Source organism: Luteibacter sp. OK325, assembly GCF_003050935.1.
Taxonomy (GTDB): domain Bacteria; phylum Pseudomonadota; class Gammaproteobacteria; order Xanthomonadales; family Rhodanobacteraceae; genus Luteibacter.
On record NZ_QAOX01000006.1, the window covers coordinates 113503 to 170329 of the forward strand.

Sequence of the window (56827 nt, forward strand, 5' to 3'; positions counted from 1 at the left end):
CCATCCTTCTCGCCGCCAACACCGGTGTGCACCTGGGTAACCACGGCATTTTCACTGCCTGGCTCAACGGCCACTTCCTCGGCAACAATCCGAGCGGTGCGCAGCAGTTCCCGATCGACCCTCGCTGGCTGAAAGCAGGCGGCGACAATATCGTCTCCGTGCTGGTCGACAATACCGGGCACCTCCAGGAAGAACACAGCGGGACCTTCCGCGAACCCCGCGGCCTGATCGCAGCCACGTTTGCCGGTTCGCCGACCGATATCCGCTGGAAGATCCAGGGCAACGTAGGCGGTGAAAACCTGCCGGACCCGACACGCGGCCCGTTCAATGCCGGCGGTCTCTACGGCGAGCGCATGGGCTGGCAGCTACCCGGCTTCGCCGACAGCCGCTGGGCGACCACGACCCTGCCCCATGCTACCGACAAGCCTGGCGTCGACTGGTATCGCACCAGCTTCCGTCTCGACATCCCAACCGGCCAGGATGTCCCCATCGCCTTGCGCATCCACGACATCGCGCCACACCACTATCGCGCGATCATCTTCATCAACGGCTGGCAAATGGGCCGTTACATCAGCGATGTCGGTCCGCAGACCGAGTTCGAACTGCCGGCGGGGCTGTTGAATACGCATGGCGACAATACGATCGCCATCGCGTCGTGGAGCACGGCGCAGGACGGCGGGCTTGGTGAGGTCTCGTTGGTGATGCAGGGGAATTACCGAAGCACGTTGGCTGTGAAACCGGTGGTCGCGCCGGACTATCAGCAAGTCATGCAGGCACAGAAGGCATTGGCGAAGCCAGCTAAAGCCAACGGCACGAACTGACCTGACGGCGCGAGATCACGTTCCCAACCATGCCTCGAGAACGACGGCATGGTTGATCGCGGTGTCGTGCGCACCGTAAACCAGCGTGACCTTCCGCTTCTTCACCAGCGCGCGCAGTTCGGCGACCGCCGGGTTGTGCTCGAGTTCGTTTCGGTACTTTTCGGCAAATGCTTCGAAGCGGTCTTCACGATGATCGAACCATGTGCGCAACGTCGGCGACGGTGCAATCTTCTTGAGCCAGAGGTCGACGGCGGCCTTCTCCTTCGTCAGGCCGCGAGGCCAGAGGCGGTCGACCAGGACGCGCATGCCATCACGAGGCGATGGCTCTTCGTACACACGCTTGACGGATAAGGTGGGCATGGCATCAACTTCATGGGTGTCAGCCCATTATGGCTCCGGAGAAGCGACCCTATGAAAGCCCTTCCGTCGATCGTGCTGCTTTCCTCGTTCCTCATGCCGACTCTCGCCTTCGCCCAATCCTCCGGGTGCGATGCCAAGCGTGAATCGATCCAGACCGAGATCGCCTATGCCCAGAGCCACGGCAACGCGTCCCGGGTACGTGGGCTGCAGACGGCGCTGGCGGAGGTGACCGCACATTGCACGGAAGAGTCTTTGCAAAGCGCCGCCAACAAGAAGGTGGCCAAGGCGCGGGAAGACGTCGCGGAGAACGAGCGCGACCTTCAGGACGCCAAGGACCAGGGCAAGAGCCCGAAGAAGATCGCCGACCGCCAGCGAAAGCTCGACGACGCCCACGCCGGGCTCGAGCAGGCGTTGATCAACGCCGGTCGCTGATCACGCCTCTGACGCCACGGCCACGCCCGCCTCGGATCGATCACGCAGGCTGACGAAGATCATCGCCCCCGCCACCAGCAGCACCACGCCGCTCGCGACGAACACACCCGATGCGCCGGCATGGTCGAACACCAGGCCACCGGCCGCCGCGCCCAACGTGATGGCGAACTGCACCGCGGCCACGATCAGGCCACCGCCACTCTCGGCTTCATCGGGAACGGTCTTCGTGATCCAGGTAGTCCACGCCACCGGAACGGCGCCGAAGGCCATGCCCCATAGCGCGACGAGCAAGGCATCGGCAACCGGTGCGCGACCGAGCGCGACCAGCACGAGTGCTATGGCACCCATCGCCAACGGCATGAGCAACAGCGTCATGCGCAGGCTGCGCTCGAGCATGAAACCCGCGAGCGACGTACCGATGAAGTTCGCCACGCCGAAGCCGAGCAGGATCAACGACAACCCATTCACGCTAACGCCGGTCACCACTTCAAGGAACGGCCGCAGATAGGTAAAGAAGGCGAAGTGGCCGGTAAACACAAGCAGCACCGACAACATGCCTGCGCGCATGGCAGGACGCTTCATGACGTCGACCAGCGTTCCCATTCGTGCCGTGCCGGTGGGCGCCATCTTCGGCAGCACGAGAAGCTGCCAGAAGAACGCGAGCACACCGAGAACCGTCGCGATGAGGAACACATTGCGCCAGCCGATCAGGTGTCCGAAGTAGCTGCCCAGCGGAGCAGCGGCCACGGTGGCGGCGGACACGCCAGTGAAGATGATCGACAACGCGCGCGGCACCATCGCCTCGGGTACCAGTCGCATGGCGACCGCGGCGGACATCGTCCAGAAGCCGCCAATCGCGATACCGAGCAGAACACGGCCGAGCAGCACCAGCGTAAGCGTCGGCGCGAAGGCCACGAGCAGGTTCGAGGCAACCAGCAGGACGGAGAACGAAAGAAGCACCGTCCGCCGGTCCGTGTTGCGGGTGAGCACCGAGATGACCAGGCTCGTCACCAGGGCGATGGCCGCCGTCGCCGTGACGGTCTGGCCCGCCATGCCTTCGGTGACACCGAGGGTCGCCGCCATGGGCGTGAGCAGGCTCGCCGGGAGGAATTCGGCCGTGATCAGGGCAAACACGCCCAGGGTCACCGCGAAGACCGCGCCCCAGGCGGGCCCTTCCGTTACCGCCACCGTGTCACAGGTTTCCGCACAAGCCGTCATGTCACTTCCTGTCCAGCAAAGGAAAGTGAGCATGGTAGGCGGGCCCGGCCGGACGGTATATGATGCCAACTCCTTTATCATTGATCGTGCGTCCGGACTTATGATCCCTCCCGCGTTTGCAGACGAATCGGATGCTGCCAGCGAACTGCTGCTGGGCATGCGCCTGGTCGGGGTGAATTACCGTCGTATCGAGCTGGCCCGGCCGTTTGGCGTCGGGTTCAAGGGTGAACCGGGCCATGCCCAGTTCCACTTCATCGGCCGTGGTCCGGTCCTCCTGCGTACCCATGACGACAGGTTGCTTACCCTGCAGACAGGCGACGCCGTCCTGCTGCCGCAAGGCCGTCCGCACGTGCTGCTCTCGTCGGCCGACATAGCCTCGCGGGACATCACCGACTTCCTGACCACGCCGCTGTGCAACAGCGTTGCCGACATCCATCCCGAGTGCGAGGCAAGTGCGCGCGCCTCGGGTGCACTGATTTTCAGCGGATGCATGGAATTCGAACTCGGCGGCATGCAGCCCCTCGTTTCGGCGATGCCCGACGTGATGCTCGTCGGTACCCTGCTCGACCGCTATCCGGAGCTGCGCCCGATGCTCGACGCGATGGAGCGCGAGTCCTGTCATAAGCGCGCCGGATTCGCCGGCATCCTTGCCCGCCTGGCCGACGTCGTCTCGGCGATCATCGTGCGCGGTTGGGTCGAATCGGGCTGCGGTGATGCCTCCGGCTGGCTGAAGGGGCTGCGTGATCCCCGCCTGGGCAAGGCCATCGTCGCCATGCATCGCGCGCCCGGCCGCAACTGGACGGTGGCCGAGCTCGCCGACGAGATGGGCAGCTCACGCTCGGTGTTCGCCGAACGCTTCCTCGCGGTCACCGGCATGACCCCGGTGCGCTATCTCACCGAACTGCGCATGCGCCTGGCCGCCCAATGGATCGGGCGAGACGATTCGACCATCGAGACGGTGGCGTTCCAGCTGGGCTACGGCTCGCTGGCTGCTTTCAGCCGGGCGTTCAAGCGGGTGATCGGCGAGCCGCCCGGGGCTGTGCGGCAGGCTTCGAAGTGACAGCTAACCTTGAATAAACGGCGTCCTTATTCAAGGTTAGCGGCTTATCCTTGAATAAGGGGACGCCTTATTCAAGGATATCGCCGTATCCTTTAATCTGCTTTCTCAGAGAAACTTGTAATTGAACGTCAACGTGACCGTATGCGGCGCCGCGTAGTACAGGTTGCTGTACTCATCCAGCACGAAGTACTTCCGGTTGAGCGGGTTATCCGCATTGATCTGCAGCGAGGCCTGCGGCGAGAACGCGTATTTCGCCATGGCGCTCACCAGCATCACCGAGGATTGGTTCACCGTCTGCGGGCCATCCGGACCGTCCACCGGTGCATGGCTGGCCGACTGCCAGTTGGCGCCGCCGCCTACGGTCACGTGGTTCCAGCTGCGCGGTAGCGTGTAGGTGGTGAAAAAGCGAACCAGCGTGCGTGGGAGTGCCGTGCGCAGGGCCGTAAGCGTACCTTCGTCGCCAAGGCCCTTGATGTTGAAGTGCGACCAGCCCAGCGTGGCGTTCCAGGTGTCGGACAGCTGGCCGGAGACTTCGGTTTCGAAGCCACGCGACATGGTCCCGTTCACCGGGTTGTATGCCTGCGTGCGACCGTCCGGCAGGAACTCGCCCACCGCCGCTTCAGCGACGTTGTTCTGGCGCGTTTCGAAGAACGTCAGCGACGTGTTCAGCAGGCCGTCGAAGTAGCGACCCTTGATACCTATCTCGCGGCTGCTGCCGGTCATCGGATCGAGGAAGCTGCCATCGGCACGACGGTTGTCCTGGGGGTCGAAGATTTCCGTGTAACTGGCAAAGGCTGAATACGTGGGGTTGATCTCGTAGATCAGGCCCGCATACGGAATGGTCTTGCTGTCTTTCTGGTGATAAATGCCCGCCGACGCATCGTTCGTGTCGTTCTTCCACCGGGCATAGCGTGCACCGGCGACGAGCTTGAGCGGATCGGCCAGCTGGAGGCGCGTGGCGATGTACAGGCCGCTCTGCACGGTACGCGCGATGTTCGCGCGGTCCCCGGTCGATGCGAAATCCGGGAAGGGATAGTCACCGTTCCAGTCGAGGAAGTTGTCGATCGGCGGAAGATCGCCATGCGCGTTCTCGGTGGAGTCCTTGGTGTAGTGCGAACCGTTGGCGCCAACGACGAGCTCGTGTTCGCGGCCAAAGGCCTCGAACGGACCAGACGCATAGAGGTCCACCATGTTCTGGCGGCCTCGATCGCGCCCCTGGTAAGCGTACGGATCCACGCCGGCGCCGGTGTCGCGGTTGGGAAAACCGAAGACGTAGAACAGCTGCGAATCGCCCTGGGTTTCGCGGTGGCTGGCCATGGCATGCCCCTGCCAGCCGTTGCCGAACTCGTGCTTCAGATCGATGAAGGCGGTCTTGGTGGTGTTGGTCCAGCGCGTCCAGTCGGCCGCGCTGGTGAACCCGCGACGCCACGGGATGAAGCCGCCATCGTCGTAGAACACCGGGTACGAGCCCCACGTCACGCCCTTCGGCTTGGACTTCTGCCAATCGAAACCGACGCTTAGCGTGGTGTTCGCATCGAGGTCGGCATCGACCACGCCGTAGAGCACATCCTTCTTGCTGCTGTAACGGTCGAGATAGGAATTGCCCTGCTGATGCGTAGCGACCACGCGGCCGCGCACGCTGCCCGATGCATTCAACGGCGCGGATAGATCGACCGACTCACGCTGCGTGTTGTATGTGCCGTAACTTACGGTCGCATCTGCCTGCAAGGTATGGCTGTCGGCATGCTTGCGCACGAAGTTGATCAGGGCCGACGGGCTGCCCGCGCCGCTGAGCAGACCCGAAGCACCACGCACTACTTCGATGCGATCGTAAACCGAGGTATCGAGACTGCCATCCGCCGAGCTGGCATTGAGGCCCGGCGCGACAGGCACCCCGTCGTATGCCATGTTCTCGATCTGGAAGCCGCGCGCATAGAACACCACACGTTCGGTGTCGTACGCGCTGGAAAACACGCCCGTGGTGTTGTCGAGCACGCTGCGCACCGAGGTGAGGTTCTGGTCCTCGATGCGCTGCTCGGTGATGACGCTTACCGACTGCGGCGTGTCCTGCAGCGACAGCGGCAGGCGCGTCGCGACAGAGGTCTGGTCGATGGCGTAGTTCGATGTGCGCTGTCCGCGCACCTTCACCGCGTCGAGCGTGGTGGCGGTATCGGCCGTCGTCGACTGCGCCTGCGCAACGGCGGGCATGGAGAAAGCAAGGCCAATGGCCAGCGAAAGCAGCCGCGGACGGCTGGTATGGAGTGCAAGCATGGATGGATGCCCCTGGGACGAGTGGCCTAAGCAAGCGGGAGTTCCGCTTGCATGAAAGTCACGACGGGGGCTGGCTTGACGGCTGGCAGGTCGCTCTGTTCGCAGAGTCTAACAAAGCGACCCCACGTTTTGTAGGAGCCGATTCATCGGCGATCGAGTGCTGCAACCTCGCTCGCCGGTTAAACTTTGCCCATGACATCCCTGCCGTCACTACTGAAAGAGGTTCGCGCCTGCACGGTATGTGCCGCGCACCTGCCCCTCGGACCGCGTCCCGTCGTACAGGCGCACGCGTCGGCGCGCATTCTCATCGCGGGTCAGGCGCCGGGACGGAAAGTGCACGAGACGGGTATCCCGTTCAATGACGTCAGCGGGAACAGATTGCGCCAGTGGCTGGGGCTATCGCCTGAGGTTTTCTACGACGAGACCAAGCTGGCCATCCTCGGCATGGGCTTCTGTTTCCCCGGGACAGGCAAGTCAGGTGACCTGCCGCCGCGCCCCGAGTGCGCGCCGACATGGCGGGCACCGCTGCTGGCCGAATTGCCTGACATCCAGCTCACGCTGGTGCTCGGACAGTACGCGATGGCTTATCACCTGCCCGGCCGGGGAAAGACACTCACGGAGATCGTTTCGGGCTGGAAGCGCGACTGGCCCATCATCGTGCCACTGCCTCACCCCAGCCCGCGCAATCAGGCCTGGCTCAAGCGTAATCCGTGGTTTGAGAGCGAGCTGCTCCCCGTGCTTCGGCTACGCATCGCCGACGTGCTCCGGAGCGAGAACTAGACGGCCGGATCACGCCTGGAACAGGCTGATCTGCGCTGTCGTCAGGTTGGCGAAACTGTCGTTCAATGGTCCGAGGATCGCATCGGCGATCGGCTGCAGCTGGCTGGTCAGGTAGTGCTCGTAGTCGATCCGTGACTCGCGCGCCTCCAGCGGCTCCGGGCCATTACGGGTGATCACATAACTGATCCAGCCACCATTCTGGTACTGCAGCGGACGTTGGCGCCGCGCGTTGTAGTCGTCGGCGAGACGCGCGGCCCGCACCTGCGGCGGTGTATTGCTTTGGTAGTCGGCGAGCTTGCCGCGTAGCCGCTTGCGGTAGACCAGCAGATCGTCGAACTCACCGGCAAGCAGGCTGCGCGTGTACTCGCGGATAAAGGTGGCATAGGGCTGCTCTTTGAAGATAAGCAGGTACAGCGCCTGCTGGAACTTCTGGGCCAGAGGAGTCCAGTCACTGCGTACGGTTTCCAGCCCGCGATAGACCACTTCTTCCGCACCCTCCTCCGACACGACCAGGCCGGCATAACGCTTCTTGCTGCCCAGCTCGCTGCCGCGGATGGTAGGCATGAAGAAGCGTTGGTAATGCGTGTCGAATTCGATCTCGAGCTGGCTCTCCAGGCCGAATGTCCCGAGCAGATGATCGTGCCACCACCGGTTCACGCGCTCGACGAGATGGTCGGCAATGGCGGACGCCTCGGCTTCACTGCGGCGTACCTTCAGCCAGATGAAGATCGAGTCGGTATCGCCATAGATGACTTCATAGCCTTCGGCCTCGACCAGCTCGCGCGTGCGACGCATGACGTCGTGACCACGCAGGGTCACGGCCGATACCAGTTCGGGATCGAAGAAACGGCAATTGGGTGCACCGAGCACGCCGACGAACGAATTCATCAGCAGCTTCAGCGACTGGGACTGCGCCTGGTTGCCCTGTCGCTTCGCCTCGTCGCGGCGCTCCCAAAGCTGGGTGACAATGGCCGGCAGGCAATGCCTGGTGCGGGAGAAGAATCGTCCATGCACGCCGGGCACGGCGGCGGCTTGCGAGGTATCGAGGGCACCTTCGGCGAGCCCGACCGGATCGACCAGGAAGCTCCGGATGATGGACGGATAAAGGCTCTTGAAGTCCAGCACCAGCACGGAGTCGTAAAGCCCCGGGCGGGAGTTCATCACGAACCCACCCGGGAACGCCTTCTCGGGCACGTCGCCGACGTTCGGCGCGACATAGCCTTCCCGATGCATGCGCGGCAGGTACTGATGGTCGAACGCGGCAATAGAACCGCCTGAGTGATCGGCCTGCAGGCCGGTGACATGGGCACGCTCGAGCAGGAATTCGAAGAGCTTCGCCTTGGCGAAGATCCGCGTGACCAGCTCGCAATCCTTCAGGTTATAGCGTGCGAGGGCGACCTTGTCCTCGTGGAAGCGTCGCTCGATTTCGGCCATGCGGTGGTAGGGATCGTCAATGGACTTACCCTCGCCGAGCATCGTCTGCGCGACGTTCTCCAGGCTGTAGGACGAAAAACTCCACTGCGCCCCACGCACTGCTTCTATACCGTCGATCACCAGCCGGCCCGCCATCGGTGCGAAGAGGAAGCCCTCCCGCCGCGAATGGCCGCGCCACTCAATGGGCTGGGCACCGCGTCCCAGCAGCAACGGAATGCCATGTTTGTCCGCATGCGCCTGCAGGAGGCGAAGATCGAACTGCACGACGCTCCATCCGATGAGGGCGTCAGGATCGTGCTCGGCGAACCAGGCGTTCAGGCGATGGATGATCTGCGCCGGATCAGCCACGTACTCAAGCTTGAAGTCGTCGGGCGGTACGTCGTTCACGCCCGGCTCGCCGAGCATGTAAACCTGCCGCTGTCCGCAGCCCTCCAGGGCGAGGGAGTACAGATCGCCCTCGGCGCTCGTCTCGATATCGAGCGACACCACGCGAAGCGACGGCCGGTAGTCGGCCACGGGCCGGAGCTTCGGATCGAAGATGGCATCACCCTCCTCCGCGCCGCCCTCGATGCTGACCGCCGCAGTGATGAAGCGCTCCATCATGTAGCGCTCCGGCGGCCGTATATCGGCTTCATACAACGCTACGCCGCGATCCTTCAGCCGCTTCTCCAGAAGCATCATCTGCCGGTGGCTGCGGGTGTACACACCCAGCACCGGTTCCTGCGTAAAGGTTTTCAGCGGTAACGGGCGGATGTCCACGCTGGCGACCCGGCGCGCCACGGCTTCGATGTCCGCTTGCCGCGACGCCGCCGCGAAGGCGACCGACTGCTGCGCGGTGATCACGACCCGCTTCGGCCCGTCGTCGGTCGCCATCCAGAGTTCGACGTCGGTGCCATGCCCCGTGTCCCGCCAGTGGCGGCTAAGAATGAAACCCTGTCGGGTCGGGGACGTCACTGAGGAATCCTGCGGATAGCTGAAGCGTGAATTGTGCCACCCCCCGGCATGAATTAAGCCCGATGGCACAACAGCCCTTCTGTAGGAGCCGATTCATCGGCGATCCCGCGGCAGCGGGCCAGCGCACGGCTAGGGCACGGCCAGCGCACGGCTAGCACCCATTCGTCGATGAATCGGCTCCCACATACAAGCATTCACGGCGGGAGCCCTTCAAACGGACTAAGATTCATGCCGCCATTGAATACCAATGCCCTGGCGCCGGTCCAAACGTTCAAGACAAGGCCGGGGCTTCGGCGAATAGTCCTCCGTCTTCAACCAAGGCCCACGGCATGAATGACTCCGTTCTCAGCAAGAGCTTCCTCGACGCCCAGCGCGAGCGCCTCCTCACCCTGCGCAAGCAGCTGATCTCCAGCGCCGACGCGGCGGGTGACGAAGAGGGCCTGCTCCAGCAGACCGCCGGCGGTGAGCCGCAGGATTCCGGCGACGATGCCGAGCGCTTTGCGCTACAGGACCGTGACGAGTCCATCCTGGGTCACAACGAGGACCGCCTGGCCATCGTCGACCGCGCGCTGGAAAAGCTGGACGAAGGCACCTACGGCGTCTCCGACGGCAACGGCGAGAGCATCTCGAAGGCTCGTCTCGAAGCCATTCCGGAGACGATCTACACGCTGGAAGAAATGGAGGCGCGCGAGCGCGCCGAGCGCAACGCGCGCTAAGGCACCGCGGTGATCACGGCGCCACGAGTTCGGGAAACCCCGGATAGAACGCGCCGTGATCGCCCTCGTGATTGGCGAAGCCCGGCTTGGTCAGGAAACCGCGCGGCGGAATGAAGCTGTAGATGGTGCGACGTGGCGATTCATGCCAGCCGATGTTGAAGGCACCCAGCTTGGGAAAGAACTGCAATTCGCTATACGGCAGGTGATCGTGGATCCACCAGGCCATCGCTTCCCAGGTCACGCCCTCGTCGAGGCGGTCGACCAGCCAGGGCACCACCACGGTGGTCAGCGCGCCCATGCCGCCCCTGCTCCGCAGGTCCCATATGTGTCGCGCCCGGTTCTTTTCGTTAGAGGCACAACTGAGCCTGTGCTTGCAGCCGAACGCGTTGACTTCGGGTGAGCGGTACGCCGAGCGGATAGCCAACCGGCCAAACGTTGCCTGTAGCGGCTCAAGCAGGTTCTGGCAGAGCCCTTTGCCCGCTTCGATCGCCAGCTCCGGATCATCTGGAAGATTGGCCATGCCTTCGATGGCGGCGATTTCGCTGTAGAGGAAATCGCGCATGAAGAATGAATGCGAAAGGCGCGCTCGACTGAAGGCTTCGGCGGCCCGAACGGTTTTCGGTGCTTTCATGGAGGGTTCGGCCAAAACACGTTGACCGCACTTTACCCCTTTCAACCGATCAGCTCTTGATGAAAGCCGGCAGCGCGGGCCGCCCGCCCTCACCGCCACGGAACAAACCTGCAAGGTGCGCGGGGTCACCTGCTGCTACGTTGAAGGCATGAGGTTTCGTATCGGCATCGTGGGCGGTTCCATGGGCGGCCTGTTTGCAGCCAGCCTGTTGCGCAAGGCTGGCCACGACGTACAGGTTTTCGAACGCTCCGAGCGCGGGCTCGACGGTCGCGGTGCGGGGCTGGTCGGCCAACGCGAGTTGTACGCGATCCTGCGCATGCTTGGTTGCGAACAGGCGGCCCGCGTCGGCGTGCTGGCACACGAACGAATCACCTTCGCGCGTAACGGCAGCGTCGCCGAGCGAGACGTGACACCGCAGACACAGATTTCCTGGGACCACCTATATCGCACGGTCCGTCACCTGCTGCCGCCCGCGGCCTACCGCGTCGGAGCACGCGTGGCGCGTGTCGAGAACTCACCGTCGGCGGCGACGATCGTGCTGGACGATGGAGAAGCGCTTCGCTTCGACCTGGTCATCGGAGCCGATGGCGTCGGCTCCATCGTGCGTTCTGCCGTGAGCCACGGCCCCACGGCGAGCACTTACGCGGGCTATGTCGCCTGGCGCGGATTGATTGACGAAACCACGCTCCCTGCCGAAGCGGCCAGGGTGCTTTCCGAGCGCTTTGCCTTCTTCCACATGCGCGGATCCCAGATCCTCGGTTACCTCGTTCCGGGTCCCGGCGGTGAAACCGCGCCAGGACGGCGGCGCTACAACTGGGTGTGGTATCGGCAAGCCGCCGAAGGCGTTGCCCTGGACCGCTGCCTCACCGGGAGCGACGGCCGCCTGCGCGAGTTTTCCGTGGCGCGTGGTGACATGCCGGCCCTTCTTCGCGACGAACTGGTGGCCGCTGCCGGCGACCTCCTGCCCTCACCGTTTGCCCTTGCCGTGGCGGCCGAACCCACCCCCTCCCTTCAGGCGATCTTCGACTACGAAAGCACGCGCATGGTGCGCGACCATGTGGCCCTGCTCGGTGACGCCGCCTTCGTGGTGAGGCCGCATACCGCCATGGGCGTGGCCAAGGCGGCGGGAGACGCAATGGCGCTCGCGGCCGCCCTCGACCGCCTTCCACTGGAGCGGGCCCTGTTCGTCTATGAAGCCGAGCGGCTGGCCGAAGGTCACCGCATCGCCGTCTACGGCAGGGAACTCGGACGCCCCCTCTCCGCCTGAACTGCCGACCCACGCACACTTGTCACATCCGGACCCTGCGCGCGATAGACGGCGACATTGTCCGCCCCATATGCTTGGGCGAAGGGGAAACGAGGTTAGACCGTGTCCGAAGTGACGACTAAGAGCATCCTCCACACGCGCACGTCGCATTTCGTGTCGGGGGTCGCCACAGGGATGGCCATTACCGGACCGACCGACGACGGCTTTCTGCACCTGCACTTCTTCCGCGAAGTGCAGCGCATCACCAATGACGATGTACCGGCCCGCTCGCTGGTGCCGAACGAAGTGGAGCTTGCCTGGGCTCATGCGGAGGCGAACATCCACCTCCACCGTGAGGAGATCGCCGTGATCTCGATACCGGTAGGCCGCCTGCCCGTCATCAGCACCAGCATCGCCCGCGCCATGCGTTTCGTGGCCACGCTGGCGACGCGATAGTCAGACCGGAGGAAACCTCACGTGCATGCCGTCGTGCATCGAGCGTTCGGCCGCTTCGATGAGGTCGTGCATGCGGATGGCATCGTTGAAGTCGGGCGCGGTGCGCTCGCCCGTGGAAACATCGTGTGCATAGGCTGCGTACAGATGCGCCAGCTCAAGCACGGCCGAAGGCAGGCCCGATGACGGCAAGCGATCGTATGCCGCCGGCACGGCCATCGTCACGAGCGGCTGGTCGTCGCCGTGCACACCGGTAATCACGTAGTCGTCGCCGACGCCGCCGAAGGCTGAGCGGTTGACGATCCGCAGATCGCCGGCATCTCCGGTGATGTCGATCTGCACACCCGACCCGTTGCGCTTGCCGCCTTCCACATGTACCGAAAGCACCGCACCGCCGGGTAGCATGCCGCTGAGCACCAGCTGGTCGGGAGTGGTCGTCGGGATGACTTCGCCGGTCTCGCGGATGGTGACCTTGTCGAACTGGTTAACCAACAGGGCCGAGATGGTCGTCGGCCAGCCCACGGCCGTCAGCAGCATGTCGACGAAGTGCCCGGCGTAGATCGCCACCACGCTGGAGAAGTTCTCCTGCGGCGCGGTCCAGCGAAGTGATTGCCCGCGCAGCGCCTGGAAGTAGTTCATGCTCACGTGCATGCGCACCGAGCGCAGCTTGCCGACGAAGCCTTCTTCGATAAGGTCGCGCAGGTAACGCGTATGCGGTGCCGTGCGGCGCTGCAGACCGACCACATGGCGCACGCCCTGCGCGCGCGCGGCGGCTTCCAGTTCACGCGCCAGGGCGGCGTTCAAGGTCAGCGGCCATTCGCAATAGACATCCTTGCCCGCGGCGATGGCGGCACGAACGGCCTCCTCGTGCTGCGGCGCCGTGGTCAGCACGACCACAAGGTCAACCTCCGGGTGGTTGACCAGGGCATCGAGCGAGTCGACCACATGGCGGAAACCATACTGCTGCGCGCCTTCGGCGGCCGCCGAGGCACGCTGGCTGTAGATCGCGGACAACTCGTACTCGGGAAGGAGGTCAAGAACGCGAACGTGGCCATGCTTTGCCCAGTTGCCGAAGCCGACCAGGCCGACGCGGATCGGCCGGCGACTCGATGAAGTCTTGGAAAGCGTGCTCATAGAAGGAATGCCTCGTAAAGGGAATGACCCTTTTATGCGGGCGTTATTCCACGGTCATAAGTGGTTTGCGGCTCCGCATACTTCGTCCGCACAGGCTCACTTCGCCGGAAAAAGATTCGCGCCGAAGTAATCGAGGAAGGCACGCAGGCGCGGGGCCATGTTGCGGCTGGACGGCCACACGGCACGGAACACGTTCTCATGATCGAGGAAGTCGTCGAGAACACGTACGAGACGTCCCGCCTTCACGCCGGGCCCGACGGTGAAATCGGGTACGCAGGTGATGCCGCAATCGGCTTCGGCCATTTCCAGCAAGGGCGCGAGCGTACTCGCCGCGGCGGCAACCGGTAACGGAACATCGGGGCCTTTGTTGTCCTGCCGGAAAGGCCAGCGCTCAAGCTTCCCTGTCGTGGGAAACCGATGGTGGAGACAGGCGTGACTGGCCAGGTCCGCCGGCACCTTCGGCGTGCCGGCGCGCTTGAGATAACCCGGCGACGCGACCAGCACCAGGTGGTACAGACCCAGCCGCCGCGACATCAGGCGTGAATCCACGCCTTCGCCCGTGCGGATGGCCACGTCGAAGCCTTCGTTGACGATATCGACCAGACGGTCGCTGTAATCGAGATCGAGCTCGATCTCGGGGTACTTCGCCATGAATCCGGCCAGCGTCGGTGCGAACAGACCGCCGAGGATAGGCAGACTGACGCGCAACCTGCCGCGTGGCGTGGCCCGGTTGCCGGCCAGCTCGCGCTCGACGTCGCCGATTTCCTGGAGGATCCGCCGGCAACTCTCCAGCAGCATCTCGCCTTCCGGAGTCAGCGAGATGCTTCGCGTGCTGCGATGGAACAGGCGCACACCCAGGTGTGCCTCCAGCCGGGCAATGGTCTTGCCGATGGCCGACGAGGACAACCCGAGGATGCGCCCGGCCTGCGTGAAGCTGCGTGTCTCCGCAGCATGGACGAAGGTGGCTAGGGAACTCAGGCTGTCCATGGCAGGGGCCTCATCCGGCATCGGGTAGCTTGCATCGTGCGGCCTGTCGCCCTTTCAGGCAATCTCAGGCGATGGCAGCCTCGGCGTGCGCCGGATAGTCCGTATAGCCGGCAGCGGTGCCACCGTAGAACGTGTCACGGTCATAGTCCGCCAGCGGAGCACCGTCGGCGATACGCGACGGCAGGTCCGGATTGGAGATGAAGTAGCGACCGAAGGCGACCAGGTCCGCGCTGCCCTCGGCAAGGATCGCCTCGGCCGATGCCGGCGTGAAGCCACCCGCGGCGATCAGCGGACCATGGAAGAATTTGCGCAGCAGGCGCGAGGCGACCGGATTCTGGTCCTTCGACGTATCTTCCGCGTTACCGAGCACGCGCGGTTCGATCAGGTGCAGGTAGGCCAGGTTGAGCTTGTCGAGCTCGGCTGCGACGTACGTGAAGAGCGCTTCCGGGTTCGAGTCCTTCATGTCGCCGAAGCTGCCGCTCGGGCCCAGGCGAACCGCAACGCGGTCGCTGCCCCAGACCGATATGGCCGCGCTGGTGATGTCGAGCAGGAAGCGGGCACGTTTCTCGATGGTTCCACCAAAGCCATCCGTGCGCTTGTTCGAGCCGTCCTGCAGGAACTGGTCGATCAGGTAGCCGTTCGCGCCATGAATCTCGACGCCGTCGAAGCCAGCCTGCTTGCCGCGCACGGCGGCCAGGCGGAACTGCTCCACCATGTCGACCACTTCGGCTTCGGTCAACGCCCGGTGCGGCGAACTCGGCACCCAGCCGTTCGCGGTGTAGGCGACGCCTTCATAGGCCACTTCAGAAGGGGCCACCGGGGCACCGCCATCGGGCTGCATGTCGAAATGCGACTGGCGGCCGGCATGGAACAACTGCAGGAAGATCACGCCGCCCTTGGCATGCACGGCGTCCGTCACGCGCTTCCAGCCCGGAATCTGTGCGTCAGAGTAGATGCCCGGCGAGCCCAGGTAGCCACCGCCGTTCGGCGTGACCACGGTTGCCTCGGACACGATATAGCCACCCTTGGTGGCGCGCTGGCGGTAGTACTCGACCATCAGGTCGCCCGGGACATCGCCCGGCTGCTCGGAGCGCATGCGGGTCAGCGGCGCCATGACCACGCGGTGGTCGAGGCGGAAGGGACCGATGGAGGTGGGTTCGAGGAGCTTGCGGGTCATGGCAGTCGGCCGGTAGTGAAGGAGAGATCGCGGAGACATCCGCGCTTCCCCATCAGTTGGGCCCCCCTTCGCCCCCCCGGTAGACGGGCGGGCGTCCAGTCACTGCGGCCTCGAATTCCGCAATGAGAGGCGATCAGGGACTCTGCCGGTCGTTCTCGGCAGAGATCTCCTGCATATCGAGATCGCGTTCGAAGTAGTGCAGTAGTTCATCGTGGATCTGGCCTGACCGGTGCAACCGCAGCAGCTCCCTACGCCCCGCCGCGATAGCCGCCAGGATCACGTCGTAGTGCGCCTCGCGGCCGCCGGTAAACTCCTGCGGTGCAATGGCATAACGTTCGGCGACCGTCGCGCGATACGTGTACTGCTCGAGCAGACGCGGATGGATCAGGTGGCCGTCGCTGTCATACGCATGTGCCTTGACCGCTTCCAGCTGGGCTATATCGATGAGCCTGTTCGCCTGGCCCTCATTGAGGTGGCTCGTGTCGACATGCACGGCACCATCGAGTTTCAGCCAGCGGATGACAGGGGCGATCGTACCGCCCTGCACTATCACCGTCACCAGGATCACGGCAAAGGCCGCGGCGAGCGTCAGGTCGCGTCCGGGCATCTCCTCGGGCAAGGACAGCGCGATAGCCAGGGTCACCACGCCGCGCATGCCTGCCCAGCTGAGCAGGAACGAGGCCGAAGGCGATGCTGGTGCCACCTTCTTTCCGACGAGCCGGGCGAGCGGCGCGCGCAGGTAGTCCGTGGCATAGATCCACACGAAACGGGAAAGAATCACGGCGGCGAGGACGGCGAGGATCGGCACGCCCAGGGCGTCCAGCGCACTACCGATGCCGCCAAGACGCTCGACCACACCACGAAGCGAGAAGCCGATGAGGATGAACACGAGGGCTTCGAGCAGGAAGATCATGACGGTCCAGAACGCGGTGGCGCGCATCCGCATATTGGCCGGGAAAATGTCGTGCTGGTACCAGCCCAGCAGGATGCCGTTGGTCACGACCGAGAGCACGCCGGAAACATGCAGGCTTTCTCCGCCGATATAAGCCGCCCACGGTGACAGGCAGGCCGCTGTGATCGCCAGGTAGACGTGGCTGATGCGACGGACCACCTGGACCGCAGCGAAGCCGACCACGGCACCCACGGCGATACCACCCGCCGCCAGGCCCACGAAGCTCAGCGCGGCCGCGTGCGCACTGAACGCACCGGTAAGTGCGGCGGCAACCGCGAAGCGGAACAGGACCAGACCCGTAGCGTCATTGAGCAGGCTCTCGCCCTCAAGCAGAACCATCAGGCGTCGCGGCAAACGCACCTTGCCGAGCACGGCCTTCGCGGCCACGGCGTCTGGCGGCGACACCACGGCACCCAACGCGAAACAGGCGGCCCAGGGCAGCGAAGGTACGATCCAGTGAACGGTGGCACCGACGGCAAGCGTAGTGAAAGCCACCGCACCGATGGCGAGCCACAGGATCCCACCCAGGTATTTACGGAAGTCAGACCAGACCGTGAAGTACGCGCCATCCTGCAGCAGGGGTGGCAGGAACACGATCAGCACCAGCTCCGGGTCGAAGGTCACCGGTGGTATGCCAGGCAGGAAAGCGATGCCGATGCCGCCGGCCAGCAGGGCCGCGGCGGAAGGCAGGCGAAAACGCCGTGCAATCAGCTCGAGGGCAAGGATCGCGACCAGAAGAATCAGTACGAACTTGAACGTTTCTGTCGACGACATGATGGCCCCTGCGGAAGCGGGAGATCCCGCACCGTCACAAGCATAGACGAGGAGGACTATCCTTTGCGGATGGACCGTATCGAAGCTATGAAAGTGTTTGTCGCCGCCCTGGACGAAGGCAGCCTTGCAGCCGCCGGACGGCGGCTTTCACGATCACCGGCCGCGGTGAGCCGAGCCATCGCCTTCCTCGAAAATCACGTCGGTGCGGAACTGCTGCACCGGACCACCCGGTCTATCCGGCTCAGTGAAGCAGGCGAGCGCTACGCGGCTGCATGCCGTCGTGTGCTGGCCGAGCTGGACGAAGCCGATCTGAGCGTGGCGGGCGAACGGGCATCGCCGCGCGGGACGCTTACGATCACCGCGCCGCCAGTGAGCGGCGAAGACATTCTTCGTCCCGTCGTCGATGCTTTCCTGGAAGCGTATCCGGACGTATCGGTCAACTTCATGCTGCTCGACCGCCATGCCAACCTGGTCGACGAGGGCATCGACATCGCTTTACGCGTGGGCGATCTGCAGGACTCTTCCATGGTCGCCACTCGCGTCGGTGGCAATGTGAAACGAGTCGTGGTGGCATCGCCGACGTATCTGGCATCCCGTCCGGCCATTCGCGAGCCCGGCGACCTGCTCCAGCACCGGATCATCACCACGACACATTTTGGCCACGATACCTGGGTGTTCCCACCGGCGCCGGGCAGCTCCGTGCCGCGCTCGATCCGCTTCAAGCCGCGACTCGTGGTGAACAGCGTGCGGGCCGCCATGGCCTCCGCCGTGGCCCACCACGGCGTGACGCGCCTGTACACCTACCACGTTGCCGACCGCGTCCAGGACGGGTCCCTTCGCCTGGTGCTCCGTCACGCCGAGTCGGCCGGGCTCCCCGTGCACCTGATCACACCGAACGGTCGGCTCGCCGTGCCCAAGGTGCGCAGCTTCGTCGACTTCGCCGTGCCGTTGCTGCGTGCCGAGTTCGCGCGCTTGATGGCCCAGGCCGACGCGCTCGGCGGCGAGTGACGCCGCTGCCGCCACTCAGCGCTGCGCGGCGGCCGCTTCCGTTAGCAGTCGCACATAGCCCTGTGGATCCTGCGAGCCGGAAAAGAACGGCTTGTCGTTCATGAAGTAGCTGGGCACGCTGGAAACGCCGGCCTTCTGCACGGCAGCCTCCCGCTCGCGTACCTCGCCTTGCAGCGACGTTGAACGATCTACGGCTTGCGCAGCCATGCCAACACTGCCGGCAAGCGTCTCGAGCACCCCGTGATCGCTCACGTCCCGTCCCTCGGTGAAGTACGCGGCGAACATCGACTCGACCAGGCGCGTCTGCAGCAAGGAACCGCCTTCCTTCCAGGCCAGGCGCAGCAGCGCGTGCGCGGCCAGCGTGTGCGACGTGCGGGTCTGCTTGTCGTAGTTGAAGACGGCACCGAGCGGACGGCCCGCGGCAACGGCGCGCGCGTCCATCGCCTGTGCGTTCTCCCAGCTGCCGAAGCGGACGCTGCGGAACGTACGGCGATCCATGCCATCCGGCGGCAGGTTCGGATTCAGTTCGAACGGAATCCACTCGAGTTCAACGTCGATGCCCTGCTCCGCAAGCATCGCGATGGCCTTGTCCAGGCTGCGCTTGCCAATGAAGCACCAGGGGCAGATCACATCGGCGACGACCTGGAGTTTGAGTACGGTGGTGTTCTGCACTTGCATGAGAGTGTTCCCGGTAATCACGTTGCGAGCAGACCTGCGCACCCGCGTTGCTCCGCGGGCGCGCAAGTCTGTGGTGAGAGATCAGCGACCGGCGTTCTGGCCACCGTCGACATAGAGCACTTCACCCGTGGCGAAGCCGGCGCCTTCCAGGTACAGCACCGCGTCGGTGATGTCGCTGATCTCGCCGATGCGCTTCATGGGATTGAAGGCGGCGAGGGTCGCGAAGGTTTCCGGCGAATGGATCGGGGTCTTGATGAAGCCGGGGGACACGGCGTTCACGCGAATACCCTTTTCGCCGTATTCCACAGCCAGCTCCTTCGTGACCGAGGTCAGGCCACCCTTGGTCAGGTTGGCCAGCGCCGTCGGGACACCGGCAATCGCCTGGTTGACGAAGGTGGTCGTGATGCTGACGACGTGACCACTTCCCTGCTTCTCCATCTGGGCGATGGCACGCTGGGTGATATGGAAGAAACCGGCCAGGTTGGTCGAGATCATCGCGGCGAAGTCGTCCGCCGTGTAGTCGGTGAACGGCTTGGCAATGAAGATGCCCGCGTTGTTCACCAGGGTGTCGATGCGGCCAAACTTTGCCAGTGCTTCACGCACGACACGCTCGGCGGTGGCCGCCTCGCCGATGTCGCCGGCAACAGCGAGCACGTCCGGATCGCTGCCCTGGACGATGGAACGCGACGTCGCGACAACGCGAAAACCCTTCGCGCGATAAGCCTTTACCAGGCCCTCGCCAATGCCCTGCGAACCGCCGGTAATGATGGCGACTTTCTGTTCGTTGCTCATGTCGATCTCCTCAAGGGTCCGACGATCGGTCGATCGCCGGCGGCTCCGATCGAGCCGATGGAACCCAAGTTGGGGACCGGGTGGAACATGCTGAATGGCTGGCCGAAGGCAGTGACTCTTCCGCCGGCCGCAACAATGCCCGCCGCTTTACTTACCCGGATCCGTTGCTCCGAGCTCGCCCGTGTAGTGGGCCAGCTGTGCCTCCACGTCCGGATTCTTCTGCAGGCCCTCCTTCATCAGCTGGCCGATCTTCACCTGTGCCTGCGGGCGCTGTACCGACGTGATGAAGGCTGCCCATCCCGCGCCGATTTCGTTGTCGGGCGGTAATGAGGGACCATTGACCAGCTGCTTGATGTCGGCAATGGCCTGCTTGTCGAATCTGGCGATGCGTCGCGCGAGCGCGTCCACAAAGCCGTCCAGTTCGGCGTCGGGCAGCGAGCGGTTGACGTAGCCGTAGCGCTCGGCGATGTCGCCGTTGATGTCGTCACCGGTGAGAAGAACTTCCAGCGCACGGCCGCGCCCCATCAAACGGGGTAGCCTCGCCATCGGGCCACCACCGGGTACCAGCGCGGCACCGACTTCCCATTGCGACAGGATTGCCTTTTCGCGACTGGCGAAACGCATGTCGCTGGCCAGTGACAACTCGCTTCCCACGCCTGTGGCGCGGCCACGAATCGAGACGATCGACACCACGGGAGCCCTGCTCAGCCGAACGAGCATGTCGGGCAGCGGAGGCAATCCCGTTGGCCCGGGCGGAAGGCCGGTGGTCTTCTCCAGTGCCGGTACGAAATCGTAGTGGGTCAGGAAGAACCCGGGAACGTCGCTGTCGAAGACCACGACACGAAGGTCCGGATCTTTCTCTATCGCCGTGATCACTTCATTCAACTGCGGAATGGTTTCCGGCCCGAAGATGTTGAACGGCGGATTGTGCAAGGTGACCCGCCAGTAGGCTGGCGAGACCTGCCGGACCTTGATCTCCTGTTTGACCGGCGCAGCGCCGTGGTCGGCGGCGGCGCCTTCCGCGGCGAAGGCCGCACCCGTGACGGCGACAAGCAGCATCGCTCCCGCAATGAGACATGTTTTCATGAGGCCACCTCGTTTTGCGTTTTCGTGTTACGCAACAGCACGTCTGCCGTGATCGCCAGATATAACTTGCAGCAGCTCAAAATTTATTGTCGCTTTACGCCATGGGGCTGGCCAATTGACAGATATGAATCGATCAGGACGGTGCGTATAACCGGAGAGGATTGCCAACGCTGGAGGACGATCGATGCGCTTACTCGCCGTTGTACCCATTGCGCTGTTAATTCTCGTTCCCCTTCCCGTTCATGCCGCATGGCACGCCGCGAATCCGGCAGCTGCGGAAGCCGTGAAGAACCCCCGGATCGCCGCTGTGCTCGACGCGACCACACGCATGGACAAGGCGATCCTGGCTCATGATGTTTCCGCGTTTGGTGACACCTTCACCGAAGACGCTGTCGTCAATAACCCCTTCAACACGATTGCGAGAAAGGCCGACGCTGTTAACAACCTGCGAACGCGAATGATCGACTACACGTCGCTGGACCGCTCGATTGAGTACGCAGCAACCAGGGGTGCCCACGATGTGGTCCTGATGGGCGAAGAAACGCTGACGCCTGTCGGAAAAGCACGCTTTGCCGGCAAGACCGTTCACCGGCGGACCACTGAGGTCTGGACTGACGAAAGTGGCCCATGGAAACTGGCGATCCGCCAGGCGACCATTTATTCCGCAGATTGACCGCCCGCGTTCTAGAATCCCCACATTCCCGAGGGAGATTCCAGTCGCATGACCGATCCGACCCTAGACGAGCTAGCCAGCGAAGAAGCGGCGCTGCAGTTCGACCGCTTCAGCCTCGATGACGCCTGGGCCATCGGCAACGCGTTGCGCGAAGGTGCGCTGGCCCGTTCGGGCGCCGTAGCCATCGAGATCGCCCTGCGCGACCGTCCGCTGTTCTACTCCACGACGCCGGGCGCCGATACATCCAACGGCAGCTGGATCCGCCGCAAGCGCAACACCGTGCTCGCGCTCGGCACGAGCACCCTCGTCGTCGGGATGAAGCTGGTTAAGGCAGGCCAGACCCTCGAAGAACGCTACGGACTGGCTCCCGGGGAGCATGCTTCCGATGGTGGCGGCTTTCCTCTGCGCCTGCGCTCACTCGGTGTCATCGGAGCGATCACCGTATCGGGCATGCCCTCGCTGGAGGATCACCGGCTGGTCACGGAAGTACTTCGCTCGTTCCTTCAGCGCTGATCGGCGCTGCCGCGGGCACGTGACTCATCACGTGCTCGGCGATGGCCGTGATGGTAAGGCTTGGGTTGACGCCGAGGTTGGCCGATACCACGGATCCGTCGCACACATAGAGGTTGCGATAACCATGGACGCGCCCACGACTGTCGCAGACGCCCGTGCCGGCATCCGGGCCCATCACGGCACCGCCCAGGCAATGGGCGGTCATTGGGATGTCGAGAAAGATCTCGGAAAGCGAAGTCATGGCTACCCCGCCCGTCGCTTGCGCAGCCTTCAAGGCAAAGGCGTTCGCGGCGGGAATGAACGTCGGAATCTTCGGTCCTTCGGTGACGAGGCGACGGCGAAACGGCCAGAACCAACGGCGCCCGAGTCGCATCGTAAGCTGCCCATCGAGCGTCTGCATGCAGAGCAGGATCATCGATTCACGTGCCCAGTGCTTCGTGCGCACGAGCCGGAACAAGGCGCGCGGCCGTGTCAGAAGCATGAGTAGCACCGTGAATAGCCAACTCGATCGACGGTGACGCCCCGTGGCCATCACCGTCGTCAACAGGCCCATCACGTCCGAGCCCGCCGGGTAGCGCGTGGCCTCGATATGCGTATGCGCGTCGATGTAGATGCCCGACCCGATGGCGACACCGCGCGAGAGATCTTCGGTGGAACCGGGAAAGCGAATACCAATCAGCGACTCGGCGTTGGTGCGTACGCCACGCCCGAGGGCAGGCGATATCGCAGGTAGCGCCCCGCTCTCGCGCAGACGGAACAGCAGGTCCTGCGTGCCTAGCGAGGATGCGGCAAACACCACGCCCTTGCAGCGCAGGCGTGCCAAAGCCCCACCCTTGCGTGTCGTGACGACGTAGCCACCGGAACCGTCCAACGCGTCGCCGATCGGGCGCACGTCGACCACGCGCGTCTGCTCGATGACGGTCACGCCGCGTTTCTCGGCGAGGTAGAGGTAGTTCAGGTCCAGCGTGTTCTTGGCCCTGTACCGGCAACCTACCATGCATCCGCCGCAACCAACGCAGGCATGCCGGTCAGGGCCTTCACCACCGAAGTACGGGTCGGCATAGGTCTTGCCCGGTGCCTCGTCCTCGTCGCCGAAGAAGACACCGACGTCCGTCGCATAGAAGCTGTCCCCGACACCAACGGACTGCGCCATGTCGCGCAGGCGGAAGTCCGCCGCCGCGAGTCGTTCGTTGGTTGTCACACCGAGCATGCGCCGCGCGGTGGCGTAGTGCGCCGGCATGATTCGCTCCCAATCTTCCAGGCCCGCCCAGGTGCCCTCGCGCCAGACACCCCGTGGCGGCTCAAGCAGGGTCTGTGCATAGGTGATGGAACCGCCGCCGACCGCGTTGCCATGTAGCACGACCACGTGGCGGAAGAAGCGCATGCCGAAGAAGCCGTGCATGCCGAGCGAAGGCGCCCACAACCATCGTGAAAGTCGCCAGTTGGTCGTCGGCAACGTTTCGGGTGTCCACCGCCTGCCCTGCTCGATCACCGCGACGCGGTAGCCCTTTTCAGCCAGTCGTAGCGCCGACACGCTCCCGCCGAAGCCGGAGCCGATGACGACGAAGTCAACATCGGGCTCAGGGCTTTGCATCAGGGGTGGACCGGCGAGCAGATTTCCACGAGGCAGCCATTGAGGTCACGCACATAGCCTACCCTCTGGCCCCAAGGCTTGGCTTCCACTGCTTTCACGGCGAGCGCTCCGGCGCCCACGGCTTGTTCATAGGCGGCCTCGGGCGATTCGGTGACCAGGCAGATCTCGATGCCGGCAGGCAGGTCGCGTGGACTGTTCGGGCGGATGGCGAGGCCATTCATCTCGGCCATGGTCTCGGCGGCAAAGCTGAGCGTTGTCTCGCCGGTGTCCATCTCGGCATACAGGCCACTGTCGTGGATGAAGCGTCGCTGCAAACCGAAGGCCGACTCGTAGAAAGCGACGGTCGCGGCGACATCGGAAACATAGATGAGGGTGTAGCCAAGGCGCATGAGGTCTCTCCCGTTGACAGACCAGAGCGTAGCCTTCGCTCCGAAGGTCGCCTTGAACAAATCGGCCAGTCAGTCGAAGGCCATACCTATGAGGACCAGAGGCGGCCGCGCGCCGGGCGTAAAGCCGCCATGCCGGCGGAACTCGCGGGTCATGTGTGCCTGGTCGCTGTAGCCTCCCTCGAGCGCGGCGTCGACCAGGCTGAGGGGGTGATCGTCGCGCGTGAGCAACCGCATCGTGCGCTGAAAGCGAAGCACCGATGAGTACGCCTTGAACGACAAGCCGAGCGAATGCGACAGATGGCGGCGGAGCGTACGCTCAGGCATGTCGACGGCGACGGCGACCTCTTCGAGGCCGAGCCGCCCACCGCCGACGTGAACGAGTTCTATCGCCCTCTGCACAGGCGACGGAAGCTCGCTCGCGGATGCCGCGCGCTGTCGCGCGACGCCACGAATCGTCACGGCGAGTGCGGCGGGAGTCGCTGCGACACGGAGCGATTGCGCATGGGCGCCGAGCACGTCGTCCACGTCGTTGTCGAAGATGCCACCGTCACGCAACGCCGCTGATTCGACACCGAGGCAGGCCCCTCCCCGTCCGGGCCGGAAACGGATGCCGAAAAAACGATCGCCGCGAGCCACCGGCACACCGGTCCAACGTTGCGCAGGGCCGACGATCAGTAGTCGAAGGTCCTCGACAGGGCAGTCATCTTCGCCGCGAAAGGCGACGATGAGATCCATACGGCCATCGGGCAGGACCACATGCACACCATCGGATGATGCCGTGAAGGTCCACTCGGCCTCGATGGCGTGTGGCGTCGCCGTCGATTCGGCATGTTCGTGATAGTCGGAGGGCCATGGCATAGCCCGGCGATTCTCGGCCATCCGGAGGCTTCGCGACAGTCACCAGACGGGCATGGTTGCGCGGGCACCTCTTCGGGACAGCGATGACGTGGGTGCCGCCGAGGTCAGGTGCCAACCTTCCTCGTCGGCCAGAACAACGTGGGTGCGATGTCGATGTCTGTCCAGCCGACGTGCACCGTCGTGCCGGTCGTCGGGAGCTGGAGGACATCGCGGTAAAACGCCAGGCAGGCGTCCACGTCGGTGGACGGCAAAGTCAGTCGGGTGATGCGCATGTGAGGCTGGCTCGGTTGGGGAACCCCATTGAACAACCTCAACCGAAGTTGAGGTCAAGCAAGAACGTACACGACTTGCGTACACATGCCGGGCGTAGCCTTGGGTGCATGACACACCGTGACGATCTGCAACGCATGCTCGACCGCCTTGCCACCGAGGTGCAGGCCGGTTTGCATGAAAATCCCGATCCGGATGCCTTCTGGCCGACGTTCGCGACGCAGTCGAACCTGGTGCTGGAGGCGGCGGGGCCGGAGCACTTCGACTGGGTGAGCTCGGAGGTGTCGTCGATTCTGATGCAACATGGGATTTCGGTGCCGGAGGCCTAGCGGCAGGCCCGGTGTTACTTCTGTGGGAGCCGCTTCAGCGGCGATCCCGCCGCAGCGGACCAGGTTGCCGCCCGCACCCATCGTCGATGAATCGGCTCCCACAAAAGCCCGTCCATGCCAGAAGTCACGGATTTACCTGCTTAGGACAATTTGCCAGACTCGGCCGATCGTCCCGACAACAAGGCTTCAGCATGCGACCGTCGCGCCCTGCCCTCTCTCACGTCAGGACCGCGTTGTCGGTCGGCGTCGCTTCCTTCTGTCTTGCCCTGCTTGCGGAGCCCGTCGCGGCCCAGGCCGTCCAGACGCCCGAACAGAAAGCACTCATCGCCAAGCGCATCGATCTGGAAAAGCAGCTCGAGGATGCGGCGGTCATCGACCGCAAGGTGATGGTGAAGATGCGCGACGGCAAGCGCATGGCCGCGGATGTCTATCGACCGAAGAATGCCAGCGGCAAGGTGCCGACGATCTTCGTGCGCACGCCTTACAACTTCAATTTCTGGGACGTGAAGAATGGCGCCCCGCGCGACATGACCCGCGAGCTCGCCGCCGTGAAGCACGGATACGCATACGTCGAAATGAACGAACGTGGCCACTACTTCTCTGAAGGCAACTACGACATCCTCGGCGCGCCGCTCAGCGACGGCGTGGATGCCGTGCGCTGGATGTCCACGCAGCCCTGGTCCAACGGCAAGGTCGGCACCACCGGCTGTTCGTCCACCGCCGAATGGCAGATGGCCGTCGTCGCGGAAAACGAGCCGGCGCTGGCCACGTTCAACGTGCAAGGCTTCGGCGCGGGTGTCGGCAAGGTCGGCCCCTACTACGAGCAAGGCAACTGGTATCGCGGCGGCGCCGTGCAGATGCTGTTCCAGGCGTGGATCTACGGCGAACAGAACCAGGTTCGACCGATGTTCCCGGCGAACACCTCGCAGGCCGACCTCATCCGCGTCTCCAAGGCCTTCGACCTCGATCCGCAGATGCCGCCGGTGGACTGGGACCAGGCATTCTGGCATCTGCCCGAGAACGACATCCTCAAGGCTGTCGACGGTCCCAAGGGCATCTTCGCCGATGCCATGGACGTGCCCACTGGCGGCAACATGATCGCGCGCGCGCCGAACAGCCCCGCCTGGCGCAAGGGCGGCCTGTGGCACGACAACATGAAGATCAACAAGCCGGGCCTGTGGTTCATGAGCTGGTTCGACGTGTCCGTTTCGCCGAATCTCGCCGCCTTCAACGAGGTGCGCGCGACGGCGCCGAAAGCCGTCGCGGACGAGCAGTACGCGATCATCGCGCCGGTGCTGCACTGCGCTTATACGCGCGCCACCGAACACACCATGATCGGCGACCTCGACGTCGGCGATGCCCGCTTCGATTACGAAGGCCTGGTGTTCGGCTGGTTCGACAAGTTCCTCAAGGGCGTGGACAGCCCCGTGGTCGATAAGCAGCCCAAGGTCATGTACTACGTGATGGGCGAGAACAAGTGGCGCAACTCGCCCACGTGGCCGCCGGCCGGTGCGATCACGCGCGACCTGTACTTCACCAGTGGCGGCAAGGCCAACACGCTCTACGGCGACGGCAAGCTCGTCGACGCGGCCGGTGGCACCGACCAGCCCGACAGCTTCATCTACGACCCGGCCAATCCGGTCACGACGCTGGGTGGCGGCGGCTGCTGCCAGGGCAACGCGGTGAAGTTCGGCTCGTTCGACCAGAACCCGCAGCTGGCTCGCAACGATATCCTGGTTTACGACTCCGAACCCTTCAAGGAAGGCACCGAAGTCAGCGGACCGATCACGGTCACGCTCTACGTTTCCTCCGATGCGAAGGACACGGATTTCACCTTCAAGGTGATGGACGTCCGTCCGGACGGCAAGGCATTCAACATCACCGAGAACATCCAGCGCATGCGTTACCGCGAGGGATACGACAAGCCGCCGGTGTGGATGAAGGACGGCGAGGTCTACAAGGTGACCTTCCAGCCGATCGACACCAGCATGTTCTTCTATCCCGGACACAAGCTCCGCGTGGCGATCTCCAGCAGCAACTTCCCGCGCTTCGACCGCAACCTCAATACCGGTGGCAACAACTACGACGAGGCCAAGGGCGTGATCGCGCATAACGCGGTGCACCACGATGCGGCGCATCCGTCGAAGATCACTTACACCATCGTGCCGCGTACGACGCCCTGACGGCGCGTCGTCGCGGGGCGGCATCAGGGACGGTCCGCTGCCGTACGACCTCCCGCTGCCGCGGGATCGCCGCTGAAGCGGCTCCCACACAAGACCTGCGCAGGTCTCATGTGGAAGCCGCTTCAGCGGCGAGCTCTTGCGTTATGTGGGAGCCGCTTCAGCGGCGAGCTCTTGCGTTATGTGGGAGCCGCTTCAGCGGCGATGGCGCGCCCGATCACCCCGCCCTGCAATCAGCCAACACCTTCCCCGAAGACGCCGTCACACACTGGCTGAACCCGCTCGGCAGGTGGTCGACGCGCAAGGCTTCGGTGACGGGCAACGAGAAAGCGCGAACCACGGCACCTTCGTTGAACACCGTGTAGTAACAGCGCCCGCTCCGGCTCGCCTTGCACTCGAACCACGCGCGCCCCATACGCACGTCGGTGAGGCTATCGAGCACCACTTTTCCGTTTTCTTGCGCCGTGGCCACGATGCTGCGGTTCTGCGCGTCGGTGCAACCGGCGAGGTTGAGGAAGCAGTAAATGATGGCTAACAAAGTGCGCATGGAAGTCTCCTTCGTCACATGGCGCGGAAAATGGCCATGAACGGCTGACTCACATTCAGGGTTTCGGGGCGGCCACGCAGGCGCAGGCAGCCTTTGCCGGTGTCGTCCCGCTCTACGGAAGCGACCTGGCGCAGGTTGACGATGGTGGAGCGATGGATCTGGCGGAACGTCTTCGGGTCGAGCTGGCGAAGCAGGTCGCGAATCGGACGACTCAGCAGCGCGTCGCCCTCCGCCGTGGCGACCACCGTGTACTTGTTGTCCGCGCGGAAGTAGATGACGTCCTCGACGAGGATCAGGCGAGTGGCCTTGCCGACGCCCGCGGTAATCCAGGTCAACGGCTCGTCGGGCATCTCGTCGAAGCGCTCGATCATGTCCTTGGCCAGATCGCCGGTGCGACGTGCGTGCCGGGCCGCATCGGCGAGCCGGCTGCGCAGCCGCGTCACGGTCTGCGCGAGGCGCTCGGCGACCACCGGCTTGAGCAGGTAGTCGATCGCACCGCGTTCGAAGGCATCGACGGCGTACTGGTCGTACGCGGTCACGAAGACCACCAGCGTGTGCGGGCTGGCATCCGCGGCCGCGGCCGCCACCTCCATGCCCGTCAGGCCCGGCATGCGAATGTCGAGAAAGGCGACATCCGGCTGGTGGGTGGCGATGGCTTCGAGCGCCTCGCCACCGTCCTCGCATACCGCCACGATCTCGAGCTCGGGCCAGGCCTTTGCCAGTTCACGCTGGAGGGCCGCGGAGAGCAGCTTCTCGTCTTCGGCAACGATGCACTTAGGCATGATCGCTCACTCCTTTGGCCGGCAACGTGATCGTCGCGGCGACTCCGTTGGGAAAGTTGTTGCCAATGGTGAAACTTGCCGTCGCGCCATAAGTCAGGCGCAGACGCTCGCGCAGGTTCTTCAGGCCGATGCCGGTGCCTGAGCCTTCGCTACGAAAACCCATGCCGTCGTCGGCCACGGTCAGCGACAGCGCCCCGCCTTCCACACGGCCGCGGATCCATACGCCGCCGCCACCGGGTTTCGGTTCGAGGCCATGCTTGATGGCGTTTTCCACCAGGGTCTGCAGCATCATCGAAGGCATCGGTAAGGCGGCGAGTTCGTCGGCTACCTCGGTGTGCACCGTGAGGCGCTCGCCCATGCGCAGCTTCATGATTTCCAGCCACGACGTGGAACGTTCGAGCTCCTGACCGAGGGTCGACAGCGAGCCATCGGTACGCGGCAGCGAGCGGCGCAGGTAGTCGATCAGGTGACCGAGCATGCGATCGGCGCGGGCCGGATCGGTGCGAACCAGTTCCTGTGCACTGGCCAGCGTGTTGTAGAGGAAGTGGGGCTCTACCTGTGCCTGCAGCAAGCCGAGCTGCGCTGCCGTCAGCGCTTTCTCCATCGCTGTCTGACGCACGTCGGCACGTTCACGATTGCGCCGCTCCGCCAGCCGCTGGGTCATGGCACGAACGAGGGTTTCGACATGCTCCAGGGACGCTCCACCATCCGGGTTGAACCAGTCCATCCAGGCACTGCTATCGGGCTCGCAGACGAACATGACGCTGCTCGAACCATCGGATGGCGTGATCGTGGCCGACACCCGCGTATTGCGGTCGAGGGTGGCGTGTTGCGGCATCCCGCGGCGCCGCGGGCTCTCACCGGGCAGGAAGCGAACCAGTGCACGTATCTGCAAGCCACCGCGAACGCCGCTGATGTCCTGCACGTTCGGTAGTTCACGGATCACGGCGTCGACGATGTCGAAGGCTTCGTCGGCGGCGTAAGGGACCTCGACGCGACGGCGCTGACGGTTGGACAAGGTCTCGGCGTCGACGCGCCCGGCGATGCTGCGTACACGGTACAGGTGGGTCACGCCCCGGCCCAGCGCCACGAGCAGGCCAATGAACCAGGCCAGCGTGACGAACCAGGGCAGATCGCCGTGGTGCCAGTCGAACATGCCGAACACCACCAGCAACATGCACCAGGCGGCGAACCATGCCACGAGGATACGACCGAGGAACTTGAGGCTTGCCATCGCATGGCTCCGATGCTGGATTGCCGGGGAGCATACGATGGCGTGCGGCCGTTCCTCGACGCGTTTCCGACGAAACGCCGGATTCGCCGACGAAACCCCTTCTGCGCCGCAGCATGACCTCGTCGCCCTGATAGGCCATGCTCGGGCGGTTGGCTCTAGCGGTGGGGACCGCGAGCCACATCAAAGACAAAGGGGTTAACGCATGGCCTTGTTGCTCGTCGTTTTCGCTGTCGTTGTTCTCGCGATCTATCTCGGTATCAACATGCTGCCGAAGAATCATCCCGCCAACTGGCTGCTCGGCATCGTCGGTGGCGCCTGCCTCGTCCTCGCCTGGTACGCCATTTTCAGACCGATGATGATTGCCACGGGCGGTTCCGACCCGTCACTGATCACACTCGGCCTGCATGCGGCCGGCATCGTCTCCTGCGTTCTTGGCATCGTCTGCCTGGGCGTGTGCGTGTGGCGCGACCCGGCACGCTTCTGGATGCTTTCGATCGTCTTCATCGGCGTGATCGGCGCCACCCAGGTCACCGCGCTCGGCTGAGCGCGGCGCCTCCTAGGGCTTGTAGGGATACCCGCTGGCCAGCAGGTCGGCGGTTCCCGCGGATACGTCGAGCACCGCACGGGCGCCGAACGGCAGGGTCCATTTGTCCTGGCCATGGCCGAACGCCAGGCCCCGCACGATGGGGATGCTGCAAGCGGCGGCAAATCGCTCCAACGCATGATCGATGTCGTAGCCGTTGTCGTACTCGCTCACGCGCTGTCCGCCCAGACCACCCAGGATGATGGCCCGCTGGCCGGCGAGCACGCCGCTCAGCTGGAGCTCGTAGAGCATCCGCTCGACGCGATACGCCTGTTCGCCGGTTTCCTCGAGGTAGAGGATGCCGTCGTCGATCACCGGCAGGTACGGTGTGCCGATGAGGCTGCATAGCGCCGAGAGATTGCCACCCCAGAGGGTGCCCTCGATGCGGAGATCCTCCTGCCCTTCCGGGCAAACCCAGGCGATGTCGGTGCGCGGTGACTGCAGGGTCTGCCAGAAATGCCGCCACGTGTTTTCACGCAGGTAGCCCGCGCCGAAATCCTGCACGAGCATGGGCCCGAACAGCGAACCGATGCGGCTGCGCGCATACAGTGCGCACTGGATCACGGTGAAGTCACCATGGCCGACCAGGACGCAGGAACGTTCCGAGAACCGGGCGGCGAGCCCCGCGTAGTCGAGGTGTTCAAGCAGCGCGATGGCGCCGTAGCCGCCGTGAATGGCCATGACCACGTCAGGAAGGGGCAGGTTGGGGTCGGCGAGCTGATTGATATCCGCCGCGCGCTCGGCGTCGCTTCCGGCAAAGCGCAGGTCCACGCGGTCCACGACGCTGGCGCCGAGAACGGTGTGGCCCGCGGCCTGCAGGCGTTCTATACCTCGTTGGCAGGCGGCGCGATCTGCTGCGTAACCAGAGGGAGCAATAAGACGTATCTCGAATCGTTTAGGCATGAGTGGCAGTGCGTGAATTGCACTACCAATACCTCTACGACCGCATGAAGGCAACCCGAAGTTGTGTGGACCGGCTTCACATGCGTCTGCTCGGTTGCTCGCCAATGCCATCCCCACGCGTGCTGAACCGGCTTCGCGCCGGCGTTGGGATCGTTACGGCACGATCCGTGTGCCGTGATGTTTACCAGCCTTCGAACTCTTCGGCCGCCGCGAGGTCGTCCGCAGGGGCATTGCGGATGAGCGTTTCACGCGGCTGCTCGCCGAACACGCTGCGATACTTTTCCGCGAAGCGCGAAAGGTCCCACATGCCGCAGCTGAGCGCGACGGACTTGACCGAACGCCGGCCGGCCTCCGCCGTGACCAGGCTGCGATGTGCGGTGCACAGGCGAAGCATGGCGAGGTACCGGTTCGGCGGAATGCCGAGCAGGTCGTCGAACGCATAACGCAGGCCACGCTCGCTGGCCCCCGCTGCCTGGCAGAGCTCCTGCGAATAGATATCGCGGCGAAGGTTGGCGCGCATGAAGCGCTCGGCGCGGCGCATCACCTGGTAATGTGCACGCCGTCCGCGCGATGCCACCGGCCGCTCTTCGGGCGACGAACCCAGGGCCACGCGGATGTGCTCGTCCAGAAGGTCTTCAACCGGACCGAATGCCATGTCCTCGGCGTCGTGCACGCGCTCGCGTATCTGCCGATAGGCACGCTTGAGATGCTCGGAGGTAACCGAGAACAAACGCAGCCGCTGAGCGGCCATGTCCACGTCGGCATGATCCGAAGCCATGAATCGCGAGCGGAAGCGCGCGTACGGAGCCACCACCAGGGTGAACTGCGTACCCCGTTCGAACATGAAATCGGTCGGCGTGCCGCGCAACAGCGTCACACCCATTTCCGATTCGACACTGACGCCCTGGCACCAGCTGCGTTCACCGGTCTCGTGCAGGTAGACGAGCATGCACGCGTCGTCCGGCACGGTGAGCGAACCTCGCACGTCGAAATCGATATGCCCGGTGAGATAGGTCACGCCGTCGTGTGGCGTGGACGCGATCGACGCGCGGGGCCGGGCCGGGCTGAGGGTCAGCAGATCGACCTCGCACATGCCGAGCGCCGCACCCAGGGTGACCAGATCGTAATCTTCCAGCCCCTGCACGTTGGAAGGGCGAGTCATGCGCCTACCTCCCCGCGGTTGGTTGTTCCTTGCATCGGCGAGACAGCGTCATTCGCATGACATGCGGTCCCAGCAACGCCCCATTCGTTGCCCATCCCTATCCGAACGCGAACCCTTCCCATATGTACCCCCGCAACATCCATCGGCAGGCGACGCCCGCACGCGACTAAACCTCCATCGGTCGACATGACCCCCTTTTCTCAAAGAGACAACGCCGACGCCATAACTAACGATGTAATGCAGCGAAAGCCAGCACTTTGTGAATATGCCGAATTTGCTTAGCGACTGTCGGAAGCGATTGATGAATTTGGTAAAAGTGCCGCTTGTGCGAGTCCAGAGACTACACCCAGAGAGGGGTCGCCGTGCACGACGCGAATGCCGGGGAAACTTGCGCCCACCCGATCACGGACCTGCGGCGAGCGGGAGGTGCCGCCGGTGAGAAAAACGCTCGCGGGAGGCTCACCGATATCCACCTGGGCCTGGTCGAGGAGGCGTCCCATGCGGTCGAGGAAGTCCTCGGACGCGGCATGGAAGTCGCCGGCAACGGCGTCGATCTTCAGACCTGCCTCGATAAAATCCAGCGAAGCCGAAGCGACATCGGACGCCGAAAGGTCGATCTTCATCCGCTCGGCGGACTGGTTCAGTCGGGTAGTCGCTCCGCTTCCCTGGAGGGCACGAAGGCGGGAACCAAAGGGCTCGTCCACCTGGCGATAGTCCTGTTTGCGGAATTCGCGCTGCTTGGGCAGGTTGTGCACGCTGGCCGCTTCGACGAAGTGGTGCACCGGCACGCCGCTCAGGTCTTTGCCGAACCGCGGCATGAAGCTGTGCAGGCTCACGCCCACATCCAGATCGGTGCCGCCACGCGGCAAACCCCAGCTGCGATGCATGACCGGCACCTCGCCGGCACCCAGTTCGGCGTAGGCGACGTCGGTGGTACCGCCGCCGATGTCGACGATGATCGCCCGCTGCCGTTCCGCCAGCGACTGGTGGTAGTGCATCGCCGCGGCGGCCGGCTCCTCGAGGAAGGAAACCTCGTCGAAACCGGCGATTCGTGCGGCTTCGCGCAGGATAGACAGGGCCTGCTCACCGCCCGCCGCGCCCATCGAGCTGCGGAATTCGACCGGGCGGCCGATGACCGCTTCGCGAACGGGCGTGCCGAACTGACGCGTCGCCACCAGGCGAACATGCTCGAGGATATGCGCCGCGATGCTCACGATGGTCTTGCGCACCCGCGGGTCGAGTTTGTAGCCGAACATCGACTTCGGCGATTCGATCAGGTTGCCGGTGCCTTCTTCGAGATAGGCATCCACGGCTTCCTCGCCGAACAGGGCGTCCTGGAAGCTGGCGACGGACGCCGAAGCCTCGCGCGTGCGCTCCTCCATCCACTGCCGGCGTACCACGCGAATGGCGTCGCGACGCAGGTCCATCTCACCGCGCGGGGTGCGGCCAGCCTGACGCTCGTCGGTGCGCGCGGAGCGCATGAAGGCGTCGACCTGGGCCTCCAGGACCGGGGTCAGCACGAAGTCGTCCACGTTGGGCACGACTTCGGGGAAAAACACCGCGGTGCGGAACTGGCTGGCGTCGCCGAAACGGACCAGCTCGAGCTGACCATCCACGACAGCCGCGGCGGCCGAGTAGCTGGTTCCGAAATCGATGCCGATACGCATGGGGAAGGTCTTCCGGGGACGGGATAACCGACCATTATGGGGCCGCGGCCGGCCGGGCGACAGGCCCGGCCTTACGGCTACACTCGGGATCCACCTTATCCACCCAAGGGGAATCTCCGCCGATGCGTCGCCTCGCTCTCGCCTGCCTGACCGCCCTGACCCTGGCGGCCTGCCAGTCCCACGACGAAGACAAGACGGCGGCCGCCGCGCCGCCCGCCCCTGCCAAGGCCGTCACCTCGCCGCCTCCACCGCTTCCGGCCGTGGCCAACGAGCAGCACACCTTCAGCCCGGAGATCACGCCCGATGACTTCGCGGCCCACCTGAGGGTTATCTCATCCGACGAGTACGACGGCCGCAAACCCGGCACGCTGGGCGAGCGCCTGACGACCAATTACATCATCGAGCAGTTCAAGCGGATGGGCCTGGAGCCGGGCAACAAGGGTGAATGGGTGCAGACCGTACCCGCCGTCTCGACCGCCCTGAACGACCAGTCCAACGTGAAGCTCGATGTCGCCGAGGGTGGTGGCCAGGAAGCGTTCGCCTTCGGCAGTGAGATGGTCGCAGGCACCCTGCAGGCCAGGGCCGACGTGGACCTCAAGGATTCGGACGTGGTTTTCGTGGGTTACGGCGTGAACGCCCCGGAAGCCCAGTGGAACGACTTCGACGGCGTGGACGTGAAGGGCAAGACCGTGATCGTCCTGGTCAACGACCCGGGCTGGAACGCGAACGATCCCAAGCTGTTCAAGGGTCGCGAGATGACCTACTACGGTCGCTGGACGTACAAATTCGAAGAAGCGGCCCGCCAGGGCGCCGCGGCCGCGTTCATCGTCCACCAGACCGAGCCCGCCGCCTACGGCTGGAACGTCGTGCAGAGCGGCTGGTCCACGCCGAAACTCGACCTGCCCGAAAGCGAGGACCCCTCGCCGCGCCTGCCCGTCGCCGGGTGGCTTACCCACGAAGCGGCGCAGCGTCTGTTCGCCAGGGCCGGCAAGAATTTCGACGACCTCGCGAAGCAGGCCGACGTGCGCGGCTTCAAGGCGGTGCCGCTGGATGCGAAGGCATCCATCCATTTGCAGAGCACGATCACGCATTCGCTGAGCAACAACGTCATCGGCATGGTGAAGGGCAGCGAGAAGCCCGATGAAGCCATCGTCTACACCGCGCACTGGGACCACCTCGGCCACGATCCTTCGCTGAAGGGTCACCCGATTTATAACGGTGCGGTCGACAACGGCACCGGCATTGCCGCCCTGCTGGAGATCGCCGGCAAGTTCGCCCAGGACAAGCCCAGGCGCACGGTGCTCTTCGCCGCGGTGACGATGGAGGAGTCAGGCCTGCTTGGTTCGGAATACTACGTCGCCCACCCGCCCTTCCCGCTCAACAAGACGGTCGCCGACATCAACATGGACGCCTTGCCGATCATCGGTGCGACGAAGGACATGGAAGTGGTCGGTCTCGGTCAGGGTGATCTCGAAGACATGTTCGCCGAGGTACTCAAGGCCGACGGTCGCGTCGTCAGCGGCGATGCCTCACCCGAGAAAGGCCACTATTTCCGCTCCGATCACTTCAACTTCGCCAAGGCCGGCGTGCCTGCGCTCGCCGCGAACGGTGGCATCGACATGGTGGTCGGTGGAAAGGCGGCCGGCGAAGCAGCCGCCGACGACTACGTAAAGAACCACTACCACCAGCCCACCGACGTCTACGACATGCGCTGGAACTTCGACGGCGTCACGCAGAACGTCAAGGCCTTCTACGCCCTCGGCGAAAAACTCGCCGACAGCGACGTCTGGCCCGTATGGAAAGACGGCAGCGAGTTCAAGGCCATCCGCGAGAAGTCCCTGGCTGCGACTGCGAAGAAGAAGAAATAGGTTCTTCGCACGCTTTCTGTGGGAGCCGCTTCAGCGGCGAAAGGCAGTCTGCCCGCAACCCCCATCGCCGGCATAGCCGGCTCCCGCAAGGAGCCGGCTACCTCAATAATTCACCTGCAACTGCACGCGAAGAAGCTGCCCATCGATACGACGATAAGGCGCCGTACTGACATCCGTACGGCGCATGTTCGCCCACGCCACCGCCAGTTCGACAGCATTCGACGGCTGCCATTCAACACCCGCTTCCAGCTCATCCACCTGCATCTTCGGCGCATTGGTGTCGAACTTCGCCGCCCCGCGATAGGTCTGCCACTTCGCGTACGGCATGAGTGAACCGTAGCCGCCGTCGAACTTGTACATCACCTGCGCGTAGCCGCCACGCAGCGATTGCGTGCGAATGGTCCTCCTCGCGACATCGAGCTCCGGGCCCTGCCCCACCGTCCACTCAGCCTGGAATCCGAACGGCTGCGGGTAATACACCACGTGTGCCGCAACGCGACGGTCCGTCGAGCCGGCGACGGGTGCGTCCACCGTCGGTGTAAACGTCGCGCCACCGATGCTCGCCGAGCCGGTCGTCACCTTGTAGCGCCCCGAGTACGCGTCCGCGCCGACTTCCAGATACTGCCCATTGGCGAACTTGAACGGATAGGAGAAGTGGATCACCGAGTGCAGCTGGTCGTTGCGGTCCGGGCGATTCGCACCCTGCCCGTTGTACACACCGACGCCGAACACACCGTAGTCGCCGGAGCCCTTCAGGCCCGACTTGACCAGGTAGGCGTAGCGCTCCTTGATTTCCTTCGGCGTCCAGTAGAAGAACACGCCGAGGTCGCGCTCGTCGCGCACGGCGGAATTGAGTGCATCGGCGCGATCGAGCGCGAGACGGTTCTGGCTGGACTGCAGGTCTTCCCAGCCGTAAGGAATCTTCGACTGACCTGCACGAATGCGATAGGTCTTGTCCTTGTCCAGCCAGAGGTCCGCATACGCGTCACGCAGCTGGGCGAAGTTGCCCGTGCTCGAGCCGGTGGGCGTGCTGGCGAAATCCGGCTGGATGTAAATCGACATCTTGTCGGTGACATCGCCACTGATCACGACGCGCGCACGACGAATGCCGAAACCCTGTTCGCGGCCGATGTAACGATCGCCCGGTGACTTGAGGTCCTTGGCGTCACCACCGACTTCCTGGTTGTAGCGCATCTGCAGGTAGCCACGAATACCGATCTTGTCGTACCAGGCCTTGCCGGCCGGCGCCGATGATGTCGCGGTTCCGGCGGACGTCGCGGCAGCATTTGCCGTCGCGGAAGCGCTCGCAGGCACCGTCGCACGGGCGGAGGCCGCCGTGGCGGTGGCCACGGGCGCCGGGGTCTCCGTGACCTGCGCGAACTTGCCCAGGCGCTGGCGGCCCGGCCCCGGTTCCGCAAATAGCTGCCGGGTGGTCGTATCAACGTAGAGCTCGATCGCTTCCTGCGGGGCGCCCTCGGCGGCCGCGGTACCGCACATCGTCCAGAAGGCGGCGGCCAGGGGGAATCGTTTCATGGGTGATTGGCTCCGAAAATACTCATAGAAAGTGTTGAGAAAAACCTCAAACGTCTGCGATAGTGAAGATTAATGACGCTAAACGTCGTTAACGCGCCCGATGGATGGGCACGTTATCGGTCACCCATTGCACTTCCATGACAGTGGCAAGCCGCGCCAGGCCGCGCAGGTTTCTGCGTTGCAACACTTCCGTCATGACCACGTCACAAGGGATAATTCGCAAAGACGCGCCCTCGCCAGGGGACCGGCTCGAACGCAGTTGGCGAGGCACTCTCACCCCAGCACCTCCCAGGCGGAACACACCATGTCTCTCGTTAGCTCGCGCCGTATGCCGCGACGTCTCGTTATTGCCCTGTCCATCGCCACGGCACTCACCGCTGGCTCGGCCATGGCCCAGGACGCCGCGCCCACTGCCCCGAAGGTCAAGACGGCCACGCTGGAGACGGTCACCGTCACTGCTGAAAAGCGCACGGAAGACCTGCAGAAGGTGCCCATCTCGATGACCGTGATCACGGCCGAGAAGCTCGAAGCGTTCGGCCAGTCCGGTGACGGTGTGCTCCAGCTCGCCGCCCGCGCGCCGAGCGTGTATGCCGAGACGTCGTATGGCCGCGAGTTCCCGCGCTTCTACATTCGCGGCCTCGGCAACAGCGACTTCGACCTCAACGCGTCGCAGCCGGTATCGATGGTTTACGACGACATCGTCCAGGAAAACCCCATCCTCAAGGGCTTCCCGCTGTTCGATCTGGAACAGGTGGAAGTGCTGCGCGGCCCGCAGGGCACCCTGTTCGGCCGTAACTCGCCTGCTGGCGTGATCAAGTTCGAATCGCGCAAACCGACGCAGGAAACCGAGGGCTACGCCCGCGTGTCTTACGGCTCGTACGGCACGGCCAATGCCGAAGCCGCGCTCGGCGGCAAGATCAGCTCCGACTGGTCCGGCCGCGTGTCCGCGATCGCCCAGCACCGTGATGGCTGGATCGACAACGATTACAAGGGCAAGAAGGACGACCTCGGCGGTTACAACGACCGTGCCGTCCGCCTGCAGGCGCTGTACAAGCATTCCGACGATTTCGACGCCCTGATCAACGTGCACGGCCGCCTGCTCGATGGTAGCGCCATGGTCAACCGCGCCAACGCGATCACCCTGGGCAGCGACCAGTTCGTGCAGGGCTTCGATCGCGACTCGGTTTCGCAGGACGGCAACAACAAGCAGCACCTGTTCACCTGGGGCAGCAACCTGCACCTGAACTGGCACTTCGGCGATCTCAACTTCACCTCGATCACCGGCCTCGAGCGCGCACAGACCTACAGCCTGGGCGACGTCGATGGTGGCTACGATGCTTCCGAGACACCGGCCCGCCCGAGCGATACCAACCGCGTCACGCCCTTCTATTCCGAGACCGCGGACGCCCTGCCGAAGGATCGCCAGATCAGCCAGGAGTTCCGTCTGTCCAATGACAGCGCCGAGCGCCTGAAGTGGCAGGTCGGTACGTATTACTTCGACGAAGACGTCGCGATCACGAACTACTCGTACGACACACTGAACAACCACGCCCTCAACGGCCTGGTCGACCAGAGCCAGCACACCAAGGCCTGGGCGCTGTTCGGCTCCACCGACTATCAGTTCACCGACGTGTTCGACGTCCGCGCGGGCGCCCGCTGGTCGCACGACAAGCGTGACTTCAGCGCGGAGCGCTTCATCGGCTTCACCGGCCCGGTGGGCCCGCTCACCTCCAAGCCGACCGACTCGCGCTGGAGCGGCGACCTCACCGGTACCTGGCAGCTGTCGAAGAATGCGAACGTGTACGCACGTGTCGCCAACGGTTTCCGCGCACCCAGCGTGCAGGGCCGGATCAACTTCTCCAACAGCATCTCGACGGCGAGACCGGAAACGGTCACCTCGTACGAAGTGGGCTTCAAGTCGACCACGGAAGACAACAAGCTCCGTTTCAACGCCGACGTCTACAAGTACAACATGCACAACCAGCAGCTGACGGCAGTCGGTGGTGCGAGCAACGTCACCGAGCTGATCAACGCGAAGAAGACCGAAGGCTACGGTGCCGAGTTCGATCTCGAGGCCTACCTGACGCCGCAGTTCTACATGACCGCCGGCGGCAGCTATAACCACACCGAGCTGAAAGACAAAAACCTGGCCATCGCGCCATGCGGTGGTGGCTGCACCGTGCTCGATCCGCTCAATGCCTCGGGCAATGCGCTGATCGACGGCAACACGCTGCCCAACGCGCCGCAGTGGATCGGCACCTGGACCGCGCGCTACGGCATCCCCTACGGCGAGAGCGGCGAGTTCTTCGTCTACACCGACTGGAACTACCGCAGCGAAGTGAACTTCTTCCTGTACGACTCCGAAGAGTTCAAGAGCAAGCCCTTCCTCGAAGGCGGCATTCGTGTCGGCTACAACTGGGACTTCGGCAAGCGCGAGATCGCCCTTTACGGTCGCAACATCACCGACAAGAAGGTGATCACCGGCGGTATCGACTTCAACAACCGCACGGCCTTCGTCAACGACCCGCGCATTATCGGCGTGGAGTTCCGCGCGGAGCTGTAAGGCTTTCGCGACATCGATCGGCCAACGGCCGGCCCTTTGCAGGGCCGGCCGTTTTCGTTTGGGGTCGCCAAACCCTGTAGGAGCCGATTCATCGGCGATCCCGCATCAGCGGGCAAGGTTCCCGCTAACTCCCATTCGCCGCTGAAGCGGCTCCCACAGGTCTGCGCAGGGCTCGCCTAAACCTTTCCGCCCAAAGCCGCATCAGAGCTAGTGCCACCGACGCACCCCACCAGCACAGCGCGGCACGGCATAGGCCATAAGTCATATGGAATTTCACGAAATTCCGGTTGACGACCGAAAATCTGGTGTTATAGTTCACTACAACACCGGTCACCCACACCACCACTGGAGTAGCACCATGAAAAACAACCTCAACCTCGCCGCCCTCGCCGCCGCCTTTGCCATCGCCACCGCTTCCCTGGCCGGCTTCCACAGCACCTCCACCACCGCCGCCCCGATCAGCGAGATCAACGGCACCCACGTCACCGACCTGGCCCCGATCGTTGTCTACGCCGACGCCGACGCCAACGTCGCCTCCCTGTAACCCCTGAAGACCTGCAGCAAAGTCATCGGAGTCGAATCATGAAAGCGCCGAACCTCATCGCACTCACCGCCTCTGTACTGATCGCCGGAACCAGCGTGTTCGCCCTGCGCTCCTTCGATGACCGCGCCGCTGCACTGGTCGCCGCACCCCATTTCGTCAACGGCGTCCGCGTCGTCGACCTGCCTGCTCTCGAAGTGCGGCCCACCGACGCCGATGTGCGCGAGGCAGCCCTGGCCAGCGAGGCCACCCTGGATTCGGCAGCTGCCGCCATCAAGCGCAGCGCGGAAGATCGCGCCGCTGCACTTATCGGCGCGCAGCTGGCCATGCCCTACTATTCGTTTGGTAATGCACTGCGCCGCACGGCCAAGGATTAATACATGTCCATCACCTGGAACGACAGCGTCCCGATCTACCGCCAACTCCGCGAACGCGTAGTGGCGATGATCCTGGACGGCGCCTTGAACGAAGGCGACCCGCTGCCGTCGGTACGCCAGGTCGCGGGGGATTTTCAAATCAACCCGCTGACCGTTTCCAAGGCGTATCAGGAGCTGGTCGACGAACAACTGGTTGAGAAACGGAGGGGTCTTGGCATGTTCGTTATCGATGGGGCGCGCGATGCGCTGCTCAAGAGTGAAAGGGAGCGCTTCCTGCGCGAAGAATGGCCGGCGCTGTTTGCCCGCCTCCAGCGCATGGGCCTAGACCTCAAGACTTTGATGCGTGAAGCCCAGGGCTCCACGGAGGATCCGTCATGACCGCGGTCGTTACCGCCACCGGCCTGAGCAAACGCTACAAGTCGTCGCAGGCTCTGGACGGCGCCAGCTTCCAGATCGGGTCGGGCCGCATCGTCGGCCTGATCGGCCCAAACGGTGCCGGCAAGACCACGGCACTGAAGGCCATCCTCGGCCTGACCACCTTCGAAGGCCAGCTCAACGTCCTCGGCCTGGATCCGCGCAAGGATCGCGACAAGCTGATGGAACAGGTCTGCTTCATCGCCGACGTGGCAGTCCTGCCACGCTGGATCCGGGTGAAGGACGCCGTCGACTTCGTCGCCAACACACACCCCCGCTTCGACCGTAGCAAGTGCGATGCCTTCCTGGCCCGCACGAAGCTGCAGCCGCAGCAGAAGGTGAAGCAGCTGTCCAAGGGCATGATCGTGCAGCTGCACCTGGCGCTGGTGATGTCGATCGACGCCCGCCTGCTGGTGCTGGACGAGCCCACGCTCGGCCTGGACATCCTCTATCGGAAGCAGTTCTACCAGAGCCTTCTGGAAGACTACTTCGACGAAGAGAAGACCATCCTGGTCACTACCCATCAGGTCGAAGAGATCGAACACATCCTCACCGACCTCATGTTCATCCGCGACGGCAAGATCGTGCTCGATACCGACATGGACAGCCTGGGCGAGCGTTTCGCCGAAGTGCTGGTCGGCGCCGAGTTCGCACACGCAGCCCGGGAACTGAAGCCGCTTGATGAGCGCCAGGTCTTCGGCAAGAGCATTTTCCTCTTCGACAACGTCAGCCGGCCCGAGCTGGAACGCCTGGGCGAGGTACGACGCCCGTCGATCGGCGACCTCTTCGTCGCCACCATGAAGGGCACCTACGCATGAAAACCTTCTACTGGCTGGTCAAGCGCGAGTTCTGGGAACACAAGGGTGGCTTCTTCTGGGCCCCGGTGGTCACCGGCATCGTCTTCCTCGTGCTCAACGGCATGGGCATCGTCCTTGGCGAAGTGTTCGGGCGGCGATTCGGCGGCCTGCAGTTCGGCGGCGGCAATGTCCACCTGCAGAGCGACATGAGCCTGGCGGATCTCCGAAACGCGGGAGCCGGCATCGACATCATGCTCTACGCCGTCGCCGCCATCATCCTGGGCGTCACCGCCATCGTGGTCTTCTTCTACTGCCTGGGTGCGCTCTACGACGACCGTCGCGACCGCAGCATCCTGTTCTGGAAATCGCTGCCGCTGTCGGATTCGTCCACCGTACTGTCCAAACTGGCGAGTGCCGCCCTCCTCGCTCCCGCCATCTCCATCGTCGTCGGCGTGATCGTGGGGCTGGTACTGGCAATGTTCCTGGCCGTTGTCGCCCTGGTTCATGGCATCAACCTCTGGACCCTGCTGATGGCGGCGCATCCGTTCCGCGTCGTGGGCACCCTGGTGCTGCTGATCCCACTGTATGCAATCTGGGCGCTGCCGACGCTGGGCTGGTTACTGCTCTGCTCGGCCTGGGCGAAGAGCAAGCCGTTCCTCTGGGCTATCGCCCTGCCAGTGGGCTCCGGCGTCATCGTCTCCTGGTTCGGCCTGATGGGTGTGCTCAACCTTTCGAGCGACTGGTACTGGAAGAACGTGGTCAGCCGCCTTCTTGGCAGCCTGATTCCGGGCAGCTGGGTCGGCAATGCCTCGCCGCTGGTCATTTCGGACCACTCCGATCCATCCGCGATGCTCAACAGCCTCGACCTGGCCTACCACTACAGTGCCCTTGCCAGTCCGTCGCTCTGGATCGGCGCCATCGCCGGCATCGCGATGATCGCCGGAGCCATCTGGTTCCGCCGCTGGCGGGATGAAAGCTGATAACGATGCAGCGACGGCCCCTTCGGGGGCCGTCTTGCTTTCAGGGGTTCCTGGTAGACAGAAAGACGGGCAAGGTCTAAAAACCAAGGCGACACGAGCTTGCGTCCACCGCAGGGGATCCTCGCCATGACGACCGAAGACGCCGCCCCAGCGGAGCCCATCGCGGAGAGCGAACGCAACGCACTGGCTGGACGCCGCGCCGCTGCTCGTATCGACCCCGCCGCGCCGCGCATAGGGCTCGCCTTGTCCGGCGGCGGCATTCGTAGTGCCACGTTCTGCCTTGGCGTACTTCGCGCCCTCGCCCGCAACAAGGTGCTGCATCGCTTCGATTACCTCTCCACCGTGTCGGGCGGCGGCTATATCGGCTCGGCCTTCGGACGGCTGTTCCACGAAGGCTCCGAGGGCGATCCCACAGCCGTAGAAGCGGGAATCGCCAACGACGGCTCACTGTTTCTCTGGTGGCTACGCAACAACGGTCGCTTCCTTGCGCCCGCGGGTGCTGCGGACCTGGTTCAGGCGCTGGCCAGCCAGCTACGCGGCTTTCTCGCCACCCAGGTGGAAACCGCGGTCCTGATCATGCTGTTCGCCTGTGCAATCACCCTGCCGCACCTCGCTTATTCGTTCGCCTATGCGGTCAGCGACGGTTTGCCCGTCTCCATGAGCCTCTGGTGGTACTGGGTGTTGCCCCTTCCTGCCGCGGGCGCGGTGACCATGTGCTATGCGTACTGGTTTCTCGGTAAGGAGACCGGCGGAGGCCTCGCCACGGCGATGCTCGCGACGGTCGTCGGCGTCTATCTCGCCGTGCAGGCCCATGCGACTCAACTCGCCTTCGATGGCGTTCTGCTATCGCTCGGCGCCATCGGCATGCTGCCCTCGCCCGTCGCCTGGATCTGTGCTCGCGTCAGTGGGCTTCGGCGCTCCGAGGAAACCAACCGCGTCCGCTATACCAAGGCACTGGCGTGGTGCCTGAAGGCCATGGCGGTGGTCTTCGCCTTTGGCGTACTCGATATGCTCAGCTGGACCACGCGCCTGTGGCTGCAGCAGCTCGGCGGCGACCTCGCCAGTGGTCATGTCGCCACGGGTGTCGGCATCACCACGGTGCTGATCGGCATTGCGCGTTTCATCCTGCCGATGCTGCAGACCGGCAGCAAGAACGGTATCGCGAAGCTGCCGTGGGGCATGCTGGCCAACATCCTCGGCCTGATCCTGGTCATGGCCCTGGCGCTGTTCTGGATGACCATTTTCCAGACCGTCATCTTCCCGAACGCCGGTGACGACCTTGAGGGACTCCTGCACAATGCCTACGCGCGCTGGGGCACGGTGGCCGCGATCAGCCTTGTCTACGTACTGCTCAACGGCCGGGCGCTGCAGCAGCTCAACCGCTCCTCGCTGCATTTCTACTATCGGTCCCGCATTGCGCGTGCCTATGTGTCGGTGGGCAACATCAAGGGATCCGCCACGACGTGCCCGCGCTTCCCCGATAGCCCTATGGTGGCGAACACGCGCACGCTCACCGAGGGAACGGCGAAGGTCACCTCACTCATGGACGGTGACGACACGCCCATGACGAACTACACACCGCACCGCTTCGGCGGGCCGATCCACCTCGTGAACTGTTGCATCAACCAGACCGTCGACGATCGCACGGGCACCTATAACGCGGATCGCAAAGGCATCAGCCTTACCGTCAGTTCGCTCGGCGTCGAAACCGGGACGCATGCCGTCGAGCCTCAATCGAACACCTTGCTGAGGTCGACGACGGTCGCCGAATGGATTGCGATCTCCGGCGCTGCCCTGGGTTCGGGCATGGGCTCGCTGACCCGGCCCGGGACCGCGGCGATGGCCTTCCTCAGCGGCCTGCGCCTGGGCTATTGGCAAGACAACCTGACCGTTGGCTACGTGAAAAAGCGCGGCCTCGTGCGCAAGTACTTCGCGATGCTGCGCGAGATGTTCGCCCGTTTTCCGGGCCTTGGCAGCCCTGACTGGTATTTGTCCGACGGTGGGCACTTCGACAACACGGGCGTCTACGCGCTGCTGAAACGGGAACTGTCGCTGATCGTGCTCGCCGACTGCGGTGCCGACCCGGACTATCGCTTCGCCGATGTCGAGAACCTGGTGCGCAAGGCGCGCATCGATTACGACGCGACCATTTCGTTCGTCGACCCTGCCGGTCTCGCCGCCCTGGCCGGGCCGCTGGCGACCCTGTTCGGCACGCCCGATTCGATTTCGAACGGGCCGGGCGAGGCGCACCTGCTGCTGGCGCGAATCGCGTACGCGAGTGGCGGCCACGGCACGCTGCTCATCGTGAAGCCGCGCACCACCATTGACATGCCGCTGGACGTCGCGGGATACGCGGACCGCGAGGAAACGTTTCCCCAGCAGAGCACGAGCAACCAGTTCTTCAGCGAAGAACAGTGGGAAAGCTATTGCGAGCTCGGCACGATCCTCGGTGCGCCGATCGATCCGTCCCTGCTCAACCACCTGCCTTCATGGGCGTGGAGCGCACCGGTGATCGGTGCCAATTCGGCGTTGCTGTCGCCGACGACCACGCCGCTGACGCGTACGCAGCGCATCGCCACCACGGTCGGCACATCCATCGGTATCGGCGCCCTCCTGACCGCCGTGCTCGCCGGCTGGCAGGCCTGGGACGCGCACAAGCAGCAAATGGTCGAAGTCCGCGCAGCCGGCATCGCGCAGGCAAAGGAAGTCAACGACCAGGTGAAGAAGGTGCTCGACGATCTCGATGCCGCCGAGCAGCAGTACTCGGCGTTCACGCCGAAGCTGGACGTGACGCTCAACGGGCTCATGCTCGAGATTGCCAATGTACCGCTGAGCGACGAACAGACGGCCAGCCTCCAGGACGTCGCCAACCTGCTATCGCCCATCTGCAACCGCACACCGGATGGCAACCTGCAGGACCAGTGCACGAAGGACCTGACGCGCTTTGCGGGAAGTAGCGTGGCTCCTGGCAGCTTCTGGGATGTCTCGATGAAGAATTACATGGGCTGGCGGGATCCGCAGGCCGTGGCCTTCGTCTCGGCAAGGACGCATGCCGAGACCACCAACGACATGGATCCAGGCGGGTCGGTGAACACCGGTGCAGGGCCCTCCCCCGCCCCTGCCGCAGTGAGCCCCCCGCCGCCACCGCCTGCATCCGTCGCCGTCGCCACGATTACGCCGGCATTGCCAGATGAGATGGGACCGCCTCCCGCGCCGCCACCGCCGATGCCTTCAAGGGCGGCGGCCGCGAAACCCGTGTCCCTTCCGGTCGATGTGACTCAGTTGCACAAGACGGCACTCGACGCCTGCAGCCAGAACGGCCAGTCCTTCATGCTCTACACGCAGATCTACGACGAAGCGCAGCGTGCCGACGTGTTGAAGAGCCTGACGCCCGTCCGCGAGCTGGGTATCAACGTGCCCGGCATCGAGAATGTCACCCAGACCGCCAAACGCAACGGACGCCATGCACCGTTCGAGTGGAAGACGCCTACCGTGCTCTACGCACCCGACGGCAAGGCCTGCGCCACCGCCCTGGTCAACTGGGCAAACGCAGCCATTCCCGCACTGGCACGTGCGCCAGCGCGGGCGATCGCCATGCCCCCGGGTGTGGGTACGGCCAACACGCTCGAACTGTGGATTCCGCGACCAAGGGCAAAGAACTAGACGCTATGCCGATCAGCCACCACCGCCACCGCCACCGTGGATGCCGCCCTTGGTCAGGGCGGCAGGATCGAGCAGCTTGGCCAGCTCGGCCTTCGACAGGCCGGTGGTTTCGAGTGCGACCTCCATGATCGGGCGCTTTTCCTTGTAAGCCTGCTTGGCCGTGGCGGCGCCCTTCTCGTAGCCGATGACCGGATTGAGTGCGGTCACGAGGATGGGGTTCTTGTCGAGCGCCTCGCGGATGTGTTCTTCGTTGACCTTGAAGCCGGCGATGGCCTTGTCGGCGAGCAGCACGCTCACGTTGGCGAGGATCTCGATCGACTGCAGCAGGTTGTACGCGATCACCGGCAGCATGACGTTGAGCTGGAAGTTACCCGACAGACCGCCGATCGCGATCGTCGCGTCATTACCGATGACCTGGGCGGCGACCATCGCGGCGGCTTCCGGAATGACCGGATTCACCTTGCCCGGCATGATCGACGAGCCCGGCTGCAGTGCAGGCAGTTCGATCTCACCCAGACCTGCCAGCGGGCCGGAATTCATCCAGCGCAGGTCATTGGCGATTTTCATCACGGCTACCGCGAGCGCACGAAGCTGGCCAGAAAGTTCGACCGGGGCGTCCTGGGCGGCCATGCCCGCGAAATAGTTCTCGGAGGACTCGAACTTCACGCCGGTGAGCTTCGACAGCTCGACGGCAACGGCCGGACCGAACTTCGGGTCGGCGTTGATGCCAGTGCCCACGGCGCTACCCCCTTGCGGCAGGCGACGGGTGCGCTTGAGGGTATCGGTGATGCGTTCCGAGGCGTCGGCAATCTGCGCCGACCAGCCGGAGAGTTCCTGGCCGAAGGTGATCGGCATCGCGTCCATCAGGTGGGTGCGGCCAGTCTTGACCACCTTCTTCAGTTCTTTGGCGCGTGTGTCGATCGTCTTGCGCAGGTGCTTGAGCGCCGGCAGCAACTTCTCGGTCGTCGCCAGCGTGGCGCTGACCAGGATCGCCGTGGGGATGACGTCGTTGGAGCTCTGGCCCGCATTGACATGATCGTTCGGGTGCACGGTCGCGCCGGCGGCCGCGGCCAGGTGCGCAATCACCTCATTGGCATTCATGTTGGAGCTCGTACCCGAACCGGTCTGGAAGACATCGATCGGGAAGTGCTCGTCGACGCCACCGGCGGCCACCTGCTCGGCGGCGGTCCGGATGGCCTTGGCCGAGACCTTGTCGAGGTGCCCGAGCTTGACGTTCGCCTCCGCTGCCGCCGACTTGATCAGGCCCAGCGCTCGGATGAACTCGCGTGGCATGGTCAAACCCGACACCGGGAAGTTATCCACCGCCCGCTGGGTCTGGGCGCCATACAGGGCTTTAGCGGGTACCTTCAACTCGCCCATGCTGTCGCGTTCGGTGCGGAACTTGCTCATGCGGGGATGCCTCGGTGGGAGATTCCCCTACAGTAAGGCCCCCTGATGCATTTTTGAACGTGCCGGCCCCCTATTCCCTGTGGGAGCCCTTGTGGGAGCCGCTTCAGCGGCGATCCCGCGGCAGCGGGGGGCAACCTGCGGCAAGCACCCATCGCCGGCATAGCCGGCTCCCACAGAAAGCCTCACGCCCGTCTCGCGGTATAATTAGCGGCTGCCCCACCTAGCCTCCAGGAACGCCCCATGTCCCACGCCACGCTGACCGCCCTCTCGCCGCTGGACGGCCGCTATGCCTCCAAGGTGGAGCCGCTGCGCCCGATCTTCAGCGAATTCGGCCTCATGCATCGCCGCGTGCACGTGGAGATCCACTGGCTGCTGGCCCTGGCCGCGCACCAGGGTATCGTCGAGCTGCCGGCCTTCCCTGCCGACGCCGTCACCCGCCTGCTCGCCATCGCCGACGAGTTCTCGATCGAAGACGGTGAGCGGATCAAGGCGATCGAAGCCACGACCAATCACGACGTCAAGGCGGTCGAGTACCTCATCAAGGAAAAGATCGGCAACGATCCTGCCCTCGCCCAGGCCAAGGAGTTCGTGCACTTCGCCTGCACCAGCGAAGACATCAACAACCTCGCCTACTCGTTGATGCTGCGCGACGCGCGCGAGTCGGTGCTGCTGCCGGCGCTGGACAAGGTCATCGCGATGCTGCGTGGCCTCGCGCACGAGCACGCCGGCCTCTCGCTGCTCGCACGCACGCACGGTCAGACTGCGTCGCCGACCACCATGGGCAAGGAAATCGCCAACGTCGTCGCGCGCCTCGAGCGCCAGCGCCGCCAGCTCGTCGCGATCGAGATCCCGGGCAAGATCAACGGTGCCGTCGGCAACTACAACGCACACGTTATCGCTTATCCCGCCGTGGACTGGCCGTCGCTCGCGTCGAACTTCGTCGATGGCCTCGGCCTCACCTTCAATCCGTACACCACGCAGATCGAACCGCACGACGGCATCGCCGAGTTTGCCGACGTGCTGCGCCGGATCAATATCATCCTGATCGACCTCGCGCGCGACATCTGGGGTTACATCTCGCTGGGCTACTTCCGCCAGGCACTGAAGGCCGGCGAAGTCGGTTCTTCGACCATGCCGCACAAGGTCAACCCGATCGACTTCGAGAACGCCGAAGGCAACTTCGGTCTCGCCAATGCCCTGCTCGGTCACTTCGCCGAGAAGCTGCCGATCAGCCGCTGGCAGCGCGACCTCACCGACTCCACGGTGCTCCGCGCGCTGGGCACGGCCTACGGCCACTCGCTGGTCGCGATTGAGTCGCTGCTCAAGGGCCTGGGCAAGCTCAACGTCAACGCCGACCGCGTCGCCGCGGATCTCGACGCCAGCTGGGAAGTCCTCGCCGAAGCCGTGCAGACGGTCATGCGCCGGTTCGGTCTGCCGGAGCCGTACGAGCAGCTCAAGGCACTTACCCGTGGCCAGGGCATCACGAAGGACTCGATGCGCGCGTTCATCGCCGGCCTCGACCTGCCGGCCGACGCGAAGCAGGCACTCGCCGAGCTGACGCCGGCGTCGTACATCGGTCTTGCGGACAAGCTCGCCAAGGCGATCTGATAGCGCGACGGCAATACTCGCAAAAAAAGGCGCCGCCGTTTGAGTGAGCGGTTGAGGCGCAGAGCCTTCGGTGACGTAGCGACGCAGAGCCTTCGGTGCCCACCCTCGCTGCTCAGACAGTCCTCCGCGTTCGGTCCGGAAGGCCGCTTCGCGGCCCATGTACCTATTTGGCCTGCGGCCGCTCACTTGTGCGGAACTCGCCTCGAGGGTGGGCACCGAAGACTCTCCCGAGCCCTGAGGTTCGCGTGGGTCGAGCCAAAGCGCGTGGCAGCATCGTCAGCCAGCACGCCGGCACAGGCGCGACGGACATGATCGGCAACTGCGTACCAGCAACCGCTTCCGCATCGCCCTGGTGTTGCGGGAGCGGCCACGCAACGGCTCTCCTCCCACTCCACCGTATCGTTGTGAGAGACCTTGGTGTCCACCCTCGAGGCGAGTTCCGCACAAGTGGAGCGGCCGTAGGCCAAATAGATACATGGGCCGCGAAGCGGCCTTCCACACCGAACGCGGAGGACTGTCTGAGCAGCGAGGGTGGGCATCAAGGTCTCCCCCGCGATGCGCCCAAGTGCACAGAGCGATGGCGGAGCCGAGCCCCGCGAGGCCGAAGGCGAGCCATGTGCGAGGTGCGAGGTGCGAGGTGCGAAAGAGTGCCCGCGCCCCGACAATCCACAATGAACCAAAATCAGGCATCAGTGATGGTCGTGATATTCACAACCATCGTCATGATGGTCACGGTCGTCGCAATGATGATTGGGACCATTGTTGTAGCGGTCCGGTCCACCATCGCGGTGATCGCGGATGATGCAACCGCTGAGTGAGGCAACGAACGAAAGAAGCATCGCGATGAAAAGCAGGCGTTTCATAGGTCACTCCGGGGATAGCGACGGCGAATTGCGTGGTTGCAACGTACGCGCAGCCGGATCAATGAGTGATGAATCTCTGCCCGCCCCAAGGGTCAACCCGGTCGCGGCCCCAACGCAGCTACAATGCCGCCCATGGCCATCCAGACCCCCACCCGCAAGACCCTCCCGATCGAAGTGCGCGGCAGCGCCAGCCAGCCGCTCGGCATGAGCGCGTCGCAGTTCCTGCGCGACTACTGGCAGAAGCGTCCGCTGCTCATCCGCAATGCCTTCCCGGACTTCCAGCCGCCGATCCAGCCCAACGACCTCGCCGGCCTCGCCTGCGAAGAGGGCGTGCTCGCGCGCCTCATCATCCATGACGAGAAACGCGATCGCTGGACCGTCAAGAGCGGCCCGTTCGAGGAAGCCGAATTCGGCAAGACGCCCAAGCGAGACTGGACCCTGCTGGTGCAGGACGTCGACAAGTGGGACACCGATGTCGCCGGCCTGCTCGGCCACTTTTCCTTCCTGCCGAGCTGGCGCGTGGACGACGTGATGATCTCCTATGCCGAGGACGGCGGCGGCGTCGGCGCGCATGTCGACCAGTACGACGTCTTCCTGCTCCAGGGCATCGGCCAGCGCCACTGGGCGATCAGCGACGACCCGGACGCCCCGCTGGACTTCCGCACCGACGTCGAACTGAAGCAGCTCAAGGAGTTCCTGCCCACTCACGAGTGGCTGCTCGAACCCGGCGACATGCTTTACCTGCCGCCCGGCGTGCCGCATGACGGCATTGCCCTCGGCGACTGCATGACCCTGTCGGTCGGCATGCGAGCGCCGTCGCAGGCGGAACTCACCGGCGACCTCGCGGATTTCCTCGCCGAGCGTATGCCCGACGAACTTCGCTACACCGATGCCGACCTCGTTCCCGCCAAGCGCGTGGGTGAAATCGACACCGCCGCATTGAACCGGCTGCGCCAGGCGCTGCCGTTCGCTGCGGCGCTCGACCGCGACCTGCTGGGCGACTGGTTCGGTCGCTTCATCACCCGCTATCGCAACGCCCAGGTGCCGGCCGCACCGCCGAAAGCCAGCACCGCCGCGGCACTCGACAAGGCGCTCGACGCCGGTGCCGCCCTGGTCCGCCACCCCTTCGCCCGCCTGGCCTGGGTACGCGGCAAGAAGGACGCGACGCTCTACGTGAGCGGCCATGCCTACCCCTGCCCCGTCGACCTGGCCGAACGGCTCTCGGCGGAGCGCGAGTTCCGGCTCGACGGCGCGGTGAACGCCGCCGGCCGCGAGGTCCTGCTGGCTCTGGTCAACGAGGGCCAGCTGGTGGTCCGTAAGGGTCGCCGCCGGTGACCGAAAAAGCGGACACGGTGCTGACCGTCGAGGACCGGGCCGGCCTCGAGGTGGCCCATGTTCGCCTGCTGTCCCAGGCCCGCTACCGCGCTGCGATATATCTGCCGCGCATGGAGATCGGGATCTTCGACAGTGAGGGGATCCTCACCGAACTGCGCCGGCTCGCCACCAGCGGACGGCCGGCCCAGATCCGCATCCTTACCCACGACGTCGAGCAGGCCCACCGCGAGGGGCACCGGCTGATCGCCCTCGCCCAGCGCCTGCCCACGGCCGTCTCCATCCGTATGCCCGTGGACGAATCGCACCTTGGCTATGCCTCGGCGTTCATCTGCGATACCACCGCTGGCTACCTGTTAAGGCCCGTGGCCAGCCGTTACGAGGCACGGGGCGATCTGGACGCCCCGGGTGAGACCTCTCGCCTCATGGCGTATTTCGACGAAGTCTGGGAGCGGGCCGAGCCGGCCTGGCAGATAAGACCACTCGGGATCTGAAAGGCATACGAAACGTGAATCCGGGTTGGCGCGGCGCAACACCACGGAGCTATACTTAACGGATTCTTATGCCGCGGCGCGTCCCCACGAGTCCAGCGGCAGCCCGTCCTTTTCGTGTGTGCCGGTGGTGACGTGAGCGCAAACCTGATCCGCGAGTTTTCCGAATCCTCCCAACTCGCCGGCGGCAACGCCGATTACGTAGAGCAAGTCTACGAAGCGTGGCTGGCCGATCCCGGCTCCGTTCCGGGTGAATGGGATACCTATTTCAAATCCTTCAAGGGTCGCGAGGCCGGTGATATCGCCCATTCCGGCGCGATCGCCCGCATCGAAGCCGCGCAGAAACAGCGCCGCACGGCTGCCCCGGCACCCGCCGCCGGCTCCGCTGACAACGCCTACGCGCAGAAACAGGCCGGCGTACTGCGCCTCGTCACGGCCTATCGCTCGCGCGGCCACATCGCGGCGCAGCTCGATCCGCTCGGCCTGACTATCCCGGATATCGAAACGCCCGACCTCGGCCTGGCCTTCCACGGCCTGTCCGACGCCGACCTCGGTACCGAGTTCGACGCCGGTACCTTCGCCGGTGGCGGCCAGCGCATGACGCTGCGCGATCTCCTCGCGAAGCTCAAGCACATCTATACCGGTACCGTCGGTGCCGAGTTCATGTACATCTCCGACTACGAGCAGCGCTCGTGGATCTACTCGCGCCTGGAAAAGGCCGCCGGTTCGCCGGGCCTGCAGAAGGCCGAGAAAGTCCGCGTGCTCGAAGCCCTCACTGCCGCCGAAGGCCTGGAGCGTTTCCTCCATACCAAGTACGTCGGCCAGAAGCGCTTCTCGCTCGAGGGCGGTGACAGCATGATCCCGATGGTCGACGACATCGTCCGCGCCGCCGGCGACAACGGCGTCAAGGAAGTGATCATCGGCATGGCCCATCGCGGCCGCCTCAACGTCCTGGTCAACATCCTCGGCAAGGCACCCTCGCAGCTCTTCAATGAGTTCGAAGGCAAGTTCGAGCACGACGACAGCCCGATGCACACGGGTGACGTGAAGTACCACCTCGGCTTCTCCGCCGACGTCAAGACGCCGAACGGTGGCGTGCACGTCGCGCTGGCGTTCAACCCGTCGCACCTGGAAATCGTCAACCCGGTGGTCGCCGGTTCCGTGCACGCGCGCCAGTCGCGCCGCCGCGACACCGCCCGCGAAAAGTCGATGGCCCTGCTGATCCACGGCGACGCCGCCTTCGCAGGCCAGGGCGTCAACATGGAGTTGATGCAGATGTCGCAGGCCCGTGGCTTCGCCATCGGCGGCACGCTGCACCTGGTGATCAACAACCAGGTCGGCTTCACCACGTCCAAGCGCGAAGACGCCCGCTCAACGCTGTACTGCACCGACCTCTCCAAGATGGTCAACGCGCCGGTCTTCCACGTGAACGGCGACGACCCGGAAGCGGTGATCCAGGTCACCCGCCTCGCTTACGAGTTCCGCAAGCAGTTCAAGAAGGACGTGGTCATCGACCTCGTCTGCTACCGCCGCCATGGCCATAACGAGGCCGATGAGCCGGCTGCGACCCAGCCGCTCATGTACCAGGTCATCCGCAAGCGTCCGACCACGCGCGACCTCTACGCGCAGACGCTGGTGAAGTCCTCGACCATCGGCGCGGACGACGGCCAGAAGATGCTCGACGATTACCGTGCCCGCCTCGAGAAGGGCGAGCCGCTGATCGCGATCGAACCGAATCCGACCCGCGACATCCCGGTCGACTGGAGCCGTTTCCAGAAGACCAGCCTGTCCATGGAAGTGAATACGGGCGTCCCGCGCGAGCAGCTGGTCAAGGTGCTCGACACGATCCTCACCCTCCCGCCGGATGTCACGCTGCATGCGCGCGTCGCCAAGATCTACGACGACCGCCGCAAGATGGCCGCCGGTGATCTTCCGGGTGACTGGGGCTTCGCCGAGAACCTCGCCTACGCCACGCTCATCGCCGAAGGCAACGACCTGCGCATCGTTGGCCAGGACGCCGGCCGCGGTACGTTCTTCCATCGCCACGCCGTGCTGCACGACCAGAACAGCGACAACACCTACCTGCCGCTGGGCCAGATTCGCGCCGACGCCCGCGTCGACGTCATCGACTCGCTCCTGTCCGAAGAAGCCGTCATGGCCTTCGAATACGGCGAAGCCACCACCTCGCCCGACCAGCTCACCATCTGGGAAGGCCAGTTCGGCGACTTCGCCAACGGCGCCCAGGTCGTGATCGACCAGTTCATCAGCTCCGGCGAAGCCAAGTGGGACCGCCTCTGCGGACTCACGCTACTTCTGCCGCACGGTCAGGAGGGCGCCGGTCCGGAGCACTCCTCCGCCCGTCTGGAGCGCTTCCTGCAACTGTGCGCGCTGGACAACATGCAGGTCTGCGTGCCGACCACGCCGGCGCAGGCGTTCCACATGATCCGTCGCCAGCAGGTGCGCCCGGTGCGCAAGCCGCTGATCGTGATGACGCCGAAGTCCCTGCTCCGCCACAAGCTGGCCGTCTCTTCGCTGGACGACCTCGCCAACGGCAAGTTCCAGCTGGTGATCGGCGAACACCGTGACCTGCCTGCCAAGAAGGTCAAGCGCGTCGTCCTGTGCTCGGGCAAGGTCTACTACGACCTGCTCGAAGACGCCGACAAGCGTGGCCTGACCGATGTCGCCATCGTGCGCGTCGAGCAGCTCTACCCGTTCCCGCGTCCGGAAGTCTCGGCCGAACTGGAAAAGTTCGCTTCCGCCAAGGAAGTGGTCTGGTGCCAGGAAGAACCGATGAACCAGGGCGCATGGTTCCAGATTCGTCACCACCTCCAGGCCTGCATCGGTTCGAAGCAGAGCCTGTCCTACGCAGGACGCTCGCGTTCGCCGTCGCCGGCTCCGGGCCATCTCAATACCTATATCGCCGAACAGACGGCGCTCGTCGAGCAAGCGCTCGTCGCGCCAGTCGGCACCGATCACGCAGCGGAGTAAGGCAAGCATGTCCATCGAAGTCAAAGTCCCGGTCCTGCCCGAGTCGGTCTCGGACGCGCTCATCGCCACCTGGCACAAGAAGGCCGGTGATGCGGTCAAGCGTGACGAGAACCTGCTGGACCTCGAGACCGACAAGGTCGTGCTCGAAGTGCCCTCGCCGGTCGACGGCGTGCTGAAGGAAATCCGGTTCGAGGAAGGCTCCACGGTGACCAGCAGCCAGGTCATCGCCGTGATCGAGGAAGGCGCCGCCGCTGCCACCCCGGCGCCGGCCGCTGCCGCTGCTGAAGCCCCTAAGGCCGAGAAGACCGAAGCCGCCGCCCCGAAGGGCGTCGACGAACTCTCCCCGGCCGGTCGCCGCGTCGCCGTCGAAGAGAACATCGACCCGTCCAAGGTCGCCGGCACCGGCCGCGACGGCCGCGTAACCAAGGAAGACCTGGTCAACGTCGGCAAGGGTGGCGCTGCCGCTCCGGCCGCCGCTCCAGCCGCCGCTCCGGCTCCGGCCGCCAAGCCGACCCCGGGCAGCCGTCCGGAAGAGCGCGTGGCCATGACGCGTATCCGTACGCGTATCGCCGAGCGCCTGATGCAATCGAAGAACTCGATCGCGATGCTCACCTCGTTCAACGAAGTGAACCTTGCCGAAGTGGTCAAGTTGCGCAAGGCGCTGGGCGAGCAGTTCGAGAAGGCCAACGGCGTCAAGCTCGGCTTCATGAGCTTCTTCGTCAAGGCGGCCACCGAAGCGCTCAAGCGCTAC

General features: G+C 64.4%; 51 protein-coding genes (2 of these 51 running past the window's edge). 26 read left to right on the forward strand and 25 right to left on the reverse strand.

The features are described from left to right. Positions 1-821 carry the 3' end of a beta-galactosidase gene (locus tag C8J98_RS14040; RefSeq protein WP_107913829.1) on the forward strand. The gene continues 2152 nt to the left of window position 1, outside the view, so 821 of the gene's 2973 nt are visible here — the last part of the coding sequence; the start codon falls outside the window, past its left edge; its stop codon occupies positions 819-821. A 15-nt stretch (positions 822-836) separates the two neighbouring features. Here the strand turns inward: C8J98_RS14040 and C8J98_RS14045 are convergent, their stop codons facing one another. Continuing rightward, complete coding sequence (locus tag C8J98_RS14045) at positions 837-1181, reverse strand: DUF488 domain-containing protein (protein ID WP_107913830.1); 345 nt, start codon at positions 1179-1181, stop codon at positions 837-839. A gap of 51 nt (positions 1182-1232) precedes the next feature. Between C8J98_RS14045 and C8J98_RS14050 the strand changes: the two genes are divergently transcribed. Next, positions 1233-1613, forward strand: coding sequence for a DUF1090 domain-containing protein (locus tag C8J98_RS14050; RefSeq protein ID WP_107913831.1), 381 nt, complete (start codon positions 1233-1235; stop codon positions 1611-1613). On the opposite strand, the gene C8J98_RS14055 is transcribed toward C8J98_RS14050, so the two are convergent. After that, the gene (locus tag C8J98_RS14055; RefSeq protein ID WP_107913832.1) at positions 1614-2831 is read right to left on the reverse strand and encodes an MFS transporter; all 1218 of its coding nucleotides are present in this window, start codon (positions 2829-2831) and stop codon (positions 1614-1616) included. 100 nt (positions 2832-2931) lie between these two features. Between C8J98_RS14055 and C8J98_RS14060 the strand changes: the two genes are divergently transcribed. Next, complete coding sequence (locus C8J98_RS14060; protein ID WP_107913998.1) at positions 2932-3891, forward strand: AraC family transcriptional regulator; 960 nt, start codon at positions 2932-2934, stop codon at positions 3889-3891. 105 nt (positions 3892-3996) lie between these two features. Here C8J98_RS14060 and C8J98_RS14065 read toward each other — a convergent pair whose 3' ends face one another. Further along, positions 3997-6162, reverse strand: coding sequence for a TonB-dependent siderophore receptor (locus C8J98_RS14065; RefSeq protein WP_107913833.1), 2166 nt, complete (start codon positions 6160-6162; stop codon positions 3997-3999). A 192-nt stretch (positions 6163-6354) separates the two neighbouring features. Here C8J98_RS14065 and C8J98_RS14070 point away from each other — a divergent pair, with 192 nt between their 5' ends. Beyond that, positions 6355-6942, forward strand: a complete 588-nt coding sequence (locus C8J98_RS14070; RefSeq protein WP_107913834.1) for a uracil-DNA glycosylase family protein — start codon at positions 6355-6357, stop codon at positions 6940-6942. 9 nt (positions 6943-6951) lie between these two features. Here the strand turns inward: C8J98_RS14070 and C8J98_RS14075 are convergent, their stop codons facing one another. Further along, positions 6952-9330, reverse strand: a complete 2379-nt coding sequence (locus C8J98_RS14075) for a DNA polymerase II (protein WP_107913835.1) — start codon at positions 9328-9330, stop codon at positions 6952-6954. A gap of 329 nt (positions 9331-9659) precedes the next feature. On the opposite strand from C8J98_RS14075, the gene C8J98_RS14080 reads away from it, so the two are divergent. After that, a complete protein-coding gene (locus tag C8J98_RS14080) occupies positions 9660-10046 on the forward strand; it encodes a conjugal transfer protein TraR (protein ID WP_107913836.1) in 387 nt (128 codons plus the stop codon). Between the two features lie 13 nt (positions 10047-10059). On the opposite strand, the gene C8J98_RS14085 is transcribed toward C8J98_RS14080, so the two are convergent. After that, positions 10060-10677, reverse strand: a complete 618-nt coding sequence (locus C8J98_RS14085; protein ID WP_107913837.1) for a hypothetical protein — start codon at positions 10675-10677, stop codon at positions 10060-10062. A 148-nt stretch (positions 10678-10825) separates the two neighbouring features. On the opposite strand from C8J98_RS14085, the gene C8J98_RS14090 reads away from it, so the two are divergent. Beyond that, a complete protein-coding gene (locus tag C8J98_RS14090; protein ID WP_107913838.1) occupies positions 10826-11944 on the forward strand; it encodes an FAD-dependent monooxygenase in 1119 nt (372 codons plus the stop codon). A 102-nt stretch (positions 11945-12046) separates the two neighbouring features. After that, positions 12047-12379, forward strand: coding sequence for a hypothetical protein (locus tag C8J98_RS14095; protein ID WP_107913839.1), 333 nt, complete (start codon positions 12047-12049; stop codon positions 12377-12379). Here C8J98_RS14095 and C8J98_RS14100 read toward each other — a convergent pair whose 3' ends face one another. From C8J98_RS14100 to C8J98_RS14115, 4 genes are all read right to left on the reverse strand, one after another. Further along, entirely contained in the window at positions 12380-13510 is a 1131-nt protein-coding gene (locus C8J98_RS14100) for a Gfo/Idh/MocA family oxidoreductase (RefSeq protein WP_107913840.1), read from the reverse strand. Between the two features lie 96 nt (positions 13511-13606). Further along, positions 13607-14497, reverse strand: a complete 891-nt coding sequence (locus C8J98_RS14105; protein WP_107913841.1) for a LysR family transcriptional regulator — start codon at positions 14495-14497, stop codon at positions 13607-13609. A 64-nt stretch (positions 14498-14561) separates the two neighbouring features. Further along, positions 14562-15674, reverse strand: coding sequence for an alkene reductase (locus C8J98_RS14110; RefSeq protein ID WP_107913842.1), 1113 nt, complete (start codon positions 15672-15674; stop codon positions 14562-14564). 133 nt (positions 15675-15807) lie between these two features. Then, positions 15808-17400: a Na+/H+ antiporter gene (locus C8J98_RS14115; protein ID WP_107913843.1), complete on the reverse strand. Its 1593-nt coding sequence runs from the start codon at positions 17398-17400 to the stop codon at positions 15808-15810. Between the two features lie 69 nt (positions 17401-17469). On the opposite strand from C8J98_RS14115, the gene C8J98_RS14120 reads away from it, so the two are divergent. Beyond that, positions 17470-18408 carry a LysR family transcriptional regulator gene (locus C8J98_RS14120; protein ID WP_107913844.1) on the forward strand — a complete coding sequence of 313 codons (939 nt, stop codon included), beginning with the start codon at positions 17470-17472 and terminating at the stop codon, positions 18406-18408. A gap of 15 nt (positions 18409-18423) precedes the next feature. On the opposite strand, the gene C8J98_RS14125 is transcribed toward C8J98_RS14120, so the two are convergent. From C8J98_RS14125 to C8J98_RS14135, 3 genes are all read right to left on the reverse strand, one after another. After that, positions 18424-19086, reverse strand: a complete 663-nt coding sequence (locus tag C8J98_RS14125; RefSeq protein ID WP_107913845.1) for a DsbA family oxidoreductase — start codon at positions 19084-19086, stop codon at positions 18424-18426. Positions 19087-19167: 81 nt separating this feature from the next. Further along, positions 19168-19878: an SDR family oxidoreductase gene (locus tag C8J98_RS14130; protein WP_107913846.1), complete on the reverse strand. Its 711-nt coding sequence runs from the start codon at positions 19876-19878 to the stop codon at positions 19168-19170. A gap of 147 nt (positions 19879-20025) precedes the next feature. Beyond that, positions 20026-20964, reverse strand: a complete 939-nt coding sequence (locus C8J98_RS14135; protein WP_107913847.1) for an enoyl-CoA hydratase/isomerase family protein — start codon at positions 20962-20964, stop codon at positions 20026-20028. 184 nt (positions 20965-21148) lie between these two features. Between C8J98_RS14135 and C8J98_RS14140 the strand changes: the two genes are divergently transcribed. Next, positions 21149-21637, forward strand: a complete 489-nt coding sequence (locus tag C8J98_RS14140) for a nuclear transport factor 2 family protein (RefSeq protein ID WP_107913848.1) — start codon at positions 21149-21151, stop codon at positions 21635-21637. 48 nt (positions 21638-21685) lie between these two features. Then, positions 21686-22150 (forward strand): heme-degrading domain-containing protein, encoded by a 465-nt coding sequence (locus C8J98_RS14145; RefSeq protein WP_107913849.1) that lies wholly within the window; start codon positions 21686-21688, stop codon positions 22148-22150. On the opposite strand, the gene C8J98_RS14150 is transcribed toward C8J98_RS14145, so the two are convergent. The 4 genes from C8J98_RS14150 to C8J98_RS22075 all read right to left on the reverse strand — a co-directional run bounded on the left by C8J98_RS14150 (position 22116) and on the right by C8J98_RS22075 (position 25263). Further along, positions 22116-23744, reverse strand: coding sequence for a GMC family oxidoreductase (locus tag C8J98_RS14150; protein WP_107913850.1), 1629 nt, complete (start codon positions 23742-23744; stop codon positions 22116-22118). The two genes, C8J98_RS14145 and C8J98_RS14150, sit on opposite strands and share 35 nt — an antisense overlap. Beyond that, the gene (locus C8J98_RS14155; protein ID WP_107913851.1) at positions 23744-24133 is read right to left on the reverse strand and encodes a VOC family protein; all 390 of its coding nucleotides are present in this window, start codon (positions 24131-24133) and stop codon (positions 23744-23746) included. The genes C8J98_RS14150 and C8J98_RS14155 overlap by 1 nt, the downstream gene beginning before the upstream one ends. Positions 24134-24202: 69 nt before the next feature. After that, positions 24203-24991, reverse strand: a complete 789-nt coding sequence (locus tag C8J98_RS14160; RefSeq protein ID WP_158272713.1) for an AraC family transcriptional regulator — start codon at positions 24989-24991, stop codon at positions 24203-24205. Positions 24992-25095: 104 nt separating this feature from the next. Further along, positions 25096-25263 (reverse strand): hypothetical protein, encoded by a 168-nt coding sequence (locus C8J98_RS22075; protein ID WP_158272714.1) that lies wholly within the window; start codon positions 25261-25263, stop codon positions 25096-25098. Positions 25264-25398: 135 nt separating this feature from the next. Between C8J98_RS22075 and C8J98_RS14165 the strand changes: the two genes are divergently transcribed. Together C8J98_RS14165 and C8J98_RS14170 are read left to right on the forward strand one after the other, a co-directional pair. Further along, on the forward strand, positions 25399-25590 hold the full coding sequence (locus C8J98_RS14165) for a hypothetical protein (protein ID WP_107913853.1): 192 nt from the start codon (positions 25399-25401) through the stop codon (positions 25588-25590). A 191-nt stretch (positions 25591-25781) separates the two neighbouring features. Then, positions 25782-27773, forward strand: coding sequence for a CocE/NonD family hydrolase (locus tag C8J98_RS14170; RefSeq protein ID WP_107913854.1), 1992 nt, complete (start codon positions 25782-25784; stop codon positions 27771-27773). Between the two features lie 214 nt (positions 27774-27987). On the opposite strand, the gene C8J98_RS14175 is transcribed toward C8J98_RS14170, so the two are convergent. The 3 genes from C8J98_RS14175 to C8J98_RS14185 are packed head-to-tail and all read right to left on the reverse strand — an operon-like array spanning position 27988 to position 30333. Beyond that, positions 27988-28317: a hypothetical protein gene (locus C8J98_RS14175; RefSeq protein WP_107913855.1), complete on the reverse strand. Its 330-nt coding sequence runs from the start codon at positions 28315-28317 to the stop codon at positions 27988-27990. Between the two features lie 14 nt (positions 28318-28331). Beyond that, positions 28332-29099 carry a LytTR family DNA-binding domain-containing protein gene (locus C8J98_RS14180; protein ID WP_107913856.1) on the reverse strand — a complete coding sequence of 256 codons (768 nt, stop codon included), beginning with the start codon at positions 29097-29099 and terminating at the stop codon, positions 28332-28334. Next, complete coding sequence (locus tag C8J98_RS14185; RefSeq protein WP_107913857.1) at positions 29092-30333, reverse strand: histidine kinase; 1242 nt, start codon at positions 30331-30333, stop codon at positions 29092-29094. The genes C8J98_RS14180 and C8J98_RS14185 overlap by 8 nt, the downstream gene beginning before the upstream one ends. 202 nt (positions 30334-30535) lie before the next feature. On the opposite strand from C8J98_RS14185, the gene C8J98_RS14190 reads away from it, so the two are divergent. Then, positions 30536-30877: a hypothetical protein gene (locus C8J98_RS14190; protein WP_046969573.1), complete on the forward strand. Its 342-nt coding sequence runs from the start codon at positions 30536-30538 to the stop codon at positions 30875-30877. A gap of 12 nt (positions 30878-30889) precedes the next feature. On the opposite strand, the gene C8J98_RS14195 is transcribed toward C8J98_RS14190, so the two are convergent. From C8J98_RS14195 to C8J98_RS14205, 3 genes are all read right to left on the reverse strand, one after another. Next, positions 30890-31819: an LD-carboxypeptidase gene (locus tag C8J98_RS14195; protein ID WP_107913858.1), complete on the reverse strand. Its 930-nt coding sequence runs from the start codon at positions 31817-31819 to the stop codon at positions 30890-30892. Between the two features lie 181 nt (positions 31820-32000). After that, positions 32001-32981 (reverse strand): helix-turn-helix domain-containing protein, encoded by a 981-nt coding sequence (locus C8J98_RS14200; protein WP_107913859.1) that lies wholly within the window; start codon positions 32979-32981, stop codon positions 32001-32003. A gap of 278 nt (positions 32982-33259) precedes the next feature. Then, complete coding sequence (locus C8J98_RS14205) at positions 33260-34648, reverse strand: Hsp70 family protein (RefSeq protein WP_107913860.1); 1389 nt, start codon at positions 34646-34648, stop codon at positions 33260-33262. Between the two features lie 122 nt (positions 34649-34770). On the opposite strand from C8J98_RS14205, the gene C8J98_RS14210 reads away from it, so the two are divergent. Next, a complete protein-coding gene (locus C8J98_RS14210) occupies positions 34771-36516 on the forward strand; it encodes a M28 family metallopeptidase (RefSeq protein ID WP_107913861.1) in 1746 nt (581 codons plus the stop codon). 102 nt (positions 36517-36618) lie between these two features. On the opposite strand, the gene C8J98_RS14215 is transcribed toward C8J98_RS14210, so the two are convergent. Next, positions 36619-38013: a porin gene (locus tag C8J98_RS14215; RefSeq protein ID WP_233260247.1), complete on the reverse strand. Its 1395-nt coding sequence runs from the start codon at positions 38011-38013 to the stop codon at positions 36619-36621. A 340-nt stretch (positions 38014-38353) separates the two neighbouring features. On the opposite strand from C8J98_RS14215, the gene C8J98_RS14220 reads away from it, so the two are divergent. The 7 genes from C8J98_RS14220 to C8J98_RS22540 all read left to right on the forward strand — a co-directional run bounded on the left by C8J98_RS14220 (position 38354) and on the right by C8J98_RS22540 (position 47384). Next, on the forward strand, positions 38354-40612 hold the full coding sequence (locus C8J98_RS14220) for a TonB-dependent receptor (RefSeq protein ID WP_107913863.1): 2259 nt from the start codon (positions 38354-38356) through the stop codon (positions 40610-40612). A 358-nt stretch (positions 40613-40970) separates the two neighbouring features. Further along, a complete protein-coding gene (locus tag C8J98_RS14225; RefSeq protein WP_107913864.1) occupies positions 40971-41156 on the forward strand; it encodes a hypothetical protein in 186 nt (61 codons plus the stop codon). Positions 41157-41194: 38 nt separating this feature from the next. Then, entirely contained in the window at positions 41195-41530 is a 336-nt protein-coding gene (locus C8J98_RS14230; protein ID WP_107913865.1) for a hypothetical protein, read from the forward strand. A gap of 3 nt (positions 41531-41533) precedes the next feature. Then, a complete protein-coding gene (locus tag C8J98_RS14235; protein WP_046969113.1) occupies positions 41534-41908 on the forward strand; it encodes a GntR family transcriptional regulator in 375 nt (124 codons plus the stop codon). Next, positions 41905-42762 (forward strand): ABC transporter ATP-binding protein, encoded by an 858-nt coding sequence (locus C8J98_RS14240; protein WP_107913866.1) that lies wholly within the window; start codon positions 41905-41907, stop codon positions 42760-42762. Before C8J98_RS14235 ends, C8J98_RS14240 begins: the two co-directional genes overlap by 4 nt. Next, positions 42759-43721, forward strand: coding sequence for a hypothetical protein (locus C8J98_RS14245; RefSeq protein ID WP_107913867.1), 963 nt, complete (start codon positions 42759-42761; stop codon positions 43719-43721). The genes C8J98_RS14240 and C8J98_RS14245 overlap by 4 nt, the downstream gene beginning before the upstream one ends. 126 nt (positions 43722-43847) lie before the next feature. Continuing rightward, positions 43848-47384 (forward strand): patatin-like phospholipase family protein, encoded by a 3537-nt coding sequence (locus C8J98_RS22540; protein WP_107913868.1) that lies wholly within the window; start codon positions 43848-43850, stop codon positions 47382-47384. A gap of 12 nt (positions 47385-47396) precedes the next feature. Here the strand turns inward: C8J98_RS22540 and C8J98_RS14255 are convergent, their stop codons facing one another. Beyond that, on the reverse strand, positions 47397-48794 hold the full coding sequence (locus tag C8J98_RS14255; protein ID WP_107913869.1) for a class II fumarate hydratase: 1398 nt from the start codon (positions 48792-48794) through the stop codon (positions 47397-47399). Between the two features lie 240 nt (positions 48795-49034). Between C8J98_RS14255 and purB the strand changes: the two genes are divergently transcribed. After that, on the forward strand, positions 49035-50402 hold the full coding sequence (gene purB / locus C8J98_RS14260) for an adenylosuccinate lyase (RefSeq protein WP_107913870.1): 1368 nt from the start codon (positions 49035-49037) through the stop codon (positions 50400-50402). 689 nt (positions 50403-51091) lie between these two features. Here purB and C8J98_RS22080 read toward each other — a convergent pair. Then, a complete protein-coding gene (locus C8J98_RS22080) occupies positions 51092-51265 on the reverse strand; it encodes a hypothetical protein (protein WP_158272715.1) in 174 nt (57 codons plus the stop codon). 132 nt (positions 51266-51397) lie between these two features. On the opposite strand from C8J98_RS22080, the gene C8J98_RS14265 reads away from it, so the two are divergent. From C8J98_RS14265 to odhB, 4 genes are all read left to right on the forward strand, one after another. Then, positions 51398-52600, forward strand: coding sequence for a cupin domain-containing protein (locus C8J98_RS14265; protein WP_233260240.1), 1203 nt, complete (start codon positions 51398-51400; stop codon positions 52598-52600). Then, positions 52597-53091 (forward strand): hypothetical protein, encoded by a 495-nt coding sequence (locus C8J98_RS14270; protein ID WP_107913872.1) that lies wholly within the window; start codon positions 52597-52599, stop codon positions 53089-53091. Before C8J98_RS14265 ends, C8J98_RS14270 begins: the two co-directional genes overlap by 4 nt. Before the next feature lie 132 nt (positions 53092-53223). Beyond that, positions 53224-56076, forward strand: coding sequence for a 2-oxoglutarate dehydrogenase E1 component (locus tag C8J98_RS14275; protein ID WP_107913999.1), 2853 nt, complete (start codon positions 53224-53226; stop codon positions 56074-56076). A 7-nt stretch (positions 56077-56083) separates the two neighbouring features. Further along, positions 56084-56827, forward strand: partial view of a 2-oxoglutarate dehydrogenase complex dihydrolipoyllysine-residue succinyltransferase gene (gene odhB, locus C8J98_RS14280; protein ID WP_107913873.1) — the 5' portion only. Its footprint extends 471 nt past the window's final position; the window shows 744 of its 1215 coding nt (coding positions 1-744); the start codon lies at positions 56084-56086; its stop codon lies beyond the right edge, outside the window.

Excerpts from the sequence above, each read along its gene's own strand:
- C8J98_RS14045 (WP_107913830.1), bottom strand. The coding sequence starts at position 1,181 with ATGCCCACCTTATCCGTCAAGCGTGTGTACGAAGAGCCATCGCCTCGT.
- C8J98_RS14050 (WP_107913831.1), top strand. The coding sequence starts at position 1,233 with ATGAAAGCCCTTCCGTCGATCGTGCTGCTTTCCTCGTTCCTCATGCCG.
- C8J98_RS14055 (WP_107913832.1), bottom strand. The coding sequence starts at position 2,831 with ATGACGGCTTGTGCGGAAACCTGTGACACGGTGGCGGTAACGGAAGGG.
- C8J98_RS14060 (WP_107913998.1), top strand. The coding sequence starts at position 2,932 with ATGATCCCTCCCGCGTTTGCAGACGAATCGGATGCTGCCAGCGAACTG.
- C8J98_RS14065 (WP_107913833.1), bottom strand. The coding sequence starts at position 6,162 with ATGCTTGCACTCCATACCAGCCGTCCGCGGCTGCTTTCGCTGGCCATT.
- C8J98_RS14070 (WP_107913834.1), top strand. The coding sequence starts at position 6,355 with ATGACATCCCTGCCGTCACTACTGAAAGAGGTTCGCGCCTGCACGGTA.
- C8J98_RS14080 (WP_107913836.1), top strand. The coding sequence starts at position 9,660 with ATGAATGACTCCGTTCTCAGCAAGAGCTTCCTCGACGCCCAGCGCGAG.
- C8J98_RS14085 (WP_107913837.1), bottom strand. The coding sequence starts at position 10,677 with ATGAAAGCACCGAAAACCGTTCGGGCCGCCGAAGCCTTCAGTCGAGCG.
- C8J98_RS14090 (WP_107913838.1), top strand. The coding sequence starts at position 10,826 with ATGAGGTTTCGTATCGGCATCGTGGGCGGTTCCATGGGCGGCCTGTTT.
- C8J98_RS14100 (WP_107913840.1), bottom strand. The coding sequence starts at position 13,510 with ATGAGCACGCTTTCCAAGACTTCATCGAGTCGCCGGCCGATCCGCGTC.
- C8J98_RS14105 (WP_107913841.1), bottom strand. The coding sequence starts at position 14,497 with ATGGACAGCCTGAGTTCCCTAGCCACCTTCGTCCATGCTGCGGAGACA.
- C8J98_RS14110 (WP_107913842.1), bottom strand. The coding sequence starts at position 15,674 with ATGACCCGCAAGCTCCTCGAACCCACCTCCATCGGTCCCTTCCGCCTC.
- C8J98_RS14115 (WP_107913843.1), bottom strand. The coding sequence starts at position 17,400 with ATGTCGTCGACAGAAACGTTCAAGTTCGTACTGATTCTTCTGGTCGCG.
- C8J98_RS14120 (WP_107913844.1), top strand. The coding sequence starts at position 17,470 with ATGGACCGTATCGAAGCTATGAAAGTGTTTGTCGCCGCCCTGGACGAA.
- C8J98_RS14125 (WP_107913845.1), bottom strand. The coding sequence starts at position 19,086 with ATGCAAGTGCAGAACACCACCGTACTCAAACTCCAGGTCGTCGCCGAT.
- C8J98_RS14130 (WP_107913846.1), bottom strand. The coding sequence starts at position 19,878 with ATGAGCAACGAACAGAAAGTCGCCATCATTACCGGCGGTTCGCAGGGC.
- C8J98_RS14135 (WP_107913847.1), bottom strand. The coding sequence starts at position 20,964 with ATGAAAACATGTCTCATTGCGGGAGCGATGCTGCTTGTCGCCGTCACG.
- C8J98_RS14140 (WP_107913848.1), top strand. The coding sequence starts at position 21,149 with ATGCGCTTACTCGCCGTTGTACCCATTGCGCTGTTAATTCTCGTTCCC.
- C8J98_RS14145 (WP_107913849.1), top strand. The coding sequence starts at position 21,686 with ATGACCGATCCGACCCTAGACGAGCTAGCCAGCGAAGAAGCGGCGCTG.
- C8J98_RS14150 (WP_107913850.1), bottom strand. The coding sequence starts at position 23,744 with ATGCAAAGCCCTGAGCCCGATGTTGACTTCGTCGTCATCGGCTCCGGC.
- C8J98_RS14155 (WP_107913851.1), bottom strand. The coding sequence starts at position 24,133 with ATGCGCCTTGGCTACACCCTCATCTATGTTTCCGATGTCGCCGCGACC.
- C8J98_RS14160 (WP_158272713.1), bottom strand. The coding sequence starts at position 24,991 with ATGCCATGGCCCTCCGACTATCACGAACATGCCGAATCGACGGCGACG.
- C8J98_RS22075 (WP_158272714.1), bottom strand. The coding sequence starts at position 25,263 with ATGCGCATCACCCGACTGACTTTGCCGTCCACCGACGTGGACGCCTGC.
- C8J98_RS14165 (WP_107913853.1), top strand. The coding sequence starts at position 25,399 with ATGCTCGACCGCCTTGCCACCGAGGTGCAGGCCGGTTTGCATGAAAAT.
- C8J98_RS14170 (WP_107913854.1), top strand. The coding sequence starts at position 25,782 with ATGCGACCGTCGCGCCCTGCCCTCTCTCACGTCAGGACCGCGTTGTCG.
- C8J98_RS14175 (WP_107913855.1), bottom strand. The coding sequence starts at position 28,317 with ATGCGCACTTTGTTAGCCATCATTTACTGCTTCCTCAACCTCGCCGGT.
- C8J98_RS14180 (WP_107913856.1), bottom strand. The coding sequence starts at position 29,099 with ATGCCTAAGTGCATCGTTGCCGAAGACGAGAAGCTGCTCTCCGCGGCC.
- C8J98_RS14185 (WP_107913857.1), bottom strand. The coding sequence starts at position 30,333 with ATGGCAAGCCTCAAGTTCCTCGGTCGTATCCTCGTGGCATGGTTCGCC.
- C8J98_RS14190 (WP_046969573.1), top strand. The coding sequence starts at position 30,536 with ATGGCCTTGTTGCTCGTCGTTTTCGCTGTCGTTGTTCTCGCGATCTAT.
- C8J98_RS14195 (WP_107913858.1), bottom strand. The coding sequence starts at position 31,819 with ATGCCTAAACGATTCGAGATACGTCTTATTGCTCCCTCTGGTTACGCA.
- C8J98_RS14200 (WP_107913859.1), bottom strand. The coding sequence starts at position 32,981 with ATGACTCGCCCTTCCAACGTGCAGGGGCTGGAAGATTACGATCTGGTC.
- C8J98_RS14205 (WP_107913860.1), bottom strand. The coding sequence starts at position 34,648 with ATGCGTATCGGCATCGATTTCGGAACCAGCTACTCGGCCGCCGCGGCT.
- C8J98_RS14210 (WP_107913861.1), top strand. The coding sequence starts at position 34,771 with ATGCGTCGCCTCGCTCTCGCCTGCCTGACCGCCCTGACCCTGGCGGCC.
- C8J98_RS14215 (WP_233260247.1), bottom strand. The coding sequence starts at position 38,013 with ATGTGCGGTACCGCGGCCGCCGAGGGCGCCCCGCAGGAAGCGATCGAG.
- C8J98_RS14220 (WP_107913863.1), top strand. The coding sequence starts at position 38,354 with ATGTCTCTCGTTAGCTCGCGCCGTATGCCGCGACGTCTCGTTATTGCC.
- C8J98_RS14225 (WP_107913864.1), top strand. The coding sequence starts at position 40,971 with ATGAAAAACAACCTCAACCTCGCCGCCCTCGCCGCCGCCTTTGCCATC.
- C8J98_RS14230 (WP_107913865.1), top strand. The coding sequence starts at position 41,195 with ATGAAAGCGCCGAACCTCATCGCACTCACCGCCTCTGTACTGATCGCC.
- C8J98_RS14235 (WP_046969113.1), top strand. The coding sequence starts at position 41,534 with ATGTCCATCACCTGGAACGACAGCGTCCCGATCTACCGCCAACTCCGC.
- C8J98_RS14240 (WP_107913866.1), top strand. The coding sequence starts at position 41,905 with ATGACCGCGGTCGTTACCGCCACCGGCCTGAGCAAACGCTACAAGTCG.
- C8J98_RS14245 (WP_107913867.1), top strand. The coding sequence starts at position 42,759 with ATGAAAACCTTCTACTGGCTGGTCAAGCGCGAGTTCTGGGAACACAAG.
- C8J98_RS22540 (WP_107913868.1), top strand. The coding sequence starts at position 43,848 with ATGACGACCGAAGACGCCGCCCCAGCGGAGCCCATCGCGGAGAGCGAA.
- C8J98_RS14255 (WP_107913869.1), bottom strand. The coding sequence starts at position 48,794 with ATGAGCAAGTTCCGCACCGAACGCGACAGCATGGGCGAGTTGAAGGTA.
- purB (WP_107913870.1), top strand. The coding sequence starts at position 49,035 with ATGTCCCACGCCACGCTGACCGCCCTCTCGCCGCTGGACGGCCGCTAT.
- C8J98_RS22080 (WP_158272715.1), bottom strand. The coding sequence starts at position 51,265 with ATGAAACGCCTGCTTTTCATCGCGATGCTTCTTTCGTTCGTTGCCTCA.
- C8J98_RS14265 (WP_233260240.1), top strand. The coding sequence starts at position 51,398 with ATGGCCATCCAGACCCCCACCCGCAAGACCCTCCCGATCGAAGTGCGC.